Genomic DNA, 50425 nt, shown 5'->3' on the forward strand with positions numbered 1-50425 from the left:
CCGCCTTCAATGCGCCGCTGGCCGGCGTCGTGTTCGCCATCGAGGAGTTGGGACGCGGCATCTCGCTGCGCTGGCAGCGCCGCGTGCTGATCGCCGTTCTCACGGCGGGCTTTTTGGTCGTTGCCGTGGTCGGCAATAACCCGTATTTTGGCCGTTTCGAAGGCTCGGCCTTCGCCCACGGCATGTTGGGCTGGACGCTGCTTTGCTGCCTGATCAACGGCGTGCTGGGCGGCATTTTCGCCCGCTTGCTCGGGCGGGGCCTGACGGGCATCGTGCCGCACGCGGTGAGCGATGCGGCCCGCCGCCATCCTTACTGGATCGCGGCCGCGATGGGGCTGGTCATGGCCTGCCTTGGGGCCCTGACGGCCGGCGCCGTATACGGCACGGGCTACGATGTGGCGGCCGGCATGCTGGCCGGCCAGCCCGCGCCCGCGGCGGGCATCGGCGTGGCCAAGCTGATCGCCACCGTTGCCTCATACCGCGCCGGCATTCCCGGCGGCATCTTTACGCCGGCGCTGACGACCGGTGCGGGCATCGGCGCGCAGATCTGGCACTGGCTGGGCTCGGGCGTGGATCAGCGCGTGCTGGTGCTGCTTTCCATGGCGGCGTTTCTGGCTGCGGCCACTCAGGCGCCGCTCACGGCCAGCGTGGTCGTGATGGAAATGACGGGCAGCCAGCCCATGCTGTTCTGGCTGCTGGCGGCGTCCCTGGGCGCATCGGTCGTCGCCAAGCAGTTCAGCCCGCATCCCTTCTACCATCTGGTAGCCGGACGCTTCCGCCGGCAGACGCTGGCCGTGGAGGACGCGGTCTGAGCCGTCGCAACCCGGCCGGCACGGTAAGATCGCGGGGTTGAGCCCATTCGGGATGAGACCCCCCTTTTACGCGATTCCGACTCGAGAGATAGACCCATGACCACGCACGCCTTCATTTGCGACGCCATCCGTACCCCCTTCGGCCGCTACGGTGGCGCTCTGTCCTCGGTGCGAGCCGATGATCTGGCCGCCATTCCCCTGAAGGCGCTCATGGCGCGCAATCCGGGCGTCAAATGGGAAGAACTCGACGACATGCTGTACGGTTGCGCCAATCAGGCCGGCGAAGACAACCGCAACGTCGCCCGCATGGCCTTGCTGCTGGCCGGCCTGCCCATCGAGGCGCCGGGCGTGACGATCAATCGCCTATGCGGTTCGGGGCTGGACGCCGTCGGCTCGGCCGCGCGCGCGATCCTCTCAGGCCAGGCGGGCCTCATGCTGGCGGGCGGCGTCGAGAGCATGAGCCGGGCCCCCTTCGTCATGGGCAAAGCCGACACTGCGTTTTCGCGCAACGCGTCGATCTACGACACCACCATCGGCTGGCGCTTCGTCAACAAGGTGCTCAAGGCGCAATACGGCGTCGATTCCATGCCCGAGACGGCCGAGAACGTCGCTACCGATTTCGGCATCAGCCGCCAGGATCAGGACAAATTCGCCCTGGCCAGCCAGGAAAAGACGGTGCGCGCGCAGCAGTCGGGCTTTTTCGATGCCGAGCTCACGCCGGTGAGCATTTCCCAAAGGAAGGGCGATCCCATCGTGGTCGTCAAAGACGAGCATCCGCGCCAGACCAGCCTTGACGCGCTGGGCAAGCTCAAGCCTGTGGTGCGCGAGGGCGGTACGGTCACGGCGGGCAACGCATCGGGCGTGAACGACGGCGCCGCGGCGCTGTTGCTGGCCGACGAGAAGGCCGCAGCCCGCCATGGACTGACGCCGCGCGCCCGCGTGGTGGGCATGGCCACGGCCGGCGTTGCGCCGCGCATCATGGGCATGGGGCCCGAACCGGCCACGCGCAAAGTGTTGGCGCAGACTGGACTCACGCTGGGCCAGCTCGACGTGATCGAGCTGAACGAGGCGTTCGCCGCTCAGGGCCTGGCGGTGCTGCGACAGTTGGGCATCGCGGACGACGATCCGCGCGTCAATCCCAACGGCGGCGCTATTGCCTTGGGCCATCCGCTGGGCGCCAGCGGCGCTCGACTGGCCACCACCGCCGTCAATCAGCTGCACGCCACGGGCGGCCGTTACGCGCTATGCACGATGTGCATCGGCGTGGGGCAGGGGATCGCCGTGATTCTCGAGCGGGTCTGATTTTTCTATCGCTCGTTCAGCCGTGAAAGAACCGCCGCCAAGGGTATTCCGGTGGCGGTTTTTTTCTTGAATCAACAACGATAAGCACCCGCAATCAAGGCAGATGCTCGATCTTGTCCCCGGCCTTGATTCCCTTTGCGTTAAACCAGCCCTGCGCCATTTCCAGTGCATAGCGGACCGGTTTGAGCGAGCAATGGCTGTCGTCGGTTTCGGCGGCCATGTCTTCGATGTTGACGACGGTGCCGTCGTCGGCGATGAATGCAATGGACAGGGGCAGCGGCGTGTTGTGCATCCAGAAGCACTGCCTGTCGGGCGCCTGGAAGACGAACAGCATGCCGTCGTTGCCGGGGAGGCTGGAGCGGAACATCAGGCCGCGTTCGCGTTCGCTTTCGGTGCTGGCGACCTCGGCGTGGATCACCTGAATGCCCGCGTTCAGGTCGACGACGGGGAGCGAGGCTTGCGGCCCGCTCTGGGCCTGGGCGGCGGCAAAGCACGCCGCGAGCAGCACGGCGGACAGCAGGCCTGCGGCCCGATAATGGCGAGGCTTGGCGAAGAACGGCATGTAAGGCGGATTCGAAAGTCGCAAATAGAAAAGGCGAGGGGGACGCCCTCGCCTTGCATGATACTTGGAAGATCAGGCCGCGGTGATGTTCAGCGCCTGCTTGCCCTTGGGCCCCTGGATGATTTCGAATGAAACCTTTTGGCCTTCTTTCAGGGTTTTAAAGCCATTCATCTGGATGGATGAAAAGTGGGCGAACAGGTCCTCACCGCCGTCATCGGGCGTGATGAAGCCAAAACCTTTCGCGTCATTGAACCACTTGACGGTACCGGTGGCTTTGGGATTGTTCCCCGGGACAGCGGATGTATCAGACATGCGGACTGCCTCTTTGTATCGTATGTTGAACTGAAAGTTCGGCAAGTTGCCGCATTTTCCCGGCGTCAAGTCTGACGTACCCGTTAGTTGGCCGGCAAGTCCCCGAATAAATTGATAATGCTTTGATTTTCTTTCAATAGTCAAGTATGGAAACCGCGTATGTCTGTGTGTAAATCTCGGTAATCCGACTAAAATCTGCAGTCTTATGAGCTCCACATTGGATACCCAGCAGGGCCAGGCCGTAAAAACGGCGCCGGCCAAGGCCGCCCCACCGCCCATGTACCAGGTGGTTCTGCTAAACGACGACTACACGCCGATGGAATTCGTGGTCAACGTGCTGCAGAAATTTTTCGGCAAGAATCACGAAGACGCCACCCGCATCATGCTTGCCGTGCACAACGAAGGCCGTGGCGTCTGCGGCATCTATCCGCGCGATGTGGCCGCCACGCGCATCGCCCAGGTTTCGCAGTACGCGCGTGCGCGTCAGCATCCGCTGCAGTGCGTGATGGAGCCCGCCTAGCGGGTTTGCCGCCGACGCGCTCGGTCCGTAGACCATGCGGGCCGGCCCGGCCGGCGCGGCGCCATAAAGGCAGAAAACCCGGGTAATCCGCTCGGTCTTGTTCCGATAGGCGCGCGTGGCCTGCGGTATGCTGCTTCGAACATGACATGCCTTGATGCTTATTCATGACAAACCGAAGGGAAATCCCCCGATGCGGCGTGTCGATAGGCATAGAATAGGTAGTGTCATAGGTAGTAGTGCGCGTCGTCGCGTGCTTCTTTCGTTAAGCGTTTGGTAAGACCTGCGGCAAGACCCGGAGGAAGCGTGATTTCCCAAGAACTTGAAGTCAGCCTGCACATGGCGTTCGTCGAGGCGCGCTCGGCCCGCCATGAATTCATCACGGTAGAGCATCTGCTGCTGTCGTTGCTGGACAACGCGTCGGCAATCGAGGTGCTCAAGGCCTGTGCCGCCAATCTGGATGACCTGCGCCGCAATCTGCGCCAGTTCGTTTCCGAGAACACGCCCGTCATTCCCAGCGGCGCGGAAGTCGACACCCAGCCCACGTTGGGCTTTCAGCGCGTGATTCAGCGCGCCATCATGCATGTGTCGGCCGGCGGTACCGGCAAGAAGCCTGTCACCGGCGCCAATGTGCTGGTCGCCATCTTCGGCGAGAAGGATTCCCACGCCGTCTACTATCTGCAACAGCAGGGCGTCACGCGACTGGACGTGGTCAATTTCCTGTCGCACGGCATTACCAAGCAATCGCAGGAAGAGCCGGCACCGCAAAAGGAACAGCAATCCGGCGGTCCCGACGAACCGGGCGGCGAGAGCCGCCAGTCGCCGCTGGATCAGTACGCCACCGATCTGAACGCGTCGGCCCTGGCCGGCCGCATCGATCCGCTCATCGGCCGCGAACAGGAGGTCGAGCGCGTGATCCAGGTGCTGTGCCGCCGCCGCAAGAATAATCCGCTCCTGGTGGGCGAGGCCGGCGTGGGCAAGACCGCCATTGCCGAAGGTCTGGCCTGGCGCATTACGCGCGGCGAAGTGCCCGACGTGCTGCAGTCCGCGCAGGTCTACGCGCTGGATATGGGTGCGCTGCTGGCCGGCACCAAATACCGCGGCGACTTCGAGCAGCGCCTCAAGGGCGTGCTCAAGCAGCTGCGCGGCAACACCGACGCGATCCTATTCATCGACGAAATCCACACGCTGATCGGTGCGGGCTCGGCCTCGGGCGGTACGCTCGATGCATCCAATCTGCTCAAGCCCGCGCTGTCCTCGGGCCAGCTCAAGTGCATCGGCGCCACCACCTACACCGAATACCGCGGCGTGTTCGAGAAAGACTCCGCCCTGTCGCGCCGATTCCAGAAGATCGACGTGCCCGAGCCCAGCGTCGAACAGACCATACAGATCCTGCGCGGCCTGAAGACGCGCTTCGAAGAGCACCACAGCGTGCGTTACTCCGCGGCAGCGCTGACCGCCGCGGCCGAGTTGTCGGCGCGCTACATCAACGAGCGCTTCCTGCCCGACAAGGCCATCGACGTCATCGACGAGGCGGGCGCCGCGCAGCGCCTGCTGGCCGCGTCCAAGCGCAAGAAAGTCATCGGCAAGGCCGAGATCGAGACCATCGTCTCCAAGATCGCGCGTATTCCGCCGCAGTCGGTGTCGCACGACGACCGCAGCAAGCTCGCGACGCTCGAGCGCGACCTCAAGACGGTGGTGTTCGGCCAGGACACGGCGATCGAAGCCCTGGCAGGCGCCATCAAAATGGCGCGCTCCGGCCTGGGCAAGCCCGACAAGCCCATCGGCGCCTTCCTCTTCTCCGGCCCCACCGGCGTGGGCAAGACCGAAGTGGCCAAGCAACTGGCCTTCACGCTGGGCGTGGAGCTGCTGCGCTTCGACATGTCCGAATACATGGAACGCCATGCCGTGTCGCGCCTGATCGGCGCGCCGCCGGGATACGTCGGCTTCGACCAGGGCGGCCTGCTTACCGAGGCCATCACCAAACAGCCTCACTGCGTGCTGCTGCTCGACGAAATCGAGAAGGCGCATCCCGATATCTTCAACATTCTGCTGCAGGTCATGGATCACGGCACGTTGACGGACAACAACGGGCGCAAGGCAGACTTCCGCAACGTCATCATCATCATGACGACCAATGCGGGCGCCGAAATGCTCAACCGTCCGACCATCGGTTTTTCCAACACCCGCGCAGCGGGCGACGAGATGGCCGAGATCAAGCGCATGTTCACGCCGGAATTCCGCAATCGGCTTGACGCCATCATTGCCTTTGCCGCGCTTACGCGCGACATCATCCTGCGCGTGGTCGACAAGTTCCTCATGGAACTCGAAGACCAGCTGCACCAGCGCCGCGTCGAGGTCGTCTTCACCGATCGCCTGCGCGACTACCTCGCCAAGGCGGGTTTCGATCCGGTCATGGGCGCGCGTCCGATGCAACGCCTCATCCAGGACACCATCCGCCGTGCGCTAGCCGACGAACTGCTGTTCGGCAAGCTGGTCGATGGCGGTTCGGTCACCGTCGATGTCGATGAGTCGGACAAGGTCGTTCTCGATTTCGAGGACCACAAGCCCTCGGGAAGTTCAGCGCCTTCCGAGGAAGTCGCCCTGGCCGAATAGGTCCAGGACGACCGGCTTTTGAACGCCAGACCCCCGGACGCACGACGCCTGGATGGTCCGCTTACGGACGACCGGCCTCCAAGCAGCCTGCCGCTGATTGCCTGCGAACATTGCGCCAGCGTGCAGCGCCGGCTCAGTCTGCGGCGCGGCGAACTGGCGGCCTGCGAGCGTTGCGGCACGGTGCTGTGGCGCTACAGCCGCCTTACGCTGAACGACTGGCTCGCCATTGCCTTGGCGGGGTTCGTCGTATTCTGCATCGCCAACGCCTTTCCCGTAGCGCGCATCGAGGTCTATGGCGCGCAACGCAGCGCAACCTTACTCGACGCAATCGCCATTACCTGGCAGCAGCATCACTGGTCCGTGGCCATCATGACAGGAACGGCCGGTTTCGCGTTGCCGCTGCTGCAACTGCTGGCCTTGCTATGGGTGCTGGTGCCGCTGGCCCGCGGCCGGTTGCCGGCCCACAAGGCGCAGATCTGCCGCCGGCTGGGTTGGTTGCGGCCCTGGAGCATGGTGCCGGTTTTCCTGTTGGGTGCCATCGTGTCGCTGGTCAAGCTTGCTGGCTCCGTGCAGGTGCACGTGGGCTTGGGGCTGCCGGCCTTCGGCCTGCTTGCCGTGCTGCTCACCATGCTCGGCCGGCTGTCGCCCCGGGCTTTGTGGCGCCATGCCGAGACCGCCGGCCTCGCGCAGGTGCCTGAGCCCCGTTACCTTCCGGGCCATGTCCTGGCGGGCTGCCATGCCTGCGGGCTGGTGCAGGACCTTGCCGAACAGCGTCCCGACGAACACGCACCGCATTGCGTGCGCTGCCATGCCGTGCTGCATCATCGCAAACCGCAATCGCTGGCGCGCACGTGGGCGCTGATGCTCACCGCGGCGATTCTCTACATACCGGCCAACGTCTTGCCGGTCATGCACATCGCCTCGGTCACGGGCGACAGCGGCCACACGATTCTGGGCGGCGTGGTCGAACTCTGGCATGGTGGCGCCTGGGACATCGCGCTCATCGTATTCGTGGCCAGCGTGGTCGTTCCGATGACCAAGCTGCTGGCGCTGCTGCTGCTGGTTCTGCGGGCGCAGCGGGGCGATGTCGGCGGATTGCGTTCGCGCACGCGGATGTACGAGATGGTCGAAATCATCGGGCAGTGGTCCATGCTCGATGTGTTCGTGGTGATTTTGCTGTCGGCGCTGGCGAATTTTCCCGGCCTGATGCGCATCAGCGCCGACCTCGGCGCGGCGGCCTTCGGCCTGGTGGTGGTGCTGACCATGCTGGCCGCCATGAGCTTCGATCCGCGTCGCGCCTGGGACGCAGCGCATACTAACGGCGTATTGACGCACATGAAGGAGTCGCATTGAATGGTTGACCAGACGCCGCCCTCGGACAAACCCGCCGTGCGTTCCGTCGATGTGCGCAAATCCCGCAGTCGCATCTCCTGGATATGGCTCGTGCCGCTGGTGGCGGCCCTGGCCGGACTGTCGATGGTGGTGCACGCCTGGATGCAGTCCGGGCCCGACATCACCATTCAGTTCGATACCGCAGAAGGGCTGGTCGCAGGCCAGACCCAGGTGCGTTACAAGGACGTGGTGATCGGCACGGTGCAACGCATTTACTTCACCCACGATCGCAGCAAAGTGATGGTCGAGGCCGCGCTCAACAAAGACGCCTCCGACATCGCGCGCGAAGGCACCCGGTTCTGGGTGGTGCGGCCGCGTCTCGGCTTCAGCGGGGTGTCCGGCCTGGGCACCTTGTTGTCGGGCGCCTACATCGACGTGGACGTACCCAAGAACGCCAAGGCGACCGAGCAGGATGATTTCGTCGGCCTGGAGACGCCGCCGCCCATCACGCACGATCGGGCCGGCAAGATATTTACGCTCAAGGCCGAGAACCTGGGTTCGCTGGACGTCGGTTCGCCGGTTTACTTTCGGCGCATAAGCGTGGGCCGCGTGGTGGGCTACCGGCTCGAACCATCGGGCGCTGCGGTAGACGTCGATATCTTCGTCGATGCCCCCAACGACCGTTTCGTAACCGACAAGACGCGCTTCTGGAACGCCAGCGGCGTGGACGTATCGGTCAACGGCGACGGGGTGAAAATGCGCACCGAGTCGCTGGTGTCGCTGTTGTTGGGCGGCGTCGCTTTCGATACGCCGATCGATGGCGGTCACGACCAGCTGGCCGAAGCGAACACGCAATTCAAGCTGTACGACAGCAAATCCGAGGCGGAGTCGGTGCCGCGCGGTTTCGCCTACCCCGTGCAGATGCGCTTCGATCAGTCGGTGCGCGGTCTGACGGTGGGCGCGGCGGTCGAATTCCAGGGCATCGTGCTGGGCAAGGTCACGGCCATCGATATCGACTACGACATGAAGAGGCGCCATTTGTACACGGTGGTCGATGCAACCCTGTATCCCGAGCTGCTCGGACACGTGCTCGACAACATCGAAAAGCGGTTCAGCGACGGCAAACAGGCCTCGGCCGACAGGATGCTGGCGGCGATGATCCGCTACGGCATGCGCGCGCAGCTACGCCCGTCCAATCTGCTCAGCGGCCAGCTTTATGTCGCGATCGACAACTTCCCCAATGCGCCGCCCGTATCGTTCGTCCACACCGATCCGCCCCTCATCCCGACGGTGCCAGGCCAGCTCGACCAGTTGCAGGAGCAGGTGGGCAATATTCTGGACAAGCTCGACAAGGTGCCGTTCGATCAGATCGGCACGGCCCTGCGCGACACCTTGAACAGCACCTCGCGCCTGATGACGCAGCTCGACAAGCAGGTCGCGCCGCAGGCGCGCGGCGTGCTCAGCCAGGCACAGGCCTCCCTGCAGTCGCTCAACCAATTGCTCAGCCCCGATGCGCCGCTGCCGAGCGACACGCAGAGCGCCATGGCGCAGATCGACAGGGCAGCCCGGTCGTTGCGCGCGCTGACCGATTATTTACAGACCCACCCCGAAGCCTTGTTGCGCGGCCGCGGTCCGGATCCCATTCCGGGCGCGGGCCCCTCGAAGCACTGACGAGAGACGATGAGTCGAACCATGATCAAGGCAGAAATCAATCCAGGACTATCGCCGAGTGTGCTCGCCCGTCGCGCGCGCAAGCGGGTGTTGGTCTCGGCGCTGGCGGTTCTGGCCGTCCTGTCCGGCTGTGCCGGCTCGCCGCCGGTGCGTTATTACACGCTGACAGCGCCCGAACGGGCGGTCGAGGCAGCGCCCGCGGCGCCTGCCGATTACGCCATCGACGATGCGCCGGTGTCCCTTCCGGCCCAGGCGGATCTGCCGCAGCTCATGCTGCGCAGCGGTTCAGGCGAGCTTACCGCCCAGTATTCCGACCGCTGGAGCGGGCCTTTGCCCAGCGAACTGCGCAACGCGCTGTCCATGGCACTGACTCGTCAGTTGCAGGTGCCCGACGTGCGACGGCTGGCGCCGTCCCCCGGCCTGCCCGTGTGGCGGGTGCAAGTGGACGTGCAGCGTTTCGATGCGTCCACTGCCGGGCCGGCGGTGATCGATGCGACCTGGCGGGTGAGGCCCCTGCAGGGAACGGGCGCGACCCTGCTGTGTCGCACCCGGGTGGAGACACCCGTGGGCATGCCGGCCGGTAGCACCGATCTGGAACCGGTGGTCGTCGCCGAGCAAAAAGCTGTCGCTCTGTTGGGGTTGACCATTGCCTCGGCGGTGCAGTCGCAGGGGAGCAGGGCGGTGGCAGCGTCATCAATGGTAGATATGCTGCAGTGCACACATTGAATTCTGCGGGTAAATAACCGGGGTCAGATAAGGAATACTGACATCAATTAAGGGGTTAACCCTATTTATTAATAGGTGCAACCTTTTTAAGATGGCGAGTATTCCTCACTGTATCGGTTGTTATCTGTCATGGCCAATATCACTCTGGGTGTCAAAGTAGACGACACGCTTCGCGACCGGCTCAAAGCCGCGGCACAGAAACTCAACTGCACGCCGCACTGGCTGCATAAGCAGGCGCTGGCAGCCTATATCGAGAAAATCGAACGCGGCCAATTGCCGCCCGAAATGGCTTATTTCTCGCAGGAAAAGCCCGAAGGCGAGGCCGGCGAGGGAGAGAGCGACCAGGCCGCGCCGCCGTTCTTCGAATTCGGACAGGACGTGCAGCCGCAGTCGGTGCTGCGGGCGGCCATTACCGCCGCCTACCGCCGGCCGGAGCCGGAATGCGTGCCGTTGCTGCTCGGCCAGGCGCGCATCGCCAATCCGGAAAAGATCCGTGCCATGGCCGCCAGCCTGGTCCAGACGCTGCGCAGCAAGCGCACGGGCGGCGGCGTCGAAGGCCTGCTGCAGGAGTTCTCGCTGTCCAGCCAGGAGGGCGTGGCCCTGATGTGCCTGGCCGAAGCGCTGCTGCGCATTCCCGATCGTGCCACGCGCGACGTGCTCATCCGCGACAAAATCGCCCGCGGCGACTGGAAGTCGCACACGGGCGGCCGTCAATCGATGTTCGTCAACGCGGCCACCTGGGGCCTGATGATCACGGGCAAGCTGGTCGCGGTCAACAGCGAGCAGGGTCTCTCCTCTGCGCTCACGCGCCTGATCGGCAAGGGCGGCGAACCGCTCATCCGCCAGGGCGTGAATATGGCCATGCGCATGATGGGCGAGCAGTTCGTCTCGGGCCAGACCATCGCCGAGGCGCTGGCCAACAACCGCAAACTCGAAGCCCAGGGCTTTCGCCACTCTTATGACATGCTGGGCGAGGCGGCACTGACCCAGGAAGACGCCGACCGCTACTACGCCGACTACGAGCAGGCCATCCATGCCATCGGCAAGTCGGCCGCCGGCCGCGGCATCTACGAGGGCCCGGGCATCTCGATCAAGCTGTCGGCGCTGCACCCGCGCTACTCGCGCGCGCAGCGCGAGCGGGTCATGCAGCAGCTGCTGCCGCGCATGCTGGCGCTGGCCGTGCTGGCGCGCAGCTACGACATCGGCTTGAACATCGATGCCGAAGAAGCCGACCGTCTCGAGCTCTCGCTCGATCTGCTCGAGGCCTTGTGCCATGCGCCGCAGCTCGACGGCTGGAACGGCATCGGTTTCGTCATTCAGGCCTACCAGAAGCGCGCGCCTTATGTCATCGACTACGTCATCGATCTGGCGCGCCGCAGTCATCACCGCCTGATGGTTCGCCTGGTCAAGGGCGCCTACTGGGACAGCGAAATCAAGCGCGCCCAGATCGATGGCCTGGAGGGCTACCCGGTCTACACGCGCAAGGTCTACACCGACGTGGCCTATCTGGCTTGCGCGCGCAAGCTGCTCGGCGCGCCGGATGCGATCTATCCGCAGTTCGCCACGCATAACGCCTACACGCTCTCGGCCATCTACCAATTGGCCGGTCAAAACTACTACGCCGGCCAATACGAATTCCAATGCCTGCACGGCATGGGCGAATCCCTTTACGAAGAGGTCGTCGGCCCGGTGGCGCAGGGCAAACTCAACCGGCCCTGCCGCATCTACGCGCCGGTCGGCACCCACGAAACCCTGCTGGCCTACCTGGTGCGCCGCCTTCTGGAAAACGGTGCCAACACGTCTTTCGTCAACTTGATCGGCGACGACTCGATTCCGGTGGAGCAACTGGTGACCGATCCGGTCGAAGCGGCTTCGCGCATCGTGCCCCTGGGCGCGCCGCACGAGAAAATCCCGCTGCCGCGCGAGCTCTACGGCTCGGTCGATGCCGGCGCGCGCCTGAATTCCGCGGGCCTGGACCTGAGCAACGAACATCGTCTGGGCTCGCTCGCCGCCGCCCTGCTGACCAGCTCTGCTGTCGAATGGCGTGCCGCGCCCATGCTCGACGACGCCCGCGCCTGGGACGAATCGCGCGCTGCCGACGTGCGCAACCCTGCCGACCATCGCGACCGGGTGGGGCAGGTCATCGAGGCCACGCCCGAAGAGGCCGACATCGCCCTGCGGGCCGCGACCAAGACGGCGCCGATCTGGCACGCCACGCCGGTGGCCGAACGCGCCGGCTGCCTGTTGCGCGCGGCGCAGCTGCTGGAAGAACGCATGCAGAGCCTGCTGGGCCTGATCGTGCGCGAAGCCGGCAAGTCGCTGCCCAACGCCGTTGCCGAGGTGCGTGAAGCCGTCGACTTCCTGCGCTATTACGCAGCGCAGGTGCAGCGCGAATTCAGCAACGACACGCACAGGCCGCTGGGCACGGTGCTGTGCATCAGCCCCTGGAATTTCCCCCTGGCCATCTTCACGGGTCAGGTGGCGGCGGCGCTGGCCGCGGGCAATGCGGTCATCGCCAAACCGGCCGAGCAGACACCCTTGATCGCGGCGCAGATGGTCGCCATCCTGCGCGAAGCCGGCGTGCCGGCCGGCGCGGTGCAGTTGCTGCCCGGACGCGGCGAAACCGTGGGCGCCGCGCTGGTCGCGAGCGAAGCCGTGCACGGCGTGATGTTCACCGGTTCGACCGAGGTGGCGCGCCTTATCGCACGCACGCTGGCCGATCGACTCGATTCAGACGGCCACGTCATTCCCCTGATCGCCGAGACCGGCGGACAGAACGCGATGATCGTCGACTCGTCGGCGCTGGCCGAGCAGGTCGTGATCGACGTGCTCAACTCGGCTTACGATTCGGCGGGTCAGCGCTGCTCGGCGCTGCGCGTGCTGTGCCTGCAGGAAGACTGCGCCGATCACGTCCTGGCCATGCTCAAAGGCGCCATGCGCGAACTGCGCGTGAGCAATCCCGACATGCTCAGCACCGATGTCGGTCCGGTCATCGACGCGCAGGCCGCTCACGTCATCCGTCAGCATATCGACGCCATGCGCGCCGCGGGTCACGCGGTCTCGCAGATCGACCTGGACGATCGCTGCCGTCACGGCACCTTCGTGCCGCCTACGCTCATCGAGATCGACAGCCTGGAAGAACTGCAGCGCGAGGTCTTCGGCCCCGTCCTGCACGTCATGCGCTATCGGCGCGACGGCCTGGATGCGCTGCTCGATCAGATCAACGGCACCGGCTACGGCCTGACCTTCGGCGTGCATACCCGCATCGACGAAACCGTGCACCACGTCACCGAGCGTGTGCACGCGGGAAATTTGTACGTCAACCGCAACGTGGTCGGCGCGGTGGTGGGCGTTCAGCCCTTCGGCGGCGAAGGCTTGTCGGGCACCGGCCCCAAGGCAGGCGGCCCGCTGTATCTGTACCGCCTGCTCTCGATGCGCCCGGCGGCCGTGGCCGCCAATCTGGAAAGCGCCGCGCGCAGCGAGAACGGCGTCGTGCTGGCCGGCCCGACGGGCGAGCTCAATACCTATCGCCTGTCTCCGCGCGGTCGTGTGCTGGGCATCGCGGCCACGCAGGCCGGTGCGCAGGCGCAGTGGCAGGCCTCGCAGGCCACCGGCAACGACTTGCTGCTGCTCGATACGCCTGAGGCCCGCGCATGGCACAAGGCGCAGGGCAAGCAGACCAAGGGCGTGTCCGTCACGCTGCTGGCCGATGGCGATGTCGACGGCGCCGCTTTCGAAGCCGTGCTGTTCGAAGGCGACAGCGACGCGCTGCGCGTCTGGAATCGCCGCATGGCGACGCGACCGGGCGCCATCGTCTCGGTGCAGGGCCTGAGCTCCGACGCCGTGGCGGGCGGGGCGGGGTATGCGACCGAACGACTCTATGTCGAGAAATCGCTGAGCATCAACACGGCGGCGGCGGGCGGCAATGCGAGCCTGATGACTATCGGCTGATCGTTTCGCGACGCGTCCGCGCACTGCAAGAGGCCGTTCATTGCGAACGGCCTTTTTTCTATGCGCGGCCTCGGTTTGCCGGGCGTTCGATGTCTTTGAACCGGATCTTGCACGACTGTCGAGGGTGTCTCGCGCGTGCCGCTATTGCGGCGCTTCGTACTTGGCGCGCGGGCGCAGCATGAAGGCCTGCGTGCGTTGCTCCATGACGTGCGCCACCCAGCCCGCGGTGCGTCCGACGATCCAGATGGCGGTGGCCGAGCCGTCGGGCAGTCCCAAGGCGCGGGCCAGCGTGACGAGACCGAGCGCGATGCCGGGCTGGGCGTTCAGTTCGCGCCGCGTCCGGTCGAAAAAACTCAGCGTGAGCCGGGTGTTCTTGCGCATGGCGGGCGTGGCGTGCGGACCCTTCGCGATGTCGCCGGCCGCCTGCAGCATCAGGTCGGCGCGCGGATCTGCGCCGAGATAGAGCGGGTGATTGAAACCGAACAGGCTGGCACCGTATTCGCGCACGCGATCCATTCGGGTGTCGAGCGCCGACATGGGAGGGCATAAAAGCAGGGTTTCGATTTTTTCCGTGCCGGTGCCGGTGGAAAAGCCGACATGCGAGCCGATGGCGCTGGCTACGCAATTGAAGAGATCCGCGTTGGTCGAGGCGGCCACGCGGGCGGAAAACGTCGCAGGCGCCAGTTCGTTGTCCGCCAGGACGATGAGCGCCATATTGACCGCGCGCAGCGTTTCGGGCGTGACGACGACGCCCGCGGCGCGCAGGATCTGACCGGCAATGCTCTCGTCGGCCTCGCGCTTGACGAAGGCGCGTCTGGGCCCCAGAAAGCCGATGCAGCCGGCCATGCTCTGGATCATCAGTCGCGCAGCCTGCACCGCGCTGCCGTCGGCGATCTCACGTGTGCCGCGGCCTTGCATGGCCAGTGCAAAGGGCAGCATGCCGATGAGATTGCCGATTTCGCTGCTCGTGATCTTGCCTTCGTAGGTAGAGAGAAAACGCAGCACGTCCGGCGGCGTGTCGGCGGGCGCCCAGATGGCCAGGCTGTCCTGCCAGATTCCCGTCATCAACAGATACGCCACGGATTCGAAGGACGCGCCCGCCATGGCGAGATCGGTTGCCAATTTATTGCGGTAGCGCGGGCCGTGGGGCGTGATCTGCGTGATGGCCGAGTGCAGCACCGGATCGCCCAGGCGCATGGTGGACTCGGCCACCGAACCCATGGGGGAGCGGCCGCGTTTGCGCGTGCTCAGCTGTTCGACGTCGCGGCGCAGATACAGCCGCTTGCGGCCGTCTTCGTGCGGCGTGGCGCGGATCAGGCCGCGGCTGACGTAAGCGTACAGCGTCGCCGGCTTGATCTTCAGGATTTCCAGCGCGTCTTCCCGCGTCAGCATGTCGTTCATGAGCCGTAATTCCCGCCGTTTTTTACGAATCCGCGAATATTATATTGATTTTAAAATTCAATATTGATAAATAAAAACATGGTTATTAAAGTGAGCTCCGAATCATAAAAATGCGCCGCGCCGCGGCAGCGAATATTCGGAGACACAGCATGGCCCAAGGCACTCCATCGTCGAGCGCGATGCGCATCGATCTGCTCGAAACCCTGCAATCCGCGCCGCTCGGCGCGTTTCATGTGCGGCTCGCCATTTTGCTGGCGCTGATTCTCTGGTTCGACGGCTACGACCTCTACAACGCCGCCTACATCGTCCACGACGTGGCGCCGCTCTGGCATCTGTCGCCCAGCCAGATCGGTCTGATGCTGTCGTGCGGCCTGGCCGGTTTCGCGATCGGGTCGGCGGTGTGCGGCCTGTTCGGCGATCGCCTGGGACGCCGCCGTGTGCTGCTGGCCGGCGTCTGGGGCGCAGGCGCGATGAGCCTGGCCATCGGCCTATTTGCCGACAGCCTGGGCGCCTTTATCGGACTGCGCCTGGTGATGGGCGTGTCGCTCGGCTTGTTGATGCCGATCGCGATCACCTATATCAACGAAATCGCCCCCAAGCGCGTGGCCAACGTCTTCACCATCGGGTTCTTCTCGCTGGGCTGGATCGGCGGGGCGACCTGTTCCGGATTCATCGCCGCGTGGTTGAGCCCCCGCTACGGTTGGCACAGTCTGTATCTCTTCGGCGGCCTGGCCGTGCTGCTGGCGCTGGTGCTGCAGTTCGCGCTGCCCGAATCCGTGTCCTTCCTGGGTAGCCGCGGCCGCTGGGACGAGGTGCGCGCGCAACTGGCCCGCTTCTGGCCGGCACGCGCCGAGGAATTCCGGCGCGCGACGCTGGTCGCGCCTGAGCCGACCGCCAGGGCGGGCTCCCTGGCCGCGCTGTTTTCGGCCCAGTACCGCGGCAAGACCTTCTGCTTCTGGGGCATGGGCGCGCTTTCGCTGTTTTCGTCGTATGGACTGTCGGGCTGGCTGCCCACCATCCTGATCGCGCGCGGCGTGACCATGACCAGCAGTTTCGCCTTCGGCTCCCTGCTGGTGTTCGCCTCGGCGTTCGGCAGCCTGGTCACCGGTTTCGCCGCCGATCGCATCGGCAACCGCCGTCTGGCCATGTCCGTCGCCTGGCTGCTGGGCACCGCGGCGATCGCCATGCTGGCCCGAAGCGGCCACGGCTCGGTGTTCTGGATCGTCGTGGTGGCGGGCATGTTCGTCATCGGCACGCAGACGGTGCTCAACAATCTGGTCGCGGTCAGCTATCCCACCGAAATCCGCAGCACGGGCGTGGGTGTCTTTCTGGGCGTGGCCCGTATAGGCGCCATGTGCGGCCCGGCGATCTCCGGCGTGCTGCAGCAGCAGACGGGCGGTCCGGGCGCGATGTTCTTCGTGCTGGGTCTGGCCTTGGTGATCGCGGCCGCGCTGGTTTTTTTCGTGGTCGTGCCAAAAAATCTGCCCAGGGGATCCGCCTTCGGGCACTGATCAATCCATCGTTCATATGTCCAAACTCACACTCTCTCTCGCCGTCAACGACTACGACCACGTGCGCGACCTGCTGGACGGCCGCGTGCAGGCCGAAGGCATTGCGTTGGTGCCATCGGTGTTGCCGGTCGAAGAAATCTTCTACCGCACGACCCATTATCGGGAATGGGATCTTTCCGAGATGTCGCTGGCCAAATATGCGTCGCTGCGATCCCAGGGCGACGAGCGCCTGATTGGTCTGCCCGTGTTTCCCTCAAGGGTGTTCCGGATATCTTCGCTATATGTGCGGCGCGGCGGCATCGATGCCACCGCTCAGCTGCGCGGCAAGCGCATCGGCATACCGGAGTGGGCCCAGACGGCCTCCGTCTATTCGCGCGGCTGGCTCGCGCACGACCAGGGCGTGGCTCTGACCGACGTGGAATGGGTGCAGGGCGGCGTCAATCAGGCCGGCCGCAAGGAGAAGGTCGACGTGCGGCTGCCGCAAGGCGTGCGCTATCGCAATGTGGCCGATAAATCGCTTACGCAGATGCTGCTCTCGGGCGAAATCGACGCCATCTTGAGCGCCCGGCCACCCGAGCCGCCCGCCGGGCAGAGCGCGCAGATCGTGCGCTTGGTCGCCGACCCGGAAGCGGCCGAGCGTGCGCATTTCGCGGCCACCGGCATTTTTCCGATCATGCACCTGATCGTGATGCGCCGCGAGGTGTTCGAGGCCAACCGCTGGATCGCCGGCAATCTGCTCAAGGCCTTCACGCAGGCCAAGGAAAACAGCCTGGCGCGTTTGCGCGACATTACCTGTTCGCATTTTCCCTTGCCCTGGATGAATGCGCGCGCCGACGACGCGATCCGTCTTTTCGGCGGCGATCCGTGGCCCTACGGCGTTCAGGCCAACCGCGTGACGCTGGATGCCTTCCTGGGCTTTGCCCATGAACAGGGCGTGTGCCACCGCAGGCTTGCGCCCGAAGACCTGTTTCCGCCCGAGGTGGCCGCCTCGGTGCGCGTCTGATTTTTTTGCCTGAGAGATTCGACATGACCCAGAAGTCTTATACCCCTGCGACCACGACGCACGACGCAGGCAATTTGACGCAGTTGCTCGCCGACTTGGCCTCGGCCAATCACATCCTTGCCCACCACGGCGTGCTAGACGGCTTCGGCCACGTCAGCGTACGCGATCCCCGCAACCCGAACCGCTTCCTGATCGCGCAATCGATGGCGCCCGAGCTGGTCCGGCCCGAAGACATTCTCACGCTCGATCTCGACTGTCAGCCGGTGGATGGCGACACGCGCAAGCGCTACCTGGAAACCTGGATCCACGCCGAGATCTACCGCCTGCGTCCCGACGTCAATTCCGTGGTGCACAGCCATTCTCCCTCGGTCATTCCCTTCGCGGCCTCGTCCGTCAGACTGCGCCCCATCTATCACATGGCGGGCTTTCTCTCGAACGGCTCGCCGGTGTTCGATATGCGCCACTGCTTCGGCTGCACCGACATGCTGGTGCGCAACAGCGCGCAGGGCAGGGCGCTGGCCGAGACGCTGGGGCGTTCGGACGTGGCGCTGATGCGCGGCCATGGCTTCGTGGCGACGGGACCGACCTTGCCGATGTCGGTCTATCGCGCGATTTACACCGAATTGAACGCGGGCATGCAGCAAAAGGCCATTGGCCTGGGCGGCGACGTCACCTACCTGGACGACGAGGAAGGCAAGGCCTACAACGAGACCAGCCTGAGCGTCATGGAACGCCCCTGGACGTTGTGGAAACGGCAGGTCCAGGCGCTGCGCGACTGAGGCGGCGGGCTGCAGCCGACGGCATGAGGAGCGGATTGGGCAGGCTGCACGGTTCGGTTCTATGATGAAGGTGTTATCGATTTTCCGGCCGCGCGATGCCTGCCGCCCGGCCGGCGCCACGTGCCGAACTCCAGATGTCTTCCAAGCATTCCCACACCGCATTCCTATGGCTCGTCGCCGCCGGCTTCTTCATGCAGACGCTGGACACGACGATCATCAACACCGCCCTGCCGGCTATTGCCCACAACCTTAATGAGAAGCCCCTGGCAATGCAGCCGGTGGTGGTGGCCTATGCGCTGACCATGGCGATTCTGACGCCGGCCTCAGGTTGGCTGGCCGACAAGTTCGGTACGCGTCGGGTTTTTTTCGCCGCGATCCTGATTTTCGTCATCGGCTCGCTGTGCTGCGCCGGCGCTCATACGCTGGGCCAGTTGACCGCCGCGCGCGTGCTGCAGGGCGTGGGCGGATCGATGCTGCTGCCCATCGGCCGCCTGTCGCTCTTGCGCAATGTGCCGGGCGAGCAATACGTGGCCGCGCTGGCGTTCACCTCGATTGCCGGTCAGGCAGGCCCCATCGTCGGGCCTACGCTGGGCGGCTGGTTCGTCGAGGCCGCATCGTGGCACTGGATCTTTCTGGTCAATTTGCCCATCGGCATCGTCGGCCTGTTCGCGGTGCTGCGCTATATGCCCGAGAGTAGCGTCGATCGCACGCCGCGCTTCGATGTGATCGGCTGCGGCCTGCTGTCGCTGTGCATGGCGGCATTCTCGCTGGCTGTCGACGTGCCCATGCATAGCCACCGCATCGCCTGGTCGATCGGCCTGTTCCTGCTGAGCATGGCGACCGCGCTGGCCTATATTCCTCATGCCCGGCGTTCGCGCGAGCCGCTGTTCCGGCTCGGCCTGTTCCGCGAACCCAACTTCAGCATCGGTCTGGCCGGCAATCTGGTGGCGCGCGTCGGCGCCAGCGCCATGCCTTTTCTCGTGCCCTTGCTGATGCAGCTGCAGCTGGGCTACAGCCCGATCCGCTCAGGCCTGATGATGTTGCCGGCGGCGCTGACCGGCACGCTGGCCAAGAGCTGGATCGTGCCGCTGGTCAGGCGTTTCGGCTATCGCGGCTTTCTGCGCGTCAATACGCTGATCGTCGGCGCGTCCATCATGGCGTTCGCCCTGGTGTCGCCCGCATCGCCGCCTATCGTCGCCATCGTCATCCTCGCGATCTTCGGCGGCGCCAATTCCATGCAGTTCGCCGCAATGAACAGCGCCACGCTCAAGAACCTGTCGCGCGAGGACGCCGGCAGCGGCAACAGTCTGTTCTCGATGGTGCAGATGCTGGCACTGGGCTTGGGCGTGTCGATCGGCGGCGGCCTGGTGCAGGTTTTCGCCGCGCACTGGGGAACGACGCAAGGCGGTTTCGCGTTCAGCTTCGTCTGCGTCGGCGGAATCACGCTGGTGTCGGCGCTGCTGTTTCGCCACATCGACAATGCCCCGCCGGCTCGTGTGAAAGCCGCCGCGCCGGCGCAGTAGGCCTGCGGGCGCGGCGCATCGATCAGGCTGCCACAGGCTCGGGCGTGGCGCGCTGGCGCTTGACCATCAGGGCGATCACCGCGGCGAGGATGCCTGTGGCGCCCGAGATGACGAAAGCCGTGAGGTAGCTGCCGGTGGCCTGGCGTATGGCGCCGCCCATCCAGGCGGCCGTGGCGGCGCCGATCTGGTGGCCCGCGACGATCCAGCCGAACACGATCGGCGCGTCGCGGTCGCCGAAGGCGTCGCTGGCCAGGCGCAGCGTGGGCGGCACGGTGGCGATCCAGTCCAGACCATAGAACACGGCGAAGATGGACAGGCTGTAGAACGAGAAGTTGGTGTAGGGCAGGATGATCAGCGACACGCCGCGCAGGCCGTAGTAGACAAAGAGCAGCTTGCGCGGATCGTAGCGGTCGGTGAGCCAGCCCGAGGCGGTGGTGCCGATCAGGTCGAACACGCCCATCAGCGACAGCAGGCCGGCGGCGGCGACCGGCGCAATACCGTGATCGCCGCACAGCGCGATGAGGTGCGTGCCTACCAAACCGTTGGTGGTGAAGCCGCAGACCCAGAATGTGGCGAACAGGTACCAGAAGGCCCTGGTGCGGCTGGCGCGCTTGAGCGCACCGAACGTCGTAGCCATGAAACCGGCGCGCGGCGCGGCGGGCGCGGGCGGATTGGCCGGGTCGCTGCCATAGGGCAGCAGGCCGACGTCGGCCGGGCGGCCGGGCACCAGCTTCCATACCAGCGGCACCATGACCAGCCTGGCGATGGCCACGGCCCACCCGGCTCGCCGCCAATCCCCGGATGAGGCCAGCGCCGCCAGCGCCGGCAGGAAGATCAGGTTGCCGGTGGCGGTGCTGGCGGTAAGAATGCCCATGGCCAGGCCGCGGTGCCTGACGAACCAGCGGTTGGCGATGGTGGCGCCCAGCACCGTGGCTACAGCGCCCGACGCGATGCCGGAAAACAGCCCCCACAGCGCGATGAGGTGCCAGGTCTGGGTCATGTAGGCACTGGCTGCGCTGGAAATGGCCATGGCAACCAGGGATGCCAGCACGACGCGGCGCAGTCCGAAGTGATCCATGGCCGCAGCCGCGAAGGGGCCGACCATGCCGTAGAAAAAGATGCCGATGGCGGCAGCCAACGAAATGATCGAACGGCTCCAGCCGAAGGACTGTTGCAGCGGATCGAGCAGCACGCTGGGCGTGGCGCGCAGACCGGCCGAAAACAGCAGGCAGAAGAAAATGACGCCGACCACCACGAAGGCGTAGCGTTGACCCAGGCGAGGAACGGGCGCGGTATTGGCGGAGGAGGACATGGGTGTTACTGACCGGTACGTTGAGGTTGGCGTATAGTACGTACTAGTCAGTAACATCGTCAAGTCGTTTTCCGGACTTTTCTCATCCCGCTTCGGACCAATGCCGTCCGCTCGGATGGAGCAGCAAGCATGGCAAAAGAACAACGCCCCGAATCCCCCCCGCCGCGTGCGGCCGACCGCATCCGCCGCAGCGCGCGAGATCTGTTCTATCACCAGGGCATCCGCGCCGTGGGTGTGGACGCCATCGTGGCCGAGGCGGGCGTGACCACGCCCAGCCTCTATCGTACCTTCGCGTCCAAGGACGAACTGGCCGCGGCCTATTTACGCGACTATGAAGTGGAGTTCTGGAGTCGCTTGGTTGCGGCGGCACAGGCGCATCCCGATGATCCGCGCGCGCAGATACTGGCCTATTTCACTGCCCTGGCCGAAAGAGCCGACAGGCCCGACTACCGCGGCTGCGGGCTGACCAATGCCTGCATCGAATACCCCGAGGCCGATCATCCCGCCCGGCGGGTGTCGGTGGCCAACAAGCGCAAGGTGCGCGAACGCCTGATCGACATGGCGCGCCGCATGGGCGCAAGCGATCCCGACATGCTGGGCGACGGCCTGCAACTGCTGATGGAAGGCGCCTATGCGTCGAGTCAGCTGCTGGGAATAGGCGGACCGACGCGGCATTTGGCGCAGGCGGCGGCGTGCTTGATCGACGCCTGCGTCGCCAACTGAATCTATCGTTTCCCGGCACAAAAAAAAACGGCGCCGTTGCGGCGCCGTTCCCCTTGGGGGCGACCGGTCCGTTTACCGGCCGGTCTTGCCAAGCCCCTCATGTTTTAGCTGTGATAAGCCGATTCGCCGTGGGTGGTGATGTCCAGGCCCTCGCGCTCCTCGTCTTCAGGCACGCGCAGGCCGCAGAGCTTGTCGGCGATCTTGTAGGCGATCAGGGCCACGACGCCGGACCACACCAGGGTGGTGACGATGGCTTCGAGCTGGATCAGCACCTGGCCGCCGATGGCGCCCATCGTGTCCAGCGTCGTGCCGCCCAGTGCCTTGGCGCTGAGCACGCCGGTCAGCAGTGCGCCGCAGATGCCGCCCACGCCGTGCACGCCGAACACGTCCAGCGCGTCGTCGGCGCGCAGCATGCGCTTCAGACCGTTGACGCCCCAGACGCAGATCATGCCCACCAGGATGCCCAGCACGAAGGCGCCCACGGGACCCACGAAGCCGGCAGCCGGCGTGATGCCCACCAGACCGGCGACGGCGCCGGAGGCAGCGCCCAGCATCGAGGGCTTGCTCTTGATCAGCCATTCGGTGAAGAGCCAGGCCAGCGAGGCGGCGGCGGTTGCGATCAGGGTGTTGAAGAAAGCCAGCGTGGCCAGTTCATTCGACGCGACGGCCGAACCGGCGTTAAAGCCGAACCAGCCCACCCACAGCAGCATCGCGCCGATGTAAGTCATGACCAGGTTGTGCGGCTGCATCGATTCGCGGCCGTAGCCTACGCGCTTGCCGATCACATAGGCGCCCACCAGACCGGCGATACCGGCGTTGATGTGCACCACCGTGCCGCCGGCAAAGTCCAGGGCGCCCGCGGCCGCGAAGAGGCCCGAGACTCCCTTCTGACCCGTGGGCACCGCGTACCAGACCATGTGGGCAATGGGTACGTAGGCGAACGTGAACCAGATCACCGTGAACACCAGCACGGCCGAGAAGCGGGCACGCTCGGCAAAGCTGCCCACGATCAGCGCGCAGGTGATGCCGGCGAAGGTAGCCTGGAACGAGGCATACAGGATCTCGGTCAGCGTGCTGTTCATGGCGTATTTGCCGGTTCCCGGGTTGAACATGCCCGAGAAGAACACGCGCGAGAAACCGCCGAAGAAGGCATTGCCGTCGGTGAACGCCAGCGAGTAGCCGTAGGCGAACCAGAGGATCAGGGCCACCGTGAACGTGCAGGTGACCTGCATCAGCACGGACAGCATGTTCTTGCTGCGCACCAGGCCGCCGTAAAACAGGCCCAGTCCCGGCACGGCCATCATGAGCACGAGCAGGGTCGAGACCAGCATCCAGGAAATATCTGCTTTATCCATTATCGAGAACTCCAGTTTTTTTGTGCGAGATTCGTTGCGGCTGCGCTTGGCGGCCCTTACAGCGCCGCTTCGCCGGATTCACCGGTGCGGATGCGGATGACTTCGTCGAGCGGCGAGACGAAAATCTTGCCGTCGCCGATCTTGCCGGTGCGTGCCGCCTGCTCGATGGCCTCGACGGCCTGTTCGACCTGATGCTCGGGCACAGCGGCTTCGACGCGGACCTTGGGCAAAAAGTCCACGACATATTCGGCGCCTCTGTAGAGCTCGGTGTGACCTTTCTGGCGGCCGAAGCCTTTGACCTCGGTGACGGTCAGGCCCTGCACACCGATGCTGGACAGGGCCACCCGCACTTCGTCCAGCTTGAAGGGCTTGATGATGGCAGTGATGAGTTTCATGGCGGTTCCTTTTGTGTTGGCGCGGTGATGCCAGATCAAAAGCAAAAGCCGTGCCAACTTCAGGAACGCGCTGCAACAACCCGATCCGTCCATGAAGTTCCATTTTGGTGCATAACGTGGGCTCTATTGGTGCATGGAGGCCCGGATTCATGGCACAAAGCGGGGCGCAGCGGGGGCGGCCGACCTTGGCGGAAAATTTGTAGCAAACTGCAAAAGGCCTGCAGCGGGGATAGCCGGGCGCAGTCGGGCAGGCGCGGGATACGCCGATTTACAAGCCGATGTTTGTGCAACGCGGAATATTCGTGAACAATGCTCTTTAGGCGTTAGGCAATGCGCCCTTTTGCGGCCCGCTGGCAGGTGGGCCATTCTTTTTTTCCAAAGCCTGCGTCGAGACCGGGCTTTTCCCGCGCGGCGCAAGACCGGCAGGGCTACACTGAGGTCATCGGCTATATCGGCACGGAGGCAGCCATGAACCGTACCCAGTGGATGGAAGATTTCCAGAAGAATATTTCCGAGCTCATCGCCAAGAGCCCGGCCGCGGACATCGAACGCAACGTCCGCTCGATGATGACTCAGGCCTTTACCCGCATGGATCTGGTCACGCGTGAAGAATTCGACGTGCAGGCCGATATGCTGGCCCGCGCGCGGAGCAAGGTGGATCAGTTGAGCGAGCAACTGCGGCAGTTGCAGTCCAGGCTCGACGCCATCGAATCGGGCAAGACCACGGCCGAATAATTTCACCGCGACGCCGGCCGCGGCGTGCAACATCCATGCTCATACCCGATACGGCCGGCATAGCCGAGCCGCAGGATACCTCGGCGCATCTGGACGACGTCGCCTCGCGCCTGATCGTCCAGGCGCAAGCCTTGCTGAAGGCGGGGCAGACCGAAGAGGCGATCAAGCCGTTGCAGCAGGCGACGGTCGCCCGGCCGCTCGAGCCCGGGCTTTATGAGGTTCTTGCCAAGGCCATGCAGGCCGCGGGCCACGAGGCCGACGCCACGGCGGCGCGCCTGGCCGCCAGGGCGATTCGGGAGCGCGCGGCGGGAGACCTCATCGCCATCGGCACCTCTTATGCCCGCCACAAGCAATGGGACGCGGCCGGTTATTGGTTTTTGCGCGCCGTACTGCTCGACCCGGACATGGCGGACACGCACCTGCACATGGGCATCGCCCTGCACGAGCTGGGCCGCGACGACGAGTCCGAAATTTGCGCACGCAACGCCTGCATGCGGCAATCGATTTTCATCGACCAGGTGTGGCCGATGCAGCGACGCAGCGTGCTCGTGCTGTGCACCAGCGGCCATGACAACGTGCCGCTGCAATTTCTCATGCCCACGCCGACCAGCCGCCAGATACGCTGGACGATCGAGTTCGGCATCGTCGGGCCGGTTCGCGAGCTGCCGCCATACGACCTGGTTTTCAACGCCATCGGCGACGCCGACCGGGCACCCCAGGGCCTGGAGGCGGCGGCGCGCTTCGTTCCGGCCGCGGGCAAGCCGGTGCTCAATCCGCCGGACCGCATCCTGCGCACCTCGCGCGATCAGATTCCCGCACTGCTGGCGGGCCTGGACGGCGTTTACATTCCGCCCACGGCGCGCTGGAATCCCGGCGCGAACACGGATCTGGCCGAGGCGATCGCGTCGGCCGGCCTGCAATACCCCGTGACCGTCCGCCCCGTGGGCAAGCATGGCGGCACCGGGCTGCAGCGCCTGGACTCGGCGCCGCAGGCGCAAGAAGCAGGACGCGGCGAGCCGGGCGAGATGTATCTGAGCCGCTACTGCGACTACCGCAGCGCCGACGGATTTTTCCGCAAGTACCGTGTCGTGTTCGTCGATCGCGAGCCGTTGCCCTACCACTTGGCCATCGGCGAGAACTGGGTGCTGCACTATGTGACGGCGGACATGCGGTCGCATGCCTGGAAAACCGAAGAAGAACGCCGCTTTCTCGACGCCCCGCAGGCTGCGCTGGGCGCCGCCGCCTGGGCCGCGGTACGCGAGATCGGCGAGCGCCTGGACCTGGATTACTGCGGCGTGGACTTCTCGCTGCTGCCCGACGGCCGCGTGTTGGTGTTTGAAGCCAATGCCACCATGCTGGTGCATCCGGAAAACGGCGACGATGCGGTCCTGTGTTTCAAAAACCCATACGTGCAGCGCATTTTCGACGCATTCGAAAGCATGCTGGCGCGGCGAATGGCATAGAGCCGGGAGGGAAGATGACGATTGGAGCAGGGCTTCTGGAGAAAACGCGGGTTTCATCGAGCCACGCCATCTGCAAATGCTGCGGCGGCGCCGGTCGCCTGTGCGGCGCCGTCGATTTCTCCCGCTCTTGCGAGGACCGGACGCAAGGCACCCCTGTCGAGCCCCATGCCGGCGTGCCCATCTCGTATTTTTGCTGCGACGAATGCGGCTTCGTTTTCACGCCGGCTATGGACGGATGGACCAGGCAGGATTTCTCCGCCTATATCTACAACGACGACTACGTCCGGCACGACCCCGACTACCTGGGCAAACGTCCGGCCATGAGCGCGGAGCTGATTTCCGGGAGCTTTCCGGAGATGGCCTGGGGCAATGTGCTGGACTTCGGTTCCGGCCTGGGCCTGCTCGAAAAAGAACTGAAATCGCGCGGGGTCGCGAACGTCGACTCCTACGATCCCTATGGCGAAGCGGGCATGCGCCGCGCCCTCGCGGAAAGCTACCGGACGGTGGTGTGCTTCGAGGTGTTCGAACATCATCCTCAGCCGCACGAACTGATGGCCCAGCTGAAGAAATTCCTGGCCGACGACGGCGCGGTTTTGTTCAGTACGCTGCTGGTCACCGACGAGGTGATGGCCGAGGGCATCGAGAACTGGTGGTACTGCGCGCCGCGCAACGGTCATATTTCGCTTTTTACGTCGCGCGCCCTGGTGGCGCTTGCCAGGCAGCACGGATTCAAGGTGGGCGCATTCAGCGACAACCTTCATGTTTTCTACAAGAATGCGGTTCCGGAGTGGGCGGTGAAGTTCGTTGAAGAGCCTCCGGCCCGAGATGCCTCGTCTTCGCTCGGAGCCGCGGCGTCGCTGGTTGTCCAGGGGCGCAGGCTGCTCGAGGCCGGGCAGCTCGATCAGGCCATGGATGCGCTGGAACAGGCCTCGACCGTCGACCCGCTCGTTCCCGAGGCGTACCGTCTGTATGCCCAGGCCTTGCAGGCGGCGGGCTTGCCCATGAATGCCGAGGTGGCGCGCCTGGGCTACGAGGCACTTCTGCGCAGCTCCGCCACCGATCTGTGCGGCCTGGCGCAGGCGCTTTTGCAGCGCGGCGAATGGAGCATGGCCGGATATTGGTACAAGCGCGCCTTGCTGCTCGATCCCGATCTGGTTCAGGCTCACCTGGGCATGGGCAAGGCCATGCTCGAGCTGGATCGCGGCGAAGAAGCCGAGCGTCACGCCCATCGGGCGCACCAGCTTCAATCCGTTTATGTCGACGCGGATCGGCCGACGCAGCGGCGCAGCGTGCTGGGCTTGTGCAGCAGCGGCCTGAATGACGTGCCGGTGAAGTTTCTGATGCCGGACGAACACAATCGCCAGATACGCTGGGCGATCGAATACGGCATCACCGGGCCCATCCAGGAACTGCCGCCTTACGACCTGATCTTCAACGCCATCGGCGATGCCGACAAGGCGCAGTGGGGCCTGAAGGTGGCGCAGGCCTTGCTTGCCACGGCCGACAAACCGGTGCTCAATCCGCCGGATCGCGTCATGTGCACGTCGCGCGATCAGATCGTGAATCTGCTTTCCGGCATCGAAGGCGTTGCCATGCCGCCCACGGTGCGCTGGGACGGCCGCTCGGGGGTGAGCCTTGCCGCGGCGATCGAGACGGCCGGCCTGGCTTACCCGGCGACGCTGCGGCCGGTGGGCGGGCACGGCGGCAAAGGGCTGACGCGCCTCGAAACCCCGCAGCAGGCCGAGGTGCACGGCAAGCAGGCGGAGCCTGGCGAGCATTACCTGAGCCGGTTTTGCGACTACTGCTCGTCCGACGGGTTCTATCGCAAATACCGCGTGGTCTTCATCGACCGCAAACCCATGCCGTATCACCTGGCCATCGGGGAACAGTGGATGCTGCATTATGTGACGGCGAACATGCGATCCGACGCCTGGAAGACCGACGAGGAGCGCCGCTTCCTGGAAGCGCCGCAACAGGCCTTGGGGGCCGGGGCCTGGGCGGCATTGCGCGACATTGGCGAGCGCCTGGACCTGGATTATTGCGGCGTGGACTTTTCGCTGCTGCCCGACGGCCGCGTATTGGTGTTCGAGGCCAACGCGACCATGCTGGTGCATCTGGAAAACCCGGCCGATCCGGTGCTCGGTTTCAAAAACCCCTATGTGCAGCGCATTTTCGATGCGTTCGAAGACATGCTGGCGCGGCGGATGCCATAGCGCCGCGGTGCGGGCAAAACTCTAGCCGATCTTGTCTGCCAACTGCGCCGGGCTGGTGGGCAGGCCGATCAGGCTGTGGATATTGCTCAGTGTCGACTGCGAGCTGCCTGGATTCTGCATTGCGCCGTCGAGCAGATCCTGCAGATTTTTCGACCATGATTGTCGGCTGGGCGTGGTGATGTCTTGCACCAGGTCGCCCATGACGTATTTCTGCATGCGCAGCGACGCGCTGGCGGATTGGTTCAACGTTGCCTGCGCCAGCGCGCCGTCGATGTAGCTGATCGTCGCCTGGCTCTGCGCGCTGTCGTTGATCTGGTCGTAGTAGTAATTTTGCGATGCCTTGCTGCCGTCGAGCGCGAGCGGGCTGCCGGCCTGCAGCGGCGCATGGTAGCTGGCGTGCAGCTGCGACTGCTGCGTCTGCGTGATCGTATAGTCGTACCGACTGCGGCTCTGCACCGTGGTGCGCTGCGAAACCTGGTAAGCGTAGCTGTCCATCTCGCCCGGCTTCATGGGATTGGACGATTGCGCGGCCTGCGTCAGCGTGGCGCTGAAGTCGGCCAGGCCGGTCATCACGCTGTGGGCCGCGTCGCCGACAACGGGCAACTGCGACTCTGCGCGGGAAGACGCAGAACCGTAATGGCTGTTGAGCGACTGGAAGGCCGCGGAGAACATGGCGATGAGTTGAGCGTTGCCGTGTCCGCGCGCGCCTTCGGCGGCGAACTGCTGCAGGTAGTTGCCGATTGCCTGGGCCTGCTGGCCGGCGCTGCCCAGGATGGCCGCGTTGGATGTGTCCACGTTGATCTGCATGACGCCCAGCGGGCCGCTGGTCTGCACCGAGCGCTGTGCGCCGTCGAGGTGCAAGTCCACCGTCTGCGCGCCCTGGCCGTTGCCGTCGACGGACGCATGCAGGTCGACCGCGGCAAATACGTTGGCGTCGAACTGCTGCACGAGACCGTCCAGCGCGAGCGTGGGCTGGGCGGATGAGGTCAGCCCGTCTATGACCTGCTGGAAACCGCCCGCCATTTTCAGCAGGGCCGAGCGGTCGGCGTCGCTAAGCGAGCCGCCGGTGACTGTGATGGCTGCGGCGAGCCCGTTGCTCTGCTCGCCCAGTGCGAGCTGAACCTTGGCGCCGTCGCGCAGGGTGACGGCGAGCGAAATCTGGTTGTCGGCTCCCGTATGCAGGGCGGACTGCATGGCGCTGGCCAGCGAGGCGCTGGGCACGGCATTGGTGGACGGCAGATAGACCGATTGCGAGAAATCGTTCTCGCCGCCGCCCACTTGCTGCAGCATGAGGCGGCCTAAGTCCTGCAGGCGTCCCGAGAGGGTCGGGGCGGAGAAGTTCTGCGCCATGGCCTTGCTGATTCCGTCCACGACGTTGGTTTCCCAGACGGGTTGCGGCGCGGGCATGGCGTAGATCAGCGGCGTCATCGCCTGGATGCCGCGGATCGAAACCGTAGTCGAGGCGGGCGTGCTTTGCGATGCCTCGGCGGCCTGCGGCAAAGCGCTCCCGGCGCTTGCGCTGGAAGCGGTCTGCAAGGCGAGTGTCTGCGCCAGGACGGATGTGCCCAGAGAGGCGACGGCGGTCATGCATTACCCTTGGCGCGCCTGAGCTGCGATGTGGCCGCCGAGATTGCTCGTATCTCTTAACGGCCGGTCGCGGCAGAAGTTAACTCAAGCGCTGGCCCGGCCGGCGGCGGGCAGGGCGGTCGATTGCAGGCCGCGCTCGGCGCGGATCTCGCCGCCGATGCGGGTTTGCAAAGCAGGCGCAATCCGCACAATTGCGCTGTGATTTTTCCATCCCGCTTTGCCCCGCCGGCTTGCGGACCCATCGCATACTGCCTCGTTCCCTAAACTGAGCGAGGCATTTTCATGACCCTGGCCGTTCTTGCCAGCCGAGCCTTGGTGGGTCTGGATGCGCCCGCCGTGCGGGTGGAAACCCACGTAGGCAGCGGTTTGCCCGCCTTTCATGTCGTGGGCCTGCCCGAGGCCGAGGTGCGTGAAAGCCGCGAACGCGTACGTGCCGCACTGGTCAATAGCGGCTACGAATTCCCCTCCGGCCGCATCATCGTCAACCTGTCGCCGGCCGATCTGCCCAAGGCGTCTGCGCGCTTCGACCTGCCCATTGCCCTGGGGGTGCTGTTGGCCTCGGGCCAGTTGGCGCCGCCGGCAGGCCAGCCGCCCGAGGCGCTGGCCGATCTGGTGCTGGCCGCCGAGCTGTCCTTGACCGGCGCGCTGGTGCCGGTGGCCTCGGCCTTGCCCCTGGCGCTGGGCCTGGCGCGCGAGCGCCCCGGCGCGGCGATGATCCTGCCGCCCGGCAGCGCGGGCATCGCCGCCTGGGTGCCGGGCCTGCGCGTTTACGTGGCGCGCACCTTGACCGAAGTCGCGGCACATCTGACCGGCACAGCGCGCCTGCCGCTTGCCGAGCCGGCCCAGCGCCTGCCGGTCCAGGCGCCGCCCTGTCTGTCCGATGTCAGGGGGCAGGCCGGCGCGCGTCGTGCGCTGGAGATCTGCGCGGCGGGCGGCCACAGCCTGATGATGAGCGGGCCGCCGGGTGCGGGCAAGAGCATGCTGGCGCAGCGCCTGCCGGGTCTGTTGCCGCCGCTGTCGTCCGTGCAAGCCCTGGAGGTCGCCGCCTTGACCGGTCTGACGCAAGGCGGCGCGCGTATGACGGGCATCCCGGAGCAGCCTCCGCTGCGGTCCCCGCATCATCTCGTATCGGCGGCGGCGTTGATCGGAGGCGGATCGCGCCCCCGTCCGGGCGAAATCAGTCTTGCCCATCACGGTGTACTGTTCCTCGACGAGCTGCCCGAATTCCGCCGCGAAGCGCTGGAAGCTTTGCGGGAACCGATGGAGACGGGCCGAGTCGCCATTTCCAGGGCGCTGCGTCAGGTCGAGTACCCCTGCCTGTTCCAACTGGTGGCTGCGATGAATCCCTGTCCTTGCGGCTGGCGCGGTCATCCCACGAAGCCCTGTCGCTGCACGCCCGACCAGGTGACGCGCTACGCGAGCAAACTGTCTGGCCCTTTGCTGGACCGCATCGATCTGCATGTGTGCGTGCCGCCGGTTGACCCGGTTGTCCTGGACGGCGCCGCGGGCGAGACGTCCGCGGCGGTGCGCGAGCGTGTCGTGCGCTGCCGCGCGCGGCAGCAGGCCCGGCAGGGCAGTCTGAACGCGCGCCTGGCGGGCAGAGAGCTGGAGCGCCACTGCGCCATGTCGGATGCGGCCCGCGATCTGCTGCGCCAGGCGCAGCAAAGGCTCGACGGTTCGGCGCGAGCCCAGCACAGGGCGCTGCGCGTGGCGCGCACGCTGGCCGATCTGGAGGAGACCGACATCATCGAGCCGCGCCACATGGCCGAATCGATCCAATACCGGCTGGCGGCAAGGCCGGGCCCGGGGGCCCGCTGACGCCATCCGGGCAAAGCAGGGCGCGCATTTGGCGATAACGTCGCGCCTCGGGTCCGTCAACGCCGTTGCATCAGGGTCGCCAGGGCTTGCACGGCGGCGCTGCGGTTCGCATGCCATTCGGGCTCGCCTTGCGGCGCGGCGTTCGCGGGCATCCAGGCCCAGCGCGCGCCGTGCAGGCTGCTGTCGGCCACGACCATGCGCTGGCCGGCGGGCAGTTTGCCGGATCGCGCCAGCATGTCGGCGGCGGTCTGCAGCCGTTGCGCGATGGACAGCATGGCATTGTGGCGGGCGCGGTCCTGCTCGGGGCGGTCCATGATCGTGCCCCAACGCAGCTGGAACAGCACCGCGCAATGCGGCGTGACGGCGTAGTAGTGCGCCGCCTGCTGAGTCAGGCCGTGGCCGGCTAGGCCGAAGGCCACGTAGGGCTCGACCGCCTTGCCGGATTGCAGCTCGTTCAGGAAATGGCCGAAGTCGTACAGCGTCCAGTCCAGGTCGCGGGTGGCGTAGGCCGTGGCGTCGATCTGGCGCAGGCTCGGGACGAAGCCGGCCGGGATGGGGGGGAGGTCCAGGCCTTCGTCTTGATAAAGCGCGCGGGCAGCGTCCAGGGCGGAGGCGTCGAGCAGCGTGTCGGAAGTCGTCATGATGCGTCCTTGGCGTCGTTCGGTTTAGACCCTGAAAAGGTCTTCCAGGTTTTGCCGATCGGTGTCTTCGTGCTCGCGCAGCGTGCCGGCATAGGCGCGGTCGCGTCCCACGTAGCTGTCGAATCGGCCCTGCAGGGCCGTCGTGGCTTGAGCGCCGCCCCATTCGCCGGGTTCGATGATCTTGCCTTCGCGCTCCAGCTTGGCCAGGTGCGTCTTGATGACGTCCAGGCGCTGCACGGCCGCGTCGATTTCCGCGGCCGGAAGCAGGCCGGCGAGCGATGCGCGCAGGTTCTCCGGAGTGATGCCGTCGAAGGCGGCCTTCATCTCGCGGTCGACCACGCCGGGCAGCATCACGCCGTTCAGGCCCTCGGTGCCCGGCCGCGTCACGCCATCGGGCCCTTCGACGCCACGGCCCTGCATGACCGAAAAGAGGAGGTCGTTGGGGTTGGTGATGCTGGGACCGAAAGCCTGGTCGTTGTCGATGGCCACGAGGCCGGTGCAGCGGCCCTGGTCGTCATGCCTGAGGATGTAGTTGGCCTGGTGCCGGTCGCCTTGCGCGGTGAGCGCGTCCAGCAGTTGCAGCTTCACCAGCTCGCGCCGCACCACAGGGTCCTCGAAATTCACGTCGTCGCTGCGTTGCCTCGTGGCGGTGATGCGCAGATCCTGGATGACGTGTCCGTCCTCTATCCGGCCGAGCATCTTGCCGAGGATTTCCTGGGCCTTTTCCTGTTCCTGCGGCGTGCCGGTGGAGAGCGCCAGGATGCGTTGGCCGATGTCGCTGTCGGTGATGTCGACGTTCAGCTCATAGCGGGACTCGCTGGCTTCCAGCACGTCCTTCAAGGTGGAGAGCGCCTCCGGATTGCCGTCCTTGATGGCCTGCAGCGGATCGTCGTGCATGGCAAGCATCATGCCTATCGTCGGCCACATCTCCGCCGTGGTGTTGACGTCTTCGTCGTAGCGGGGCGTGATGCCTTCGGCGTAGCCCATGACCAGCCCGACCTTGCCGCCGAGCACGCCGATACCCGTTTCGGGCACGAGGTTGAATCCGAGCAGTTCGTCGACGGCCTTGGTGGCCACGTTGCGCACCGTCATCTGCGGGCGCTCCGCATCGATGCCCAGGAGCTTGGACGAGGGGCCGTAGCCGCTTTCCGCGCCCGTCTTGGGATTGAACTGCGGCTCTTTGTAGACCATGCGGCGCTCGCCGTAGGTCACGTCGTAGGGTTTGCTGACCGCGCCGCCGCTCAGGGCGCGGGGTTCGCCGTGGACCTGGCCGTCGGTGTAGGCACCGACCAGCGTGCGTTCATGGATGGGGATGCCCTTGTCCAGGTACTGCAGGCCCAGCTCGATGGTCAGGTCGCGGCTTTTCAAGAGCGCGATCTGCTCGGGCGAGAAGCGCATGACGGTGTCGCCCACGTGCATGCCCTGCTGGTGTATCCAGGCCAGATCTTCTTCGTCGAAGCCGTTCTCGCCCAGCCGATCGCGGACGTCCTGCATGGTGCCTTTCGATGTCGTCATGTGATCGACGTCGAGCTGGACGCTCTTCTCCAACGGAAGGTCGCTTATCAGAAGCCGGCACTCCAGCGTTTTGAGGGCACGGTCCTGAAAATGCTCGAGGAACTGCTGCCGCGCGAAGCCGTCGCCATCGTCGCCGAACTCGTTCATGATGATGTGCAGCGCATTCTTGAACCCATGCTCCCGGAATTCGGGGGATTCCGAGATGGCGGTCTGTATCGCAAACGCGGCGACCTGACGGGTCAGGCCCTGGGCCTTGCCGCCAAGCCTGGACAGTGCCGAGTCGGTCAGCTCGGACAGGCATTCTCCGAGCAACTGCCTATTGTTGGCCTGGATGTTGTTGCTCATCCTCTCGGCCTTTTCCATCACCTGCTGGATGCGGTAGCCGGTCAGCGGCCTGCCCTTGGATAGTTGGGCCGACAAATCGCGCGACATGGTGTTGGCGATTTCGTCGCCGTATTTCTCGCGCAAGGCCTGCACGAAGTCCTGGGCGACCGCTTTGTTGGACGCGACCTGCGCATCGCTGCGGGTGATGCAGTCCCAGGCACGGCTGAAGATGTTGCCGATATTGCGCCTGCCGTCGGAGCGCAGCTCGGTCTGTTCATCGAGCTTGAAGCGTACGTTGGTGCCCAGGCTGGCAACGTCGCGGTAGGTGTTCAGCGAGACGGTCATGGCGCGTTCCTCAGGCCCGGTTGGCGAAGAGACCGCCGGGGACTGCCGCGTCGGGCGCGGCCGGTGCGGCGGCCGGCGCGGCGCCGGCCGCGGCCAGGCGGGCGCCCCAGCGTTCGGTGTTCATGACCAGCGCCTGCAGCAGGTTCTCGAGCCCGGCTTGATCCAGGTGCGCGGTCGACTCGCGATAGTGCAGATAGACCATGCCTTCGCGCGAATTGGTCGACAGTGTGCCGCCGCCGGCACCGGTCCAGTAGAAATTGGCGTCGGTGATCTGCTGCAGGACGGCCTCGCGGTTTTGCTCGCCGAGCGCACCGCAGCGTGCGGTGAGCACCACGAGCTCGGCCTCTTCGATGAATTCGACGGCAATGTCCAGCGTGCCGTCCAGGCGCAGCAGGCAATAGCCGTCGTCATCCAGCGACAGATCAGAAATGCCGACTGTCTGGCCGATGCGTTGCAGCAACGTTTGGAGGTTTTGCTTGGACATGATTGTCGTTTCCTTCGCGTGTTTGTCGGCGCGGGCCGTGGTCGGCTATGGCCTGAGTAACGAGCAAGGCCGCAAGGTTCCACGCCGCAATGGGCTGGGGTAGACTTCCCACGTCTTTACCGCAGGGCAGCACCAGACTGCGCGGGCGACACCATGAGGAGACTTGCGTGAACACCATCGATTCGGGTCTTTCCTATGCAGCGGGACCCACCGACGTCCCCCTGATAGAACAGACCATAGGCGATTTTTTCGATGCCATGGCAGATGCCCAGCCCCAAAGCGAAGCACTGGTCTGCCGTCATGAGGGTAAACGCTATACCTACCGTCAATTGCAGACCGAGGCCAACCGCCTGGCCAGCGCCTTGCTGGCCACCGGCCTGGCGCCCGGCGACCGCGTGGGCATCTGGTCGCACAACAATGCGGCCTGGGTGCTGATGCAATTGGCCACGGCCAAGGCCGGGCTCATCCTGGTCAACATCAACCCGGCCTACCGCACGGCCGAGGTCGAGTACGCGCTCAACAAAGTGGGCTGCAAGCTGCTGGTGACCATGTCCACCTTCAAGACCAGCGACTATCTGGCCATGCTGCGCGAACTGGCGCCCGAACTCGCCGCGGCCGGCCCGGGTGAGCTGCACTCGGCGCGCCTGCCGCACCTGCGCCGGGTAGTGTGGATCGACACGGCGGGGCAGGGCGGCGAGGAGCCCGGCATGCAGCGCTTTTCGGCGCTGCTCGCCTCGGGCGACGCGGCCGACGCCCGCGTGGGCCAGGTGCAACGCAGCCTCAAGAATACGGATCCGATCAATATCCAGTTCACCAGCGGCACCACGGGTTTTCCCAAGGGCGCCACGCTCACGCATCGCAACATTCTCAACAACGGCTTTTTCATCGGCGAGTGCATGAAGCTCACGCCCGTCGACCGCCTGTGCATTCCGGTGCCGCTCTACCACTGCTTCGGCATGGTGCTGGGCAACCTGGCCTGCCTTACGCACGGCTCGGCCATCGTCTACCCCAACGACGGTTTCGATCCCCTGCTGGTGCTCGAAACCGTGCAGGCAGAGCGCTGCACCGGACTGCACGGCGTGCCCACCATGTTCATCGCCGAGCTCGATCATCCGCGCTTTGCCGAGTTCGACCTATCCACGCTGCGCACCGGCATCATGGCGGGCTCGCCTTGTCCCATCGAGGTGATGAAGCGCGTAGTTGGCCTGATGCACATGAGCGAGGTCACCATCGCCTATGGCATGACCGAAACCAGCCCGGTCAGTTGCCAGAGCGCCACCGACACGCCGCAGCAAAAGCGCGTGTCCACCGTGGGCCGGGTGCATCCGCACCTGGAGGTCAAGGTCGTCGATCCGGGCACCGGCGCCACGGTGCCGCGCGGCGCGACGGGCGAGCTGTGCACGCGCGGCTATTCCGTCATGCACGGCTACTGGGAAGACGAAGCCAAGACGCGCGAAGCCATCGACGACGAGCGCTGGATGCACACGGGCGACCTGGCCACCATGGACGAGGAAGGCTATGTGAACATCGTCGGCCGCATCAAGGACATGGTCATCCGCGGCGGCGAAAACCTGTACCCGCGCGAGATCGAGGAGTTCCTTTACCGCCACCCGGCCATTCAGGACGTGCAGGTCGTGGGCGTGCCCGACCCGAAATACGGCGAGGAACTCTGCGCCTGGATCATCGTCAAGCCGGGCCAGGCCCTGACCGAAGACGCCGTGCGCGACTTCTGCAAGGGGCAGATCGCGCACCAGAAGATTCCGCGCTATATCCGCTTCGTCGACGCGTTTCCCATGACGGTGACGGGCAAGATCCAGAAGTTCAAGATCCGCGAAACCATGCGTCACGAACTGGGGCTGGACGAGGCGAAAACAGCCTGACTGCCGGTGGCCTGCCTGGATGCGCGGCCGCAAATTAATGGGGCCGCATTGCTTTTTGTGGCATGGGCGCCTCGGCAATTTGCGGGATTGTCTTTCAATGGATTTTTGCCATATAATCAAAGGCTTTCCCGGATTTGCGCCGGGAAATTCGATGTGGCTCAGGTAGGTGGGCGGGCGATCTGAAAAGAACCCGGCTGCCGCAAGTCTCGGGCGCAAGCCCGGGCACCCGACCACAATATTCACCGACCCCACGGTCGCCGATGCGGCCCGAAGGGTAGTTCAACTGGAAAAGCATCATGCCCAAGATGAAAACCAAGAAAAGCGCTTCCAAGCGCTTTCAGGTTCGCGGCAGCGGATCGATCAAGCGCGGTCAGGCGTTCAAGCGCCACATCCTGACCAAGAAGACCACCAAGAACAAGCGCCAGCTGCGTGGCTCGGCCGCCGTTCACGAAACCAACGTCGCGTCCGTGCGCGCGATGATGCCTTACGCTTGATAGGAGACCACCATGCCTCGCGTTAAACGTGGTGTTACCGCCCGTGCCCGTCACAAAAAAGTCATCAACGCCGCCAAGGGCTATCGTGGCCGCCGCGGCAATGTATTCCGGATCGCCAAGCAGGCGGTCATGCGTGCCGGCCAATACGCCTACCGCGACCGCCGCAACAAGAAGCGCACCTTCCGCGCCCTGTGGATCACCCGTATCAACGCCGCCGTGCGTGAAAACGGCATGAGCTACAGCGTGTTCATCGCCGGCCTGAAAAAGGCTGCGATCGAACTGGACCGCAAGGTGCTGGCCGACCTGGCCGTGCGCGACAAGGCCGGCTTTGCCGCCATCGTGCAGCAGGCCAAGGCCGCTCTGGGCGCCTAAGCCGCCCAGGCATGCAGCAAACCGGTGCGCCTGATCGCGCGCCGCGCCTCAGATGGGGCTGGGGTCGATCTCCAGCCCCATTTGTTTTTCCAGGTCTTCCGAGGCCTTGCCCACCGATCCGACAAGTTTTGCGACGCTTATGAGTACATCGCTGGACGACCTGGTTGCCCAGGCTGAACAAAGTTTCGCGCAGGCTGCAGACAACGCCGCGCTGGAAAACGCCAAGGCGCGCTTTCTGGGTAAAGAGGGCGCCCTGACGGTGCTGCTCAAGGGCCTGGGTGCGCTGTCCGCCGAAGAGAAGCGCGATACCGGCGCCCGCATCAACCTGGCCAAGCAGAAGATCGAAGGGCTCCTGAACGCCCGCCGCGCCGGCCTGGCTCAGGCCGAGCTCGATGCGCGCCTGGCGTCCGAGACCATCGACGTCACGCTGCCCGGCCGCGGCAGGCTGCCGGGGGGCATCCATCCGGTGATCCGCACCTGGGAACGGGTCGAGCAGATCTTCCGCTCCATCGGTTTCGACGTGGCCAGCGGCCCCGAGATCGAGAACGACTGGACCAACTTCACCGCCCTGAACAGCCCGCCGGACCATCCCGCGCGCTCGATGCAGGACACCTTCTACGTCGACATGAACGGCAGCGACGGCCAGCCGCTGCTGCTGCGCACGCACACCAGCCCCATGCAGGTGCGCTACGCCCGCATGCACAAGGACAACCCGCCGATCAAGGTCATCGCTCCGGGCCGCACCTACCGGGTCGACAGCGACGCCACGCACTCGCCCATGTTCCACCAGGTCGAAGGCCTGTGGATAGCCGAGGACATCTCGTTCGCCGACCTCAAGGGCGTGTACACCGATTTCCTGCGCTGCTTCTTCGAGAGCGACGACATGGTGGTGCGCTTTCGACCGTCCTTCTTCCCCTTCACGGAACCCTCGGCCGAGATCGACATGATGTTCACGTCCGGCCCCAACAAGGGCCGCTGGCTGGAGATCTCGGGTTCGGGCCAGGTGCATCCGCAGGTGGTGCGCAACTTCGGGCTCGATCCCGAGCGCTACATCGGCTTTGCCTTCGGCTCGGGCCTGGAGCGCCTGACCATGCTGCGCTATGGCGTCAATGACTTGCGCCAGTTCTACGAAGGCGACCTGCGCTTCCTGCGCCAGTTCAACGAATAAAGAGAAAGAGCTGATATGCAATTTCCCGAATCCTGGTTGCGTTCGCTGGTCGATCCCGAGCTGTCCACCGACGAACTCGCGCACGCGCTCACCATGGCCGGCCTCGAGGTCGACGACCTGCAGCCCGCCGTGCCGCCGTTCTCCGGCGTGGTGGTGGCGCGCATCGAAGACATCGCCCCGCACCCGGACGCCGACAAGCTGCGCGTGTGCAAGGTCAACGACGGCTCGGGCGAGCTGCTGCAGATCGTCTGCGGCGCGCCCAATGCGGCGGCCGGCATCACCGTGCCGCTGGCGCGTATCGGCGCCCGGCTTCCCGGCGACATGAAGATCGGCAAGGCCAAGATGCGCGGCGTCGAGTCCTTCGGCATGCTGTGCTCGGCCCGCGAACTGGGCATGTCGCAGGACCATAGCGGCCTGATGATCCTGCCCGAGTCGCTGGTTCCAGGCGCCGATATCCGCCAGGCACTCGACCTGGAAGACATGGTCTTCACGCTCAAGCTCACGCCCAACCGTGCCGACTGCCTGTCGATTCTGGGCGTGGCGCGCGAAGTGGTCGCGCTCACCGGCGCGCCGATGCATCTGCCTGAGATGGCGCCCGTGGCCGTCACCATCGACGACCGCCTGCCCGTGAAAGTGAGTGCGCCCGACCTGTGCGGCCGCTTCGCCGGACGCGTGATCCGCGGCGTCAACGCCCGCGCCGCATCGCCCGACTGGATGAAGACGCGCCTGGAGCGGGCCGGCATGCGTTCGATTTCGGCGCTAGTGGACATCTCCAATTACGTCATGCTGGAGCTGGGCCGTCCCACCCACGTGTTCGACCTGGACAAGGTGCCGGGCGAACTCGAAGTGCGCTGGGGCCGTGCCGGCGAAAACCTGGAACTGCTCAACGGCCAGACCATCGCGCTGGACGAGACGGTGGGCGTGATCACCGCGGCTGGCCAAGTCGAGAGCCTGGCCGGCATCATGGGCGGCGAAGGCACCTCGGTCACGCTGGACACGCAGAATATTTTCGTCGAAGCGGCCTTCTGGTGGGCCGAGGCCATCGCCGGCCGGCCGCGCCGCTTCAAGTTCAGTTCCGAAGCCAGCCACCGCTACGAGCGCGGCGTGGACTACGCCACTATTCCCGAACACCTGGAACGCATCACCGCACTGATCCTGCAGATCTGCGGCGGCCAGGCCGGCCCGTTGCAGGACCAGGTGCTCGCGCTGCCCGAGCGCAAGCCCGTGCGCATGCGCCTGACGCGCTGCCGGCGCGTGCTGGGCGTGCCGGTCGCGGGCGAGGAGGTCGCCGACATCTTCACGCGCCTGAGCCTGCCGTTCACGCGCGAGGGTGACGACTTCATCGTCACGCCGCCTTCCTACCGCTTCGACATCAACATCGAAGAAGACCTCATCGAAGAAGTGGCCCGCATCCACGGTTTCGAGAGCATTCCCGACGTGCCGCCCATGGCCCGCGCCAAGATGCGCGCCGAGCCCGAGAACCATCGCGGCCCGCATGCGCTGCGCCGCCTGGTCGCCGCGCGCGACTACCAGGAAGTCGTCAACTACAGTTTCGTCGAAGCCGACTGGGAACGCGATTACGCCGGCAACGAAGAGCCCGTGCGCCTGCTCAACCCCATCGCCAGCCATATGTCGGTGATGCGTTCGAGCCTGATCGCAGGTCTGGTCGCCAATATCCGCCACAACGCCAACCGCAAGCAGACGCGCGTGCGCGTGTTCGAGCTAGGCGGCGTGTTCCTGCGCGACGCGGCGGTTGCCGATGGTCCCTTGTCGGTGGCCGGCGTGAACCAGCCCATGCGCCTGGCCGGCGCCGCCTGGGGCCCGGCCGTGGCCGAGCAGTGGGGCGAGGCCTCCCGTCAGGTCGACTTCTTCGACGTGAAGATGGACGTCGAAGCGCTGTTCGGCGTGCGCGCGAGCGCGTTGCGCTTTACCGCAGCCAAGCATCCCGCGCTGCATCCGGGCCGCAGCGCCCGCATCGAGCTCGACGGCCAGGCCGTCGGCTGGATCGGCGAGCTGCATCCGCGCTGGGCACAGCAGGCCGAACTGGCGCACGCGCCGGTAGTGTTCGAGCTGGACGTTGCCGCCTTGCAGGCGGGCGTCATGCCCGCGGTGGGCGAGATTTCGCGCCAGCCCGTGGTGCTGCGCGACCTGGCGCTGTGGGTCAAGGCCGACACTCCCGCCCAGGCGCTGCTGGATACCGTGGCCCGCGCCGTCAAGGCCGACGCCAAGCTGTCGGTGGTGCGCGACGCGCGCCTGTTCGACGTGTGGCGCGAGAAGCCGCAGGGCGGCCAAGGAGGGGCGCAAATCCCGACCGAGAAAAGCCTTGCCTTCCGCTTCTGGCTGCAAGACACTGAGGTCACGCTGGACGAAGCGCGCGTCTCCGAATGCATGGCACACTTGCTGGATGCCCTGTCGGCTGCGCACGGCGCGCGGCTGCGGGACTGATCCGACGCACGCATCGACAAGAACAGAGGGGATCAAATGCTCGCCGAACCGCGCACTCTCACCAAGGCCGAACTGGCCGAACTGCTCTTCGAGCGGGTCGGCCTGAACAAGCGCGAAGCCAAGGACATCGTCGATACTTTCTTCGAGGAAATCCGCGAGGCGCTGGCCCGCGGCGATTCGGTCAAGCTCTCGGGCTTCGGCAACTTCCAGGTGCGCGACAAGCCGCCGCGCCCGGGACGCAACCCCAAGACGGGCGAGACCATCCCCATCGCGGCGCGGCGCGTGGTCACATTTCACGCCAGTCAGAAACTCAAGAGCGTGGTCGAGCAGGCCCCCGCCGAAGGCGAACCCGGTCTTGACGAAGAGGCATAATCCCTTCCATGACCCGTCCTGAAAATACCGACGTCGCGCTGCCGCCCATCCCTGCCAAACGCTATTTCACGATCGGCGAAGTCAGCGACCTATGCGGCGTCAAGCCGCACGTGCTGCGCTATTGGGAGCAGGAATTCACCCAGCTCAAGCCGGTCAAGCGCCGCGGCAATCGACGCTATTACCAGCACCACGAAGTGCTGCTCATCCGCCGCATTCGTTCGCTGCTGTACGAGCAGGGCTTCACCATCAGCGGCGCGCGCAATCGGCTGGGCGATACGCGCGGCGATACCGTGGTCAACGATCCGGATGCCGCCGTGCGCCTGAGTTCGGGCGAGCTGCAGGCGCTGCGTACAGAGTTGACGCAGATCGCCGAACTGCTGAGCGATGCGACCAAAGCCGATGCGTGAGCCGCGTGGTTTGAGCACAGCCCGCAAATTATGATATAGTCTCGTTCTTTCGGGGCGTAGCGCAGCCTGGTAGCGCACTTGCATGGGGTGCAAGGGGTCGCGAGTTCGAATCCCGCCGTCCCGACCAGCAGTATCGAGGGAGTTAGTGATGGTAGTCACTAACTCCCTTATTTTATTTGCGTGACCTCTACGTGATTCTTGCGTGCCGCTCAGCGGCAGGCCGGGTGCCGGGCACGAGAAAGCAGGGCTCCTGATCGGCCGGCATCTGCGCCAGTTCGTCGGCGGTAAGGCGCGCATAAACCTCGATCAGATAGCCGCTGGGATCACGCAGCCATAGTTCGTGCAACGGCGTGCCGCGCCAGGTCGTGCGCGGCGGCTTGACGATCGGCGCCCCCATGGACAGCGCTGCATGATAGGCGGCGATCACTTGCGACTTGTCGGCCACGCCCAGCCCCAGATGATAGAGGCTGTAGGTATCGAGCGGCTGCTGGCCGTCATTGACCAGCAGCACCAGGTTCAGATGCAGATGCGGAATCAGGAACGTGCTGTAGCGCGCCGTCGTGTCTTTGGGCGGGGCCGTGAAAAACGCCGTGTAGAAAGCCGTGCTCGCGGCCAGATCGGTCACCCTGAGGCTGACGTGGAACTCCTGCGCTTGCGGGAAAGAAGCAGCGGCGTTCATCAGAAAACGCTTTCGACCGCGAACTGCGCCAGGTTCAGGCCAAAGCCCGGAACCTTGCCGTGGGTCAGGAAGAACAAGTCGCGGTAGCTCATCTTCAGCCGGTATGGAACGCGCCCCATCTTCAGCACATCGTCCTGGCCGCCGAACCAGCTGTTGGAGCGCACATAGACCGCCTTGCCCTCGCCCATATCGCCGATGCAGAAGGTGACCGGCTGCAGCGGGTGATTGGCCTCCTGGGCATCCATGCGGCCCAGGTCGAGCGCGATCTGCCTGCCGATGATTTCGGCTTCCTGGTGGCCGATGCCGCCGATCTTCGGCACGGTGACCGCGGCGCAGTCGCCGGCGGCAAAAATTTCCGGATGCTCGGGATTGCGCATCAGCAGATTGGTCTTGATGAAACCCATGCTGTCGCAGATGGCCAGCTCACGCAGGCAGTCGTGGGCTACCCAGTCGGGCAGGATCAGCTTGATCTCCGCCTCCAGCGTTTCGCCGCCGACAAATTCGACGCCCTCGGCGGTTAGCCGGGCAATATCGGGCATGTTGTGGCGGTAGTGGATTCCCATGCCCGTGGCCATCTGCAGGAACGCCTGGACATTCTTCACGCCGGCGTCTGCCGCGATGATTTCGTCGGGGGTGAATACGGTGATTTTCTCCGGCGTTCCCTGGCCCGAGCGGGTGAGCCAGTTCGCCATCGCCGTCGTCATCTCCAGGATCGGGCCCTCGCATGCCGCTTTCAGATAGGGGATGCTGCCGCCGGGGTAGGGCTGCAGGCCCTCGGCGCCGTCTCCCTGGTGAAAGTGCGCCGCGCCGATCACGATCGGTCCCCCCTTGTAGCCGCCCTCGAAAAGGTACCGGCGCAGCCGCTCGCCATGAAGCAGATCCGAGACGGTATGCCCGTGCTCGGCGAACCCGGGCAGGCGGTCATAGGCCAGATGCGCGCCCAGGGCGATCACGAGGTAGTCGTAGCGCAACGACTCGCAGGCTTCGCCCGGACGCTCGGACGGCAGAAAGAGAACTTTTCTGCCGTCGATATCCACGTGTTCCACCACGGCCTGGATGAAGTGGATGTCATCGTTCGCCAACGCCGGCCGCAGTTGCATGCGCTGGTGCAGGGAAGGATCGCGATTCTCGATCACGTCGGTAGGGATATTGGGCACGAACAGCAGATAGTCCTTGCGGTCGATCAGCGTGATCTCCACGCCGTCGCCCGCGTACTCGCGAATTTTCTGCGCGCTGGCAAGCCCGGCGAAATTGCCGCCGAGCACGACCACATGCGGCTTGGCGCGGATCATGAGCGCTGCTCCTCATCCTGGCGCCGAGGGTTCGGGTTAACCGTCATGCCTTTCTCCATGCAGGCAAACAATGACGCAACCTGGATGGATCAGGCTTTGCGCGGCTCTCAGGCCGGGGGCGTGCACGCCGGCCGGCCATTGCGGGAGGATGTTTGAGTCGGACAAAGGGGCTGCCTCTTCACGCAGGAGCCGCGCGAGCGGCGGGATCGAGGACCGGCCGAACATGGCCGGACAGGCATGGCGGACATGCCGCGCTTGCCGCGTACCGCAAGCGTGCGCCGAACATCGCGGGCGTGTGTTGACCTAAGTCAACGGTGTTCCACGCGGCGCGGCCCGCCTCCTGGGTTTGGATCCGCGCCGCGCAGGTTGCTGCGTTAATCGGCTATATTTTGTCGGCCGAAGCTGAGGCAAACTAATAAGAAAAACGCACCTATCCAAGCCATGCAAGTACGTAACGCAAGACGATGGGCGCAGCGCGGCCCGCGGGTCTGGCTGGCCGCCGCCGCCATTCTGTCGGGGGCGGTCCTGATCCGGCTGCTGCTGCATCCCGTGCTTGGATCTGTCATGCCGGCCGGCGTCTTCTACATTGCGGCCGCCCTGATCGAGTACTACTACGGCCTGGCGCCTGCGCTGGTGGCGATGTTGCTGGGCCTGGGGCTGGCCGATTATCTGTTTGTGCCGCCGTATTTCCAGGTCTTTACCATTACGCAGCGCGACATCGAGCTGGCCGTGAGCTATCCGCTCATCACGTCGGTCGTCATCGTGCTCATAGAGCGCCTGCGTCGCGCCGAGTTTCGCGCCAAGCTGTTTGCCCTGGTGGCGCAGTCGCGCTATGAAATGGTGCTGCGCGACGATAATGAGCGCGCGATTGCGCGCCGCGCCGTCGACGAGACGCACCGGCTGGTGCTGCATCTGGCGCAGTACAACAGGGACTTGGTGCTCATTCAGGCGCTGGAACGCGCCGGCGGCGGCGAGCGCGCGGCGTTACCGGGAATCCGCCTGCCGGTTCCCAACGAGATTGCCCCGGGGCCGCGTTTCGCAGAGCTGGACTCGGACGACCTGCGGCGTTTGCGCGGCGGCGCCTTGATGCCGGGGCGCCTGTGGGTGCGTTTGCGTCGCGGCGAGGACGCTCACGCGCGCGTCGAGTGCGTGTGCGAACGCTTCGTCACCCACGCGGGCGATTTTCTGGTGCTGCGCGTCCAGGAGCAGGCATGAACACCGTGCCCGCCCTATTTCATCAAGAAGGGGGACCGCATGCGGTCCTGCTGCTGCACGGGCTCTCCAGCTCGCCGCTGGAGATGCGCTATCTGGCCAAGTTTCTGCGCGCCCAGGGCTTTAGCGTCAGTGTGCCGGTGCTGAACGGCTACAGCGCAGGAACCCCCGAGCGCCCCATGCATGACTGGGTCGACGCCGCCGTGCTCGAATACGATAGGTTGGCGCAGAGTCATGCACATGTGTCGGTCTGCGGCCTGTCGATCGGTGCCGCCTTGGCCTTGGCGCTGGCTCATCGCCGCCCGAACCTGCGCGCACTGGTGCTGTTGTCCCTGACGCTGTCTTATGACGGCTGGGCGGTTCCGTGGTATCGCTTCCTGCTGCACTTGGCGTACTACACGCCCTTGCGACGTGCGTGGCGTTATCGCGAGTCTGAGCCTTACGGCCTGCGCAACGAGGCCCTGCGCGCCAAAGTCAGGCGCGCGATGGAGCGCGGGGAACTGAGCGAAGCGGGGCCTGCCACGCTCTCGCTGACGGCGCTGCGCGAAGCGCGGCGCCTGGCCGACAGCGTGCGCGCGCACCTGACGAGCATCAAGAACGATTGCCTCATCGTCCATGCCATCGACGACGAGACTTCTCATCCGCGCAATGCCCAGTATGTTGCCGGTCGTCTGGGCTCCGGGTTTCTGCGCACCATATGGCTCGATGATTCTTATCACATCATCACCTCGGATAACGAACGCGAGGTGGTGGCGCAGAGCACGGCGTCATTTTTGCGGGCAAGCGAGGCAATCGGCCGCGGCGACGATCCGGCCGGGCTGGTGGTGTCCAAGGCTTTGGCCCGCCGGCTGCGTCATCTGTCCAGCCTGGTCGGCGCGAGCCGCCAGGCGTGACCCTCGCACCTGCGCCGGCCGTGCGCGCTTGCGTCGATCGCTCGCCGATTATTTGGTCGCGCCTTCTTGCGCATAACGCCCCACGCGTCTCGCGGGCGAGGCAAGGTTCGGCAGCATGCGCTGCAGGACGCCGTCGCGCAGCATGTAGTGATGGAACAGCGCGGCGCACGCATGGCCCATGGCGATCACAATGATCGACCAGGCGGCGAAATCGTGCAGGTCGCCGATGATCTCGTGCGCGATATGCGGCATCGGGCCGAAGGGCGAAGCGATGACCAGGCCGAAAAAGCTGAGCGGACTATGGCCGGACCAGCGCAGCAGGACGCCGAACACGACGACCGCCACCAGCAGCGCGTACAGCACATGATGCGCCGCCTTGGCGGCCCGGTCGGGCAGGCTCGATCCGTGTTCGAGTCGACGGCCCGCCGTCGCACGCCATAGCAGTCGCGCCAGGAGCACCGCGGCCAGCACGATGCCGAACGAGGTGTGCGCGACGATGATGACCTGACGCTCGGACCTGGGGAAAAAATCCCAGATCATCGCAAGCGCGAACTGAAACAGCACAAGCCCTGCGGTGAGCCAGTGCAGGACGATGGTCATGCGGTCGTAGGAAGATTCTTCGTGGGTTTTCATGGGGCTCCCTCATGTCGTTGCCGAATCGGCATAGCGTGCGTTTTTTCCGGAAATTTTCCAGCGCCGCATCCGGTTCGAATTTGCTTGTCCGCGATTCTGCACGGCCTGGATTAAGAGAGCGTTAAGTTCGATTTTTTATTCCACGCGCTTGTCAATCAATGCGAACCCCTAGAGCCATCCCCTGGTTTTATTCAGTATTCGGTCAGCATGTGTGCGGCAAGCTGCGAAGTTAACTACATCACAATACGAGGAGACTACATGTCCACGGATAAATCGGCCGAAATCGCGGCTCGGCTTGATCGTCTACCGTCTTCGCGCACGGTCTGGACGATGGTGCTGCTGCTTTCGCTGGGCGGCGTTTTCGAGTTCTACGATCTCTTTTTCACTGCCTATGTCGCGCCGGGCATGGTGGGGGCTGGCCTGTTCAAGCCCGAATCGCTGGGCTTTTTCTCGGCCCTGGGGCCGATCAAGGTGGCGGGCTTCGGCACCTTCGTCTTCGCGACCTTCGCCGGCCTCTGGGTGGGTGCGCTCTTTGCCGGCCAGCTGGCCGACATCATGGGCCGCCGGGTCATCTTCACCTGGTCCATGATCTGGTACATGGTCTGCACCGCCGTCATGGCGTTCCAGACCACCGGGCTCGAGCTGAACGTCTGGCGCTTCATCGCCGGCATCGGCCTGGGCGTCGAACTGGTGACCATCGACACGTACATCTCCGAGCTGATCCCCAGCCGCGAGCGCGGCCGTGCCTATGCGGTCAACCAATGCATCACCTTCAGCATCGTGCCGGTCATCGCGTTCATGGCCTATGCCATGAAAGATACCCAGCCCTTCGGCCTGGCTTACTGGCGCGTGATCATCCTGATCGGCTCGGTCGGCGCGATCGCGGTGTGGTTCATGCGTCGCCATATCCCCGAGAGCCCGCGCTGGCTGTCGACCCACGGCCGCGTCGAGGAAGCGGAGCAGGTCGTCGCCGAGATCGAGCGCCGGGTCGAAGCGGAGAAGGGCATCAAGCTGTCGCCGCCCGACCTGTCCGCCGTGCAATCCGAGAAGGCCGAGCGCGGTACGCTGGGTGAGGTGCTGCGCGCGCCTTACCTCAAGCGCACGATCATCCTGTCCATCTTCAACATGGCCCAGGTGATCGGCTTCTACGGTTTCGCGGCATGGGTGCCTACGCTGCTGATCGACCGCGGCGTGCATGTCACCCAAGGCCTGGCCTACGCCTTCATCATCGCCATCGCCAACCCGTTCGGACCCCTGCTCGGCGTGCTGTTCGCCGACAAGTTCGAGCGCAAAACGCAGATCGTCGGCGGCCTGTTGGTGATGGCGATCGTCATCGTCCTCTTCTCCATGGCCTCGGCACCGCCGTTGCTCGTCGTGCTGGGCGTGCTCTTCACGCTGGCATCGAACATCATGTCCTATGCCTACCACGGCTATCAGGCCGAGGTGTATCCCACCCGCATCCGCGCGCGCGCGGTGGGCTTTGTCTACTCCTGGAGCCGAATCTCCGCCGCATTCGCGGGGCTGGTCATCGGCATCCTGCTGCATCACTACGGCGTGCCGGGCGTTGCGGCCTTCATCGGCGTTTCGATGATGGTGGGCATTGTCATGATCTTGCTGGGCCCTGCGACGCGAGGCCGTTCGCTCGAGTCCATCAGCCGCTGATACGGGCCGACCGGCCCCGAAAACCTCCCGCGTTGCAGCGGGAGGTTTTTTTTCGGGCTACGCAGTCGCGCCTGCGGATCTGCGAGTTTGCGCATGCGGGTATGATTCAAGGTCCTGGCCCGGCTGAAGCATCGGCGAGCGGTTGCCTGCAGCCGCGGCACTTCGCCGAGTCGTTTTTCATCTTCAAGGGGCCGTCATGAGCATTCCTCGCATCCAGCAAGGCGAGCTGGCTTATTGGCTGGGCGTGCTCGCCGCGCCGAACGAAGCCGGCGGATCCGTGCCCGATCACATCGTCGAGGCCTTGCGGGTTCTGCGCTGCGTCGAAGACGCCGAAGACGGCAGTCTGCGCGTCACCGACAAGGGTTTGCTGGCTTTGCGCATGGCCGATCCGGCCGCCATCCATCATTAATCCATGACACCGTCTGTCTGGGCCGATACCGCGGCCGATCTGCACCGCCACTTCGATACCGTCGTCGCTCCCCTGTGGCTGGGGGCCGGTTTCGACGCGCGCATGGGTTTGCCGCACGAGGCGCTGGATCAATCGGGCGCGCCGTTGCCCGACGTGCGCTACCGGGCCATGGCCTGCGCACGCCAACTGTTTGTCTATGCGCAATCGGCGGGCAACGCGGCGCAAGCCCATGCCGCGCGCCTGTTCGATGCATTGCCGCGGTATTTCCACGACCGGGAGCGCGATGCCTGGCTATTCAGCGTGGACGCGCAGGGGCGGGCGCTGGACCCTACGCAGGATCTCTACACCCACGCCTTTCTGGTGCTGGCCTGCGCGACGTATTTCGAGCGCAGCCGCGACGAGCGGGCGCTGCGGCACATGCTGGCGACGGCGCGTCTTGTCGAGGATCGCTTTGGCGACGGCGACGGCCTGTATTACGCGGCGCTCTCGGCGGACGGGCAACCCGTCAGAGGCCCCGAGCAGAATCCCATCATGCACCTGACCGAGGCCTATCAGGCCGCAGCCGGCGTGGCCGAGCCCGCGTGGTTCGAGCAGGCGCTGCGCCGCATCGCCGACGGCATCGCGCGCCGCTTTCTCGACCCGGATGCGCAATGCATCGCCGAACTGCCCTTGGGCGCGGCGGACAACCGCATCGAGCCCGGCCATCAGTTCGAATGGTATTCCCTGCTGCAGAACGCGCCGCGCGTGTACGAAGGGCTGGCCCTGCCGGCAGCCGTGACGCGTGGTTGTCTATGGGCCCGCGCGCGAGGCGTGGCGCCCGACACGGCGGGCGTCTGCGCCGCGCTGGATCTGCGCGGCGGCATGCGCGAAGCTACCGAGCGCATCTGGGCGCAGACCGAATACGCGCGCTATCTGGCGCTGGCCGGAGAGCACGAGGCCTTGGCGCGGCAACTGGCGCGGTTCAAAGAGCGCTTCCTGCATGCGCAGGGCTGGCGCGAAGTCATCGCAGCAGACGGCGCCCTGATGCGCGCCGACATGCCGTCGACCACGCCCTATCACCTGATGACGGCCTACGCCGCCTTGCGCGCCTGAGCCGATTCCCGCGTCAATGCGGGACCGGCGGAGTTTCGATGCGGTTGGCGCTCGGGCCCTTGCTGATATTCGACCACATCTTGTTGAGGAAGCCGCCGAGCACGTCGCTGTCGTTGGTGACGGGCGTTCCGTCGGGGTTCGTGGCCTGATTGACGCCCAGGTCCAGCGAGGCCACGTTCTGGCCCGGCGGATATTCGGAGAAGTAGTAGTCGCCGTCGGCCTGGATCAGGCCTTGCGGCATGGGCGGCGGGGGCGTTTGCGGCACGTTCGCCAGCATGGGCTGCATATACGCCAGCCAGGTCGAGAGAGCCGTGCCGCTGCCGAACTCGTACGCGCCCAGCGGACCCGGCTGGTCAAAGCCCATCCAGACCGTGGTTTCCAGCGAGGGCACGAACCCCGAGAACCAGAGTTCTTTCGTTCCGTTTGTGGTGCCGCTCTTCCCGGCCACGTCGTTGCGCTTGAGCACGCCGTGCGCCCCAGCGCCGGT

General features: G+C 65.2%; 42 protein-coding genes, 1 tRNA gene and 1 pseudogene. 30 read left to right on the forward strand and 14 right to left on the reverse strand.

Going from position 1 to position 50425, the window contains the following annotated elements; all coding sequences use genetic code 11:
* A partial coding sequence (locus tag ACTHJ1_RS00075) for a chloride channel protein (RefSeq protein WP_440186168.1) occupies window positions 1-812 on the forward strand: 812 nt, incomplete at its 5' end.
* Between the two features lie 96 nt (window positions 813-908).
* Complete coding sequence (pcaF, locus tag ACTHJ1_RS00080) at window positions 909-2114, forward strand: 3-oxoadipyl-CoA thiolase (RefSeq protein WP_440186170.1); 1206 nt, start codon at window positions 909-911, stop codon at window positions 2112-2114.
* A 94-nt stretch (window positions 2115-2208) separates the two neighbouring features.
* Here pcaF and ACTHJ1_RS00085 read toward each other — a convergent pair whose 3' ends face one another.
* Together ACTHJ1_RS00085 and ACTHJ1_RS00090 are read right to left on the reverse strand one after the other, a co-directional pair.
* The gene (locus tag ACTHJ1_RS00085) at window positions 2209-2676 is read right to left on the reverse strand and encodes a DUF192 domain-containing protein (RefSeq protein ID WP_440186172.1); all 468 of its coding nucleotides are present in this window, start codon (window positions 2674-2676) and stop codon (window positions 2209-2211) included.
* 72 nt (window positions 2677-2748) lie between these two features.
* The gene (locus ACTHJ1_RS00090) at window positions 2749-2988 is read right to left on the reverse strand and encodes a cold-shock protein (protein WP_019939802.1); all 240 of its coding nucleotides are present in this window, start codon (window positions 2986-2988) and stop codon (window positions 2749-2751) included.
* A gap of 205 nt (window positions 2989-3193) precedes the next feature.
* Here ACTHJ1_RS00090 and clpS point away from each other — a divergent pair, with 205 nt between their 5' ends.
* The 6 genes from clpS (at window position 3194) to putA (ending at window position 13801) form a co-directional block, all read left to right on the forward strand.
* Window positions 3194-3508, forward strand: a complete 315-nt coding sequence (gene clpS / locus ACTHJ1_RS00095) for an ATP-dependent Clp protease adapter ClpS (RefSeq protein ID WP_440186174.1) — start codon at window positions 3194-3196, stop codon at window positions 3506-3508.
* A gap of 303 nt (window positions 3509-3811) precedes the next feature.
* The gene (gene clpA, locus ACTHJ1_RS00100; protein ID WP_440186176.1) at window positions 3812-6121 is read left to right on the forward strand and encodes an ATP-dependent Clp protease ATP-binding subunit ClpA; all 2310 of its coding nucleotides are present in this window, start codon (window positions 3812-3814) and stop codon (window positions 6119-6121) included.
* Between the two features lie 87 nt (window positions 6122-6208).
* On the forward strand, window positions 6209-7474 hold the full coding sequence (locus ACTHJ1_RS00105) for a paraquat-inducible protein A (protein WP_440186246.1): 1266 nt from the start codon (window positions 6209-6211) through the stop codon (window positions 7472-7474).
* Window positions 7475-9124, forward strand: a complete 1650-nt coding sequence (locus tag ACTHJ1_RS00110; protein ID WP_440186178.1) for a PqiB family protein — start codon at window positions 7475-7477, stop codon at window positions 9122-9124.
* Between the two features lie 21 nt (window positions 9125-9145).
* On the forward strand, window positions 9146-9850 hold the full coding sequence (locus ACTHJ1_RS00115) for a PqiC family protein (RefSeq protein ID WP_440186180.1): 705 nt from the start codon (window positions 9146-9148) through the stop codon (window positions 9848-9850).
* 129 nt (window positions 9851-9979) lie between these two features.
* Entirely contained in the window at window positions 9980-13801 is a 3822-nt protein-coding gene (gene putA / locus ACTHJ1_RS00120; RefSeq protein ID WP_440186182.1) for a trifunctional transcriptional regulator/proline dehydrogenase/L-glutamate gamma-semialdehyde dehydrogenase, read from the forward strand.
* A 141-nt stretch (window positions 13802-13942) separates the two neighbouring features.
* Here the strand turns inward: putA and ACTHJ1_RS00125 are convergent, their stop codons facing one another.
* Window positions 13943-15202 (reverse strand): citrate synthase, encoded by a 1260-nt coding sequence (locus ACTHJ1_RS00125; protein WP_440186184.1) that lies wholly within the window; start codon window positions 15200-15202, stop codon window positions 13943-13945.
* A gap of 149 nt (window positions 15203-15351) precedes the next feature.
* On the opposite strand from ACTHJ1_RS00125, the gene ACTHJ1_RS00130 reads away from it, so the two are divergent.
* The 4 genes from ACTHJ1_RS00130 to mdtD all read left to right on the forward strand — a co-directional run bounded on the left by ACTHJ1_RS00130 (window position 15352) and on the right by mdtD (window position 20018).
* Entirely contained in the window at window positions 15352-16713 is a 1362-nt protein-coding gene (locus ACTHJ1_RS00130) for an MFS transporter (protein ID WP_440186186.1), read from the forward strand.
* Window positions 16714-16729: 16 nt separating this feature from the next.
* Window positions 16730-17716, forward strand: a complete 987-nt coding sequence (locus ACTHJ1_RS00135; protein ID WP_440186188.1) for a 4,5-dihydroxyphthalate decarboxylase — start codon at window positions 16730-16732, stop codon at window positions 17714-17716.
* A 23-nt stretch (window positions 17717-17739) separates the two neighbouring features.
* Window positions 17740-18495: a class II aldolase/adducin family protein gene (locus ACTHJ1_RS00140; RefSeq protein WP_440186190.1), complete on the forward strand. Its 756-nt coding sequence runs from the start codon at window positions 17740-17742 to the stop codon at window positions 18493-18495.
* A gap of 134 nt (window positions 18496-18629) precedes the next feature.
* Window positions 18630-20018, forward strand: a complete 1389-nt coding sequence (gene mdtD, locus ACTHJ1_RS00145; RefSeq protein WP_440186192.1) for a multidrug transporter subunit MdtD — start codon at window positions 18630-18632, stop codon at window positions 20016-20018.
* Window positions 20019-20040: 22 nt separating this feature from the next.
* On the opposite strand, the gene ACTHJ1_RS00150 is transcribed toward mdtD, so the two are convergent.
* Complete coding sequence (locus ACTHJ1_RS00150) at window positions 20041-21330, reverse strand: MFS transporter (protein ID WP_440186194.1); 1290 nt, start codon at window positions 21328-21330, stop codon at window positions 20041-20043.
* Between the two features lie 129 nt (window positions 21331-21459).
* Between ACTHJ1_RS00150 and ACTHJ1_RS00155 the strand changes: the two genes are divergently transcribed.
* Window positions 21460-22053 carry a TetR/AcrR family transcriptional regulator gene (locus ACTHJ1_RS00155; RefSeq protein ID WP_440186196.1) on the forward strand — a complete coding sequence of 198 codons (594 nt, stop codon included), beginning with the start codon at window positions 21460-21462 and terminating at the stop codon, window positions 22051-22053.
* A 104-nt stretch (window positions 22054-22157) separates the two neighbouring features.
* On the opposite strand, the gene ACTHJ1_RS00160 is transcribed toward ACTHJ1_RS00155, so the two are convergent.
* A complete protein-coding gene (locus ACTHJ1_RS00160; RefSeq protein WP_440186198.1) occupies window positions 22158-23408 on the reverse strand; it encodes an ammonium transporter in 1251 nt (416 codons plus the stop codon).
* 56 nt (window positions 23409-23464) lie between these two features.
* Window positions 23465-23803, reverse strand: coding sequence for a P-II family nitrogen regulator (locus tag ACTHJ1_RS00165; protein ID WP_440186200.1), 339 nt, complete (start codon window positions 23801-23803; stop codon window positions 23465-23467).
* Window positions 23804-24271: 468 nt separating this feature from the next.
* Between ACTHJ1_RS00165 and ACTHJ1_RS00170 the strand changes: the two genes are divergently transcribed.
* Genes ACTHJ1_RS00170 through ACTHJ1_RS00180 form a run of 3 tightly spaced genes read left to right on the forward strand, consistent with a single transcriptional unit; the run spans window position 24272 to window position 28214 of the window.
* The gene (locus ACTHJ1_RS00170; protein ID WP_440186202.1) at window positions 24272-24538 is read left to right on the forward strand and encodes an accessory factor UbiK family protein; all 267 of its coding nucleotides are present in this window, start codon (window positions 24272-24274) and stop codon (window positions 24536-24538) included.
* A gap of 35 nt (window positions 24539-24573) precedes the next feature.
* A complete protein-coding gene (locus ACTHJ1_RS00175) occupies window positions 24574-26001 on the forward strand; it encodes a hypothetical protein (protein WP_440186204.1) in 1428 nt (475 codons plus the stop codon).
* Window positions 26002-26015: 14 nt separating this feature from the next.
* Window positions 26016-28214, forward strand: coding sequence for a methyltransferase domain-containing protein (locus tag ACTHJ1_RS00180; protein ID WP_440186206.1), 2199 nt, complete (start codon window positions 26016-26018; stop codon window positions 28212-28214).
* 21 nt (window positions 28215-28235) lie between these two features.
* Here ACTHJ1_RS00180 and ACTHJ1_RS00185 read toward each other — a convergent pair whose 3' ends face one another.
* On the reverse strand, window positions 28236-29801 hold the full coding sequence (locus ACTHJ1_RS00185; RefSeq protein WP_440186208.1) for a hypothetical protein: 1566 nt from the start codon (window positions 29799-29801) through the stop codon (window positions 28236-28238).
* A gap of 282 nt (window positions 29802-30083) precedes the next feature.
* Between ACTHJ1_RS00185 and ACTHJ1_RS00190 the strand changes: the two genes are divergently transcribed.
* Window positions 30084-31619: a YifB family Mg chelatase-like AAA ATPase gene (locus tag ACTHJ1_RS00190; RefSeq protein WP_440186210.1), complete on the forward strand. Its 1536-nt coding sequence runs from the start codon at window positions 30084-30086 to the stop codon at window positions 31617-31619.
* A gap of 56 nt (window positions 31620-31675) precedes the next feature.
* Here the strand turns inward: ACTHJ1_RS00190 and ACTHJ1_RS00195 are convergent, their stop codons facing one another.
* Genes ACTHJ1_RS00195 through ACTHJ1_RS00205 form a run of 3 tightly spaced genes read right to left on the reverse strand, consistent with a single transcriptional unit; the run spans window position 31676 to window position 34928 of the window.
* A complete protein-coding gene (locus ACTHJ1_RS00195) occupies window positions 31676-32260 on the reverse strand; it encodes a hypothetical protein (protein WP_440186212.1) in 585 nt (194 codons plus the stop codon).
* Between the two features lie 24 nt (window positions 32261-32284).
* Entirely contained in the window at window positions 32285-34444 is a 2160-nt protein-coding gene (locus tag ACTHJ1_RS00200) for a hypothetical protein (RefSeq protein WP_440186214.1), read from the reverse strand.
* A gap of 10 nt (window positions 34445-34454) precedes the next feature.
* The gene (locus tag ACTHJ1_RS00205) at window positions 34455-34928 is read right to left on the reverse strand and encodes a type III secretion system chaperone (protein ID WP_440186216.1); all 474 of its coding nucleotides are present in this window, start codon (window positions 34926-34928) and stop codon (window positions 34455-34457) included.
* 167 nt (window positions 34929-35095) lie between these two features.
* Here ACTHJ1_RS00205 and ACTHJ1_RS00210 point away from each other — a divergent pair, with 167 nt between their 5' ends.
* From ACTHJ1_RS00210 to ACTHJ1_RS00245, 8 genes are all read left to right on the forward strand, one after another.
* Window positions 35096-36808, forward strand: coding sequence for an AMP-binding protein (locus ACTHJ1_RS00210; RefSeq protein ID WP_440186218.1), 1713 nt, complete (start codon window positions 35096-35098; stop codon window positions 36806-36808).
* A 296-nt stretch (window positions 36809-37104) separates the two neighbouring features.
* A complete protein-coding gene (gene rpmI, locus ACTHJ1_RS00215) occupies window positions 37105-37302 on the forward strand; it encodes a 50S ribosomal protein L35 (protein WP_019939775.1) in 198 nt (65 codons plus the stop codon).
* 12 nt (window positions 37303-37314) lie between these two features.
* Window positions 37315-37674: a 50S ribosomal protein L20 gene (rplT, locus tag ACTHJ1_RS00220; protein ID WP_440186220.1), complete on the forward strand. Its 360-nt coding sequence runs from the start codon at window positions 37315-37317 to the stop codon at window positions 37672-37674.
* 139 nt (window positions 37675-37813) lie between these two features.
* Window positions 37814-38842 carry a phenylalanine--tRNA ligase subunit alpha gene (gene pheS, locus ACTHJ1_RS00225; RefSeq protein ID WP_440186222.1) on the forward strand — a complete coding sequence of 343 codons (1029 nt, stop codon included), beginning with the start codon at window positions 37814-37816 and terminating at the stop codon, window positions 38840-38842.
* Window positions 38843-38857: 15 nt separating this feature from the next.
* Window positions 38858-41287 carry a phenylalanine--tRNA ligase subunit beta gene (gene pheT, locus ACTHJ1_RS00230; RefSeq protein ID WP_440186224.1) on the forward strand — a complete coding sequence of 810 codons (2430 nt, stop codon included), beginning with the start codon at window positions 38858-38860 and terminating at the stop codon, window positions 41285-41287.
* A 36-nt stretch (window positions 41288-41323) separates the two neighbouring features.
* Window positions 41324-41659: an integration host factor subunit alpha gene (locus ACTHJ1_RS00235; RefSeq protein WP_440186226.1), complete on the forward strand. Its 336-nt coding sequence runs from the start codon at window positions 41324-41326 to the stop codon at window positions 41657-41659.
* An 8-nt stretch (window positions 41660-41667) separates the two neighbouring features.
* Entirely contained in the window at window positions 41668-42066 is a 399-nt protein-coding gene (locus ACTHJ1_RS00240) for a MerR family transcriptional regulator (RefSeq protein ID WP_440186228.1), read from the forward strand.
* A gap of 50 nt (window positions 42067-42116) precedes the next feature.
* Window positions 42117-42193 (forward strand) — tRNA-Pro (locus tag ACTHJ1_RS00245).
* 60 nt (window positions 42194-42253) lie between these two features.
* Here ACTHJ1_RS00245 and ACTHJ1_RS00250 read toward each other — a convergent pair.
* Both ACTHJ1_RS00250 and ACTHJ1_RS00255 read right to left on the reverse strand, forming a co-directional pair.
* Window positions 42254-42745: a VOC family protein gene (locus ACTHJ1_RS00250; protein ID WP_440186230.1), complete on the reverse strand. Its 492-nt coding sequence runs from the start codon at window positions 42743-42745 to the stop codon at window positions 42254-42256.
* Complete coding sequence (locus tag ACTHJ1_RS00255; RefSeq protein WP_440186232.1) at window positions 42745-44037, reverse strand: NAD(P)/FAD-dependent oxidoreductase; 1293 nt, start codon at window positions 44035-44037, stop codon at window positions 42745-42747. Before ACTHJ1_RS00255 ends, ACTHJ1_RS00250 begins: the two co-directional genes overlap by 1 nt.
* Window positions 44038-44478: 441 nt before the next feature.
* Here ACTHJ1_RS00255 and ACTHJ1_RS00260 point away from each other — a divergent pair, with 441 nt between their 5' ends.
* Entirely contained in the window at window positions 44479-45252 is a 774-nt protein-coding gene (locus ACTHJ1_RS00260) for a DUF4118 domain-containing protein (RefSeq protein WP_440186234.1), read from the forward strand.
* The gene (locus tag ACTHJ1_RS00265; protein WP_440186236.1) at window positions 45249-46142 is read left to right on the forward strand and encodes an alpha/beta hydrolase; all 894 of its coding nucleotides are present in this window, start codon (window positions 45249-45251) and stop codon (window positions 46140-46142) included. Before ACTHJ1_RS00260 ends, ACTHJ1_RS00265 begins: the two co-directional genes overlap by 4 nt.
* 48 nt (window positions 46143-46190) lie before the next feature.
* Here the strand turns inward: ACTHJ1_RS00265 and ACTHJ1_RS00270 are convergent, their stop codons facing one another.
* Window positions 46191-46775: a cytochrome b gene (locus ACTHJ1_RS00270; RefSeq protein ID WP_440186238.1), complete on the reverse strand. Its 585-nt coding sequence runs from the start codon at window positions 46773-46775 to the stop codon at window positions 46191-46193.
* Window positions 46776-47033: 258 nt separating this feature from the next.
* Between ACTHJ1_RS00270 and ACTHJ1_RS00275 the strand changes: the two genes are divergently transcribed.
* The 3 genes from ACTHJ1_RS00275 (at window position 47034) to ACTHJ1_RS00285 (ending at window position 49938) form a co-directional block, all read left to right on the forward strand.
* The gene (locus tag ACTHJ1_RS00275) at window positions 47034-48437 is read left to right on the forward strand and encodes an MFS transporter (RefSeq protein WP_440186240.1); all 1404 of its coding nucleotides are present in this window, start codon (window positions 47034-47036) and stop codon (window positions 48435-48437) included.
* 196 nt (window positions 48438-48633) lie between these two features.
* The gene (locus ACTHJ1_RS00280; RefSeq protein ID WP_440186242.1) at window positions 48634-48846 is read left to right on the forward strand and encodes a hypothetical protein; all 213 of its coding nucleotides are present in this window, start codon (window positions 48634-48636) and stop codon (window positions 48844-48846) included.
* 3 nt (window positions 48847-48849) lie between these two features.
* Window positions 48850-49938 (forward strand): AGE family epimerase/isomerase, encoded by a 1089-nt coding sequence (locus ACTHJ1_RS00285; RefSeq protein WP_440186244.1) that lies wholly within the window; start codon window positions 48850-48852, stop codon window positions 49936-49938.
* A gap of 13 nt (window positions 49939-49951) precedes the next feature.
* Here the strand turns inward: ACTHJ1_RS00285 and ACTHJ1_RS00290 are convergent.
* Window positions 49952-50425: pseudogene (locus tag ACTHJ1_RS00290) on the reverse strand (penicillin-binding protein); the annotation flags it as partial.

This window comes from Bordetella sp. (assembly GCF_051960075.1).
Taxonomy (GTDB): Bacteria; Pseudomonadota; Gammaproteobacteria; order Burkholderiales; family Burkholderiaceae_B; genus Bordetella.

Bases quoted from the DNA above. Each gene is read 5' to 3' on its own strand.
- ACTHJ1_RS00085 (WP_440186172.1), bottom strand. From the start codon at position 2,676: ATGCCGTTCTTCGCCAAGCCTCGCCATTATCGGGCCGCAGGCCTGCTG.
- ACTHJ1_RS00130 (WP_440186186.1), top strand. From the start codon at position 15,352: ATGGCCCAAGGCACTCCATCGTCGAGCGCGATGCGCATCGATCTGCTC.
- ACTHJ1_RS00255 (WP_440186232.1), bottom strand. From the start codon at position 44,037: ATGATCCGCGCCAAGCCGCATGTGGTCGTGCTCGGCGGCAATTTCGCC.
- ACTHJ1_RS00150 (WP_440186194.1), bottom strand. From the start codon at position 21,330: ATGTCCTCCTCCGCCAATACCGCGCCCGTTCCTCGCCTGGGTCAACGC.
- ACTHJ1_RS00200 (WP_440186214.1), bottom strand. From the start codon at position 34,444: ATGACCGTCTCGCTGAACACCTACCGCGACGTTGCCAGCCTGGGCACC.
- ACTHJ1_RS00195 (WP_440186212.1), bottom strand. From the start codon at position 32,260: ATGACGACTTCCGACACGCTGCTCGACGCCTCCGCCCTGGACGCTGCC.
- ACTHJ1_RS00090 (WP_019939802.1), bottom strand. From the start codon at position 2,988: ATGTCTGATACATCCGCTGTCCCGGGGAACAATCCCAAAGCCACCGGT.
- pcaF (WP_440186170.1), top strand. From the start codon at position 909: ATGACCACGCACGCCTTCATTTGCGACGCCATCCGTACCCCCTTCGGC.
- rplT (WP_440186220.1), top strand. From the start codon at position 37,315: ATGCCTCGCGTTAAACGTGGTGTTACCGCCCGTGCCCGTCACAAAAAA.
- ACTHJ1_RS00170 (WP_440186202.1), top strand. From the start codon at position 24,272: ATGAACCGTACCCAGTGGATGGAAGATTTCCAGAAGAATATTTCCGAG.
- ACTHJ1_RS00285 (WP_440186244.1), top strand. From the start codon at position 48,850: ATGACACCGTCTGTCTGGGCCGATACCGCGGCCGATCTGCACCGCCAC.
- ACTHJ1_RS00165 (WP_440186200.1), bottom strand. From the start codon at position 23,803: ATGAAACTCATCACTGCCATCATCAAGCCCTTCAAGCTGGACGAAGTG.
- ACTHJ1_RS00175 (WP_440186204.1), top strand. From the start codon at position 24,574: ATGCTCATACCCGATACGGCCGGCATAGCCGAGCCGCAGGATACCTCG.
- ACTHJ1_RS00275 (WP_440186240.1), top strand. From the start codon at position 47,034: ATGTCCACGGATAAATCGGCCGAAATCGCGGCTCGGCTTGATCGTCTA.
- ACTHJ1_RS00270 (WP_440186238.1), bottom strand. From the start codon at position 46,775: ATGAAAACCCACGAAGAATCTTCCTACGACCGCATGACCATCGTCCTG.
- ACTHJ1_RS00140 (WP_440186190.1), top strand. From the start codon at position 17,740: ATGACCCAGAAGTCTTATACCCCTGCGACCACGACGCACGACGCAGGC.
- ACTHJ1_RS00135 (WP_440186188.1), top strand. From the start codon at position 16,730: ATGTCCAAACTCACACTCTCTCTCGCCGTCAACGACTACGACCACGTG.
- pheT (WP_440186224.1), top strand. From the start codon at position 38,858: ATGCAATTTCCCGAATCCTGGTTGCGTTCGCTGGTCGATCCCGAGCTG.
- rpmI (WP_019939775.1), top strand. From the start codon at position 37,105: ATGCCCAAGATGAAAACCAAGAAAAGCGCTTCCAAGCGCTTTCAGGTT.
- mdtD (WP_440186192.1), top strand. From the start codon at position 18,630: ATGTCTTCCAAGCATTCCCACACCGCATTCCTATGGCTCGTCGCCGCC.
- putA (WP_440186182.1), top strand. From the start codon at position 9,980: ATGGCCAATATCACTCTGGGTGTCAAAGTAGACGACACGCTTCGCGAC.
- ACTHJ1_RS00115 (WP_440186180.1), top strand. From the start codon at position 9,146: ATGATCAAGGCAGAAATCAATCCAGGACTATCGCCGAGTGTGCTCGCC.
- ACTHJ1_RS00160 (WP_440186198.1), bottom strand. From the start codon at position 23,408: ATGGATAAAGCAGATATTTCCTGGATGCTGGTCTCGACCCTGCTCGTG.
- ACTHJ1_RS00265 (WP_440186236.1), top strand. From the start codon at position 45,249: ATGAACACCGTGCCCGCCCTATTTCATCAAGAAGGGGGACCGCATGCG.
- ACTHJ1_RS00205 (WP_440186216.1), bottom strand. From the start codon at position 34,928: ATGTCCAAGCAAAACCTCCAAACGTTGCTGCAACGCATCGGCCAGACA.
- ACTHJ1_RS00110 (WP_440186178.1), top strand. From the start codon at position 7,475: ATGGTTGACCAGACGCCGCCCTCGGACAAACCCGCCGTGCGTTCCGTC.
- ACTHJ1_RS00155 (WP_440186196.1), top strand. From the start codon at position 21,460: ATGGCAAAAGAACAACGCCCCGAATCCCCCCCGCCGCGTGCGGCCGAC.
- ACTHJ1_RS00240 (WP_440186228.1), top strand. From the start codon at position 41,668: ATGACCCGTCCTGAAAATACCGACGTCGCGCTGCCGCCCATCCCTGCC.
- pheS (WP_440186222.1), top strand. From the start codon at position 37,814: ATGAGTACATCGCTGGACGACCTGGTTGCCCAGGCTGAACAAAGTTTC.
- ACTHJ1_RS00180 (WP_440186206.1), top strand. From the start codon at position 26,016: ATGACGATTGGAGCAGGGCTTCTGGAGAAAACGCGGGTTTCATCGAGC.
- ACTHJ1_RS00190 (WP_440186210.1), top strand. From the start codon at position 30,084: ATGACCCTGGCCGTTCTTGCCAGCCGAGCCTTGGTGGGTCTGGATGCG.
- ACTHJ1_RS00185 (WP_440186208.1), bottom strand. From the start codon at position 29,801: ATGACCGCCGTCGCCTCTCTGGGCACATCCGTCCTGGCGCAGACACTC.
- ACTHJ1_RS00260 (WP_440186234.1), top strand. From the start codon at position 44,479: ATGCAAGTACGTAACGCAAGACGATGGGCGCAGCGCGGCCCGCGGGTC.
- ACTHJ1_RS00250 (WP_440186230.1), bottom strand. From the start codon at position 42,745: ATGAACGCCGCTGCTTCTTTCCCGCAAGCGCAGGAGTTCCACGTCAGC.
- ACTHJ1_RS00280 (WP_440186242.1), top strand. From the start codon at position 48,634: ATGAGCATTCCTCGCATCCAGCAAGGCGAGCTGGCTTATTGGCTGGGC.
- clpS (WP_440186174.1), top strand. From the start codon at position 3,194: ATGAGCTCCACATTGGATACCCAGCAGGGCCAGGCCGTAAAAACGGCG.
- ACTHJ1_RS00235 (WP_440186226.1), top strand. From the start codon at position 41,324: ATGCTCGCCGAACCGCGCACTCTCACCAAGGCCGAACTGGCCGAACTG.
- ACTHJ1_RS00125 (WP_440186184.1), bottom strand. From the start codon at position 15,202: ATGAACGACATGCTGACGCGGGAAGACGCGCTGGAAATCCTGAAGATC.